The following is a 48852-nucleotide window of genomic DNA, read 5'->3' as shown; positions in this document are numbered from 1 at the left end:
TTTACGGCGCTTCAGATTGTATTCTGCTTCGGCAAAGGTGACTTGGTGCATGATCTATCGTAGCCTTGACGGATAACTGAATACTACCAAATTGGCTCGGAATTATTCAGAGGTTCCCTAGGAAACGTAATGCCGTGCACAGCCGCTCTTTGTTATGAATTACGTATATCATATATGCTTTTAATGATGTCACGTATCACCAACACGGCGAAATATATAAGGAATCCAACCCAGGTAATTAGATGCATCCAGAACCCTTGAGGGGCATCCTTAACAGAATAGTCATTGTGATTATGCTTTCCGAAGCCCATTATCTCACCAGAAAGATACCCACTGAGAACCAATCCCAGAATCACACAAAACATAATTAGTAAGACCAAACTAGCAAAAATCAGCCTTAATATTTTCATCTCTTTCATATGGCCAATACGGAGTCATAACATTTATATGGTGGCCGTCATGTCCACAGTCCACTTCCCTGCAATCTAACAAATTCATGTTTATTAGGAGGTTTTCCTGGATTTAAGGGCCTTTTAGAAATAAAAATCCGATTATCTTAATATGTAGGGCTTTCTCAAAAATAAAACAGCCTCAGATCATCTTTTATGGACTTCCAGAGGTGTTACATTGCGTCATAACATTTCCAGGGTTTGCGCTCTCGCATTGATGTGTATAGACCCAAGTAAGAAAAGCGTGCCATTATGTTAGACATTCCCCTCTGAAAGCAAGTAATTATGTGGGCTAAAGGGAGATTTGAGAGACTACCGGTTCAATACTAAAGTGCTTCTCATTTACCCAAAAGGAAGCTGGCAGGCTTATATCCACCCGATTGATTACACGAGTGAGGGCCGGGTGCTGATCTGAAAAGATTTGTTCTGTGCAGGTGTATCGATAAAGATTCTTCAACCAGTCCCCGGCCTTCTCTGGCGGAGACTATCCCTGCTCCGATAATTGTCTCAGTGTCTTTACCCCCTTCTGAATAACGCGCAACACAGCCATGGAGTGGTCTTGCTCCGTATCCAGCGGATACACCAGGCTTGTACATTTTGGCTTGAACGTATTTACCTATAGACACCTGCATTCTGTTCTTGACACCGTATGCGCCATTGATCGAGTGCGTGCACAAGGGCCTGGCAACTTGTTCGGGGCTTGCGTTTTTCAGTTGGTGATCAATTTGCACTTTCATGGCGAAATCGCACTTAGTGTAATTACGCGCTCCGTGCCGCCGCTGCAGCATCTGTCAGTGAGCGCTCTCCGCACTATAAGGGTTAGCTTGCGGGAAATGGTTTTGAGTGACTGAGTTGTTGCGCACTGGCTTGAGCTGAATAGTTCTGCCAGTTGAGAACCTCGATCTGGTATCGTTCTTTCAGGATCGGATGATTGGGGTGGGGTGGGGTGGATTCCTATGGAATTCCTGGCTTGTTTGTGGGGAAGCTAACCTACAGCCCGCTGGCCCTTTTCGCTAACGCCAAGTGTATCAACGGACCCCTTTTATATTTACAGGCACACGCTTACATCAATATCTGAGAGAAGCGAGAAATTAAAAGTGTTTTACGTTATTTTATATACCGAAAAACTTTCCGATATCTAAAGATAATAAACCAAAGAAATAAGGCAAGTGGTGTAATCATCAATACGGCCATTTGATTTTTTAATACAGCCATATTCATTGTGATAATCACTGTCCCCAACTCATAAATATCGGTAGCAATGATTACAGGCAGGAAAAACGTCCAAAATCTTACAGTGCCAATTTTTTTGGCAAAAGCTAATCCAAAGAGACCTACAAAATAAGTAGTGTAAATGATTAGACTCGCTATCAGCCACCAAATTGACTGATCGTACTCATTGTAGGCAAAGGCTTCATATTGAGATGTGACTTCTATCGGGACCAGAATCAGAAACAAGATCTTCCAGAGTACACTTGGCTTATAAATTAAAGGTTCGTTACCAAGGGCACTATCTGGGGCCCGGTAGAGTTCCTGCATGAAAACATCCCTATTGTTGTCACTTCGCCAAATATAACTGCGTCAAAAGGCCTTACCCTACTGGTTCAGGTCTATTAATACTCTCTTGTGGTTAGAAGCATATTGATGCAAGGGCGCCCCAATCAACGAGAGGGCGCAGAGGATATTCCGATCCTTGGTAAAGTCAACCAATTCATCCGCCATTTTTATGACAATGCGAAATAAAACTCGAAACACGGGTTTTTAGTCGAATTCATACCGGTTGCTCACCGTTAAGTTGTAAGCAAAATTAATCAATACCTATTAGGTGGTATGAAAGCGCAAAGCTATTTCTGCAGAGGGAGCGCCCTTATCGATTAGGCTCAGGCCTGCTCCAAACCCAGAACAATCCAGAAGCAATACCAGCAACGGCAAAGGATAATAAGTAAAGGTTGGCAATATGATGAACCGCCAAAGCCATAGACAATGCCATGGTTAAGGTGGCCAGCAGTTTGGTGCGCCGGCTAATATAACCACTGCGCCAGGTTCTCAATAAATGGCCAAAGAGATGGTGCTCTTCAATCCACTGGTGCAGGCGCTCAGAGCTTTTCGAGGCTGCCCATGCGCCGGCAACAATAAATACGGCTGAGGGGAGCCCTGGCAGGATTGCACCAATTACCCCGACAAGAATAAAGAGGCAGGCTAAGGCTCCCCAGATCCAGCGCAGCCACCCCTTTGCCAGCTCGGGGCCTTCCATGTCGGGAACCTCATTATTGCGTTCTTTCAACCTGGCATCTCCAGCCTGTTTAAGTAGCGTCCTTTGATTGGGAATATATCAAGAGTGAATATTGATGGCACTCGATTTTTGCTATCCGCTATCCGCTATCCGCCGATAGAGTTTGATACTAATTCCTTATGGTGGTTTTGAAATAAGCATACAGTGCACTTGCTTTTTTGAAAGGAATGGCTGAGTAAGCCCGTGGTTTTTATTGGATATTTGACAAATATCGAATCACTCACTAGCCAGATTATATTCAGCTCTATATTGACCAAAGCACCTGATCAATTAAACCAATATACCCCATGATTCTGCTTTCCGCATATTGGTTCGTACTGTCGATATAGGCATTAACATTCAAAGTGTGAAATAAATATATCTGCGCTTATTCAGGAGCACTCTTATTAACCGCCAAGCTCTTTGAATGTTTTTTTGAATCATTCAGAGTCCATTATCCTCGGCATTCCCTGTATAGAGCATTGAGAATATCTTCTCAGAGTAAAATACAGAACTCTGTTGTCTCCAAGGCCTTTCTGGCCCTTCAGTAGTCACTCGGTAATTCAAAACAGTAATCACCGTTAGCTCCCTACGCGACTGGGGGGTACTGCCTATACTTTCAATATTGTTCAAAATGACGACGACCTCAATACGCGGTGCATTGGTCAGACTAAAGATAGTAACGATGCCCAAAAATAACTCTGCATTTTTGATAAGCACTATGGATTATTTGCTGCATGCATCCGACCTGGAAAGACTGATCCAGGCGATCTCCAAAGATGGCTATCAGATCTTTGGCCCCACCATTAACGACAAGGCCATCACTTACGGAGAGATTAGGTCCAGTGCAGATTTGCCCCAGGGCTGGACCGATATCCAGGAAGGTGGGCGTTACCGGCTTAAACGCCGCACAGACAAGGCTTTCTTTGGCTATGCCGTAGGGCCGCATTCCTGGAAAAAATACCTGCAGTTACCGCATAGGCCGATCTGGAAAGCATCAAGGCAACATCAAGACATTGAAGTTATCGAAATACAGGAGACAGCTCCCAAGCTCGCTTTCCTGGGTGTGCGCAGCTGTGAACTCCATGCCATTGCCATTCAGGACCGAGTTCTTACCGAGGGAGACTATACCAATGAGAACTATCGTCAGAGGCGGGCACAACTTTTCACCGTTGCTGTGAACTGTACTTCGGCGGCAGCTACCTGCTTTTGCACCGCAATGAATACTGGTCCCGAAGTAAAGCTGCCCAGTGATCTGACCCTGACAGAGGTGATCGAGGGCGCAGCGCATTTCTTTTTGATCCGCAGCGGATCGGCGTCTGGCGCACAAATATTGAGCGAGCTTTCTTTACGCCCAGCGGGAATGCGTGAGAAGAACCTGGCGAACGGACGGGTGCAACAGCTGGATGAAGAGATGCGTAAAGGGCCACGCCATTTCGACAGCTCAGACCTCAAGGAGCTGCTCTATAGGAATCTCGACAATCCCAGCTGGGACAAGGTGGCCGAGCGATGTCTCTCCTGTGGCAACTGTACCATGGCCTGCCCAACCTGCTTTTGTTCGACGGTTGAAGATACGACCGACCTAAGTGGCGAGCATAGTGAACGCTGGGAGCGCTGGGATTCCTGTTTTACCGCGGACCTTAGCCATCTCACTGGTGGCCCGGTTCGCTCAGACACCCGCTCTCGCTACCGCCAATGGATGACCCACAAGTTGGCTACCTGGCAGGACCAGTTTGGCAGTTCCGGCTGTGTGGGCTGTGGTCGTTGCATCACCTGGTGCCCGGTAGGTATCGATCTCACCGAGGAAGTGCGCAGCATCCGTGACCTGGAGTGCAAACAAGCTGGAAGTCAGGAGCAACTGTGAAAACCATTGCCGATTTGTTGCACGAACACCCGTTCTTTCACGGCCTGGAGGAGCGTGATCTGCAGTTTTTAGCCTCGTGCGGAGAAAATTGTGTCTACCATGATGGGGATTACCTTGCGCAAGAAAACAACCCGGCTAACCATTTTTTCCTGATTCGCAGTGGCCGCGTCACGGTTGAGACATTTGTCCCCAATCGCGGTGCCCTATGCCTGCTCACCTTGCACGGCGGTGATATCTTCGGCTGGTCTTGGCTGTTCCCTCCCTACATTTCAGCCTTTGATGCCCGCGCTCAGGGAGATGTGCGCAGCTTGCGCTTAGGCGGCGAATGTTTGCGCAACAAATGCGAAGAAGACCCAAAGTTGGGCTTCGAGCTGATGAAGCGTTTTGCCAAAATTGCCACTGAGCGCCTGCAATCGGCACGTATCCAGCTGCTGGATATCTATGGCTCGCCTTCAGCTCAGAGCCATGCCACATGACGCCATCGATTTACCAAGTGATCCACCGACAAGAGGAGTTTGCGGGCACCTTCACTTTGCGCCTGCAGGTTCAGAGAAAGAACCGTACAAACCCACCAATGCGTTTTAACCCAGGCCAATTCAATATGCTGTATGCCTTTGGTACGGGTGAATCGGCAATTTCCTTTAGCGGATTGGCGTGCGGTCGTGAGCTAGAGGGGGAGGGCAGCATACTCATCCATACCATCCGGGCTCAAGGCAACGTGACCCGAGCCTTGGAGTGTCTGCGGGAGGGGGACGCGCTGGGAGTGCGAGGTCCCTTTGGCCAGGGCTGGCCACTGCAGAAGGCAAAGGGCAAAGAGTTATTGATCATTGCCGGCGGTCTCGGCCTGGCGCCACTGCGCCCAGTGATCTATGCCGCCCTGGAAGGACGGTTGGCTGCCAACAAGGTTCGCCTCTTTTATGGCGCTAGGCACCCCAGCGAATTGCTCTACCGTGAGGAACTGGAAAGTTGGGCCAAGCAGATCGAACAAGAGATCTCTGTGGACCACGGTGATGGTACTTGGCCTGGGCACATCGGGGTGATCACCGATCCTCTGCAAGCGGCACGAATAGATGGAGCCAATACAGTGGCTTTTCTCTGTGGCCCTGAAATCATGATGCGCTTTTGCATCCAGGCCCTGTTGCGCAAAGGCGTGCCGGCGTCGGCGATTTCTCTTTCTATGGAGCGCAATATGAAGTGCGCCACCGGTCTCTGCGGACACTGTCAATGGGGTCCAAACTTTATTTGTAAGGATGGCCCTGTGTTTTGCTATGAGGACATTCGCCCATGGCTGCAGATTCGCAGCTTATAGCTAAGCAGCCCCACAAGCCCAAACTGGCCGTGTGGAAATTCGCCTCCTGTGATGGCTGCCAACTCAGTTTACTGGATTGCGAAGATGAGTTGCTGCTGCTGGCACAAGAGGTAGAGATTGCCTATTTCATGGAGGCCTCCAGCGCTGCGGTGGACGGCCCCTACGATATTTCCCTGGTGGAGGGTTCCATCACAACTCCGGCGGACCTGTTGAGAATTCAGGAAGTGCGGCGCCAGTCAAACTTCCTGGTATGTATCGGCGCCTGTGCTACCGCCGGTGGTATTCAGGCCCTGCGCAACTTTGCCGATGTCAGTGAATTTACTTCGGTGGTGTATGCCCAGCCCGCCTACATCGACACCCTAAAAGAGTCCACGCCCATTTCCACCCACGTCTCGGTGGACTTTGAACTGCAGGGCTGCCCGATCAACAAGCTTCAGCTGCTCGAGGTGATTAGCGCTTTTCTGAATCGCCGAGCCCCCCAGGTGGCCCCCCACTCGGTATGCATCGAATGCAAACTCAAAAACAATGTTTGTGTGTGGGTCGCCCACGGTACGCCCTGTATGGGCCCCGTAACCCACGCCGGGTGCGGTGCACTTTGCCCCAGTTACAACCGTGGTTGTTATGCCTGCTATGGTCCCAAGGAAAACCCCAATAGTGACTCCCTGTGTCACTGGTGGGAGCAAAAGCTGGGTGCTAACAAGTCTACAGTTATAGAAAACTTTCGTAATTTCAATGCACTAGCGCCACATTTTAAAGAAGTTAGTGAGCATCGTGAGCGGGGGGATAAAGCTTGAAGGAGATACCAGCAAGCGGAAACAGTAAGACGATCAAAGTCGATTACCTAGCTCGGGTCGAGGGCGAAGGCGCACTTTTCATTCGCTACGACGACGACACGGTACACGATGTGCAGCTGAAGATATTCGAACCACCGCGTTTCTTTGAAGCCTTTCTGCGCGGCCGCGACTTTAGCGAAGCGCCGGATATTACTGCGCGTATCTGCGGTATCTGCCCGGTGGCCTATCAGATGAGTGCGTTGCATGCCATGGAGCGTGCCCTGGGCCTAGTCCCCACGGAGACCATAAGGGCCCTGCGTCGCATGCTCTACTGTGGGGAATGGATCGAAAGCCACATGTTGCATATCAGCATGCTGCATGCACCAGACTTCCTCGGCTACCCCAGTGCCGTTGCCATGGCAGGGGATCATCCCGATATTGTGCGGCAGGCCCTGGAGATCAAAAAAGCGGGGAATGCTCTGGTGCGCCTGATCGGGGGTAGGGAGGTCCATCCGATCAATGTGCGCGTGGGCGGGTTTTATCGGCTGCCCAGCCTAGCGTCCCTGCATGGGCTTCGTCCCCAGTTGGCCGAAGCCCGCAAGCTGGCCGAGCAGATGGCCCGCTGGGCCGCTCGCCTGCCATTTCCTCACTGCGAACACGCCTACGAATATGTCGCCCTATCTACCCCCAACGAGTACCCAATGAATGAGGGGCGAATTATTTCTAACCGGGGATTAAATATTACAGCTCAGGATTATGAAAAACATTTTCGTGAGGAGCAGGTGCCGCACAGCACCGCTCTGCACAGTGTGTTGATTGAGCGCGGGGCCTATCTCGTGGGGCCCATGGCACGTTACAACCTGAATTTTCCTCAACTCTCGGAGCCGGTGCGCCGGATAGCCGGGGAACTGGGATTTAAGCCGCCCTGTAACAATCCGTTCAAAAGTATTGTGCTGCGCTGCTTCGAAGTACTTTATGCTTTCGAGGAAGCCCTGCGTTTAATCGATCAATACCAGGCCGGTGGAGAACCCTACTTGACCGCGGAACCGCGGGCATCCAGCGGCTGTGCTGTCACCGAAGCACCGCGCGGGCTGCTGTATCACCGCTATAGCATCGACCGGGATGGCAAAATTGCTTTTGCTAAAATTGTTGCGCCCACCTCACAAAACCAAAAAACCATTGAAAATGACCTGCGCTTGATGCTACCCAAATTTATGCACCTCTCCGAGGAACACCTACAGGGATTGTGTGAACGCGCCATCCGCAATTACGACCCCTGTATTTCCTGCTCAACCCATTTCCTGCAGCTACATTTGCAACATGAGCAACGAGGAAGTCCCTGAGCGCTGGTTGCTGATCAGCCTTGGCAACCGCTACCGGGGCGACGATGGCGTCGGGCCCTATTTACTGGATAGGCTCCGCAGTCGTCTCGCAGGTTTGGTGGATTTCCTGGAGAGTGGGGGCGATATGGCTCGCCTGGTGGGCGAATGGAAAGGCCGGCAGGTCTGCCTTGTGGACGCGTTTCTCTCGGATGAGTATGTCGCCGGCAATTTGGTTCGCGTCAATATCATTGGCGACAACGATCTGGCGGATTTTATCGCGCCCAGTTTATGCAGTACCTCCAGTCATGGCTTCAACCTCGGCGAGGCTATTGAACTGGGCAAAATACTGCAGTCACTGCCTCGTCGCCTGGACATTTTTGCTATTTGCGCCGAGGACCTTACTCGCAGTGATCGCCTTACCCCCAAGGTGAAAACCGGCGCCCAGCGCGCCGAACAGGCAATAATCGCATTCCTACACGCTGACAACGGAGGTCAGCCATGCACGAACAGTCCCTGATTAAGAATCTGGTTGAAAAGATACAGCAGCTCGCTGCCGATGAGGATGCCAAAGTAATTGGCGCCAAACTGCGCCTGGGCGCACTTGCCCATATTTCCGCCGATCACCTGCGGGAGCACTTTGAGCAGGCAATTCACGGCACTCCCCTCGAAGGGCTGCGTCTCGATATTGAAGTGCGGACAGATATCCACCACATCGAAGCCCAGGAAATTATCCTGGAAAACCTGCAGTTCGAGGCCCGTGATGGGTATTGAACGCCGCCGTATAGCCGTTAGGGGGCTGGTACAAGGGGTGGGATTTCGCCCATTCGTCTATCGCCTGGCACTGAATTGTTCTTTAAGTGGATGGGTCGCCAACCACAGTGGTGGTGTGCAGATAGAGATTGAAGGGAAGGTCGGTGATATCGACCAATTTCTGCAGCGCTTGCCACTGGAGAAGCCGCCCCACAGTTTGATTCTCAAACTTAAAACCGAGGTCCTTGCGCCACAGGCGAGCACCGGATTCGAAATCCATGAAAGTAAGGTCGCTGCGGAACAGTCCACGCTCATGTTGCCAGACCTGGCTCCGTGTGAGCACTGCCAAACGGAGCTGCAGGACCCACAGAATCGCCGCTACCGCTACCCCTTTATCAATTGTACCCATTGCGGACCGCGCTACAGCATTGTCGATAAACTGCCCTATGACCGCGCCAATACCGCCATGTCGTCGTTCCCTCTCTGTGCGCAATGTCAGGATGAGTACAGAAACCCCGAGGATCGACGTTTCCACGCAGAGCCCAACGCCTGCCCACAATGTGGCCCACAGCTTCAGTTCTGCGATGCGCACGGTAAAGTGCTCTGTATCCAGCAGGAAGCCCTGCACGAAACGCTCACCAGCCTCGCCAACGGGCAGATTGTGGCCATCAAAGGCGTGGGCGGATTCCAGCTACTGGTGGATGCTAACAACGTCGATGCACTGCGGGCGCTGCGCAAGCGCAAGCAGCGCCCGCACAAACCCTTTGCGCTGCTCTATGCCGCATTGACGGCGGTCCGCAGGGATTGTCAGGTCTCCGAACTTGAAGCGAGCCTGCTGACATCGAGTGAAAGACCCATCGTGCTGCTGGAGGCCAAGCCTGGCGTCAAAATAGACGACCAGGTGGCGCCGGGCTCGCCAGAACTGGGGGTGATGTTGCCCGCCTCGCCGCTACATTTACTTTTGGCAGAAAAATATCGCGCTCCGCTGGTGGCCACCAGCGGAAATCTCGCAGAGGAACCGATCTGCATCGACAACACCGAAGCCCTGGAGCGCCTGGGCAAAATCGCGGATCACTTTCTTCTGCACGACCGCCGTATTGTCCGGCCGCTGGATGACTCAGTGCTGCGTGTGGTTGAAAACCGCCCGCTGATGCTGCGTCGCGCCCGTGGCTATGCTCCCCTGCCCATTACCCAGGCAAAGCTGTCACAACAGGCTATGGCACAACCTTTCCTGGCCCTGGGCGCGGACTTGAAAAATACCGTGGCCCTGTCGCACTCCGGCTGGATCTACCCCAGCCAACATATTGGCGACCTGGGCAGCGCCAGTGCCTTTGAGCGCTTTGGCCGTACCATTGAAGACCTCACCGGCTTGCAGCAGCGCCAGCCACATACCCTGATTCACGACCAGCACCCTGGTTATAGTTCCCACCGCTGGGCCTTGAAACAACGGGCTCCGCGGCTGGAAGTGCAACACCATGTGGCCCATTTCTTCTCCTGTATGGCTGAACACGGTCACAGCGGTGCCGCACTTGGGGTCTGTTGGGACGGCACTGGCTACGACAGCAGTGGCATAGTACGGGGAGGGGAATTTCTTTACTGGGACGGTATTGCAAAGGTCGAGCATATTGCCAGCTTGCGTACTTTCCCCCTGCCAGGCGGGGAAAAAGCCATACGCGAACCCAGGCGTGCCGCAGCGGGGCTACTCTACGAGATCTCTGGCTATATCGCCCTGCAACACCGGTTGCTCAAGTGTTGCTTTACCCGTAGCGAGCGCCGAAACCTGATCACCATGCTCGAAGGGGAAGTTAACAGCCCCCTGTGCAGCAGTGTGGGCCGCTTATTTGATGCGGTAGCCGCACTACAGGGGCTTTGCAGCCAATCCAGCTATGAGGGGCAGGCGGCCATGGCGCTAGAGCATAGCGCCCGCGGCATTCAAAATGGTGACAGCTACCCGTTCGCCCTCAATGCACACGGGGACCAATGGGAATTAGACTGGGCGCCCTGCATCAACGCCTTGATTCACGATGAGGGCCGGTCTCTGCCGCAACGGGCAGCTGTTTTCCACAATACCCTGGCGCAGATGATTTTGTCCGTGGCTCGCGAAATGGGTCAGCCTCATATTTTTCTCTCCGGCGGTGTTTTTCAAAACCGACGGCTTACAGAAAGTACCTCCACCTTGCTTCGTGAGCACGGGTTCACCGTACACAGCCACAGCCAGGTACCTCCAAACGATGGCGGTATTGCTCTGGGACAGTTGCACTATGCCCACTGTATGGCCGCTGCCGGGCAAACTTCGGAGGGCTAACCCAGGATGTGTTTAGCCGTCCCAGGCCTTATCGAGGATATCCACGACAATTCCCCCTTGCAGCGCCTGGGAAAAGTACGTTTTGGCGGTATTGCGCGTGAGGTCAACTTAACACTGGTCCCCGATGCCGGCGTTGGCGACTATGTGATCGTACATGTGGGCATCGCTATCAGCCGGATACAGGAAGAAGAAGCGGGCCGGGTTTTCCGTGACCTGGAAGCACTGGACAGAGCAAGCAATCAGGGGGGATGCGGTGAAATTTGTGAGTGAATACCGCCAGAGCGATAGCATTCTGAAAGTTGCCGCACAAATCCGCAAAGCTACCACCCAACCCTGGACAATTATGGAAGTCTGCGGCGGCCAGACACACGCTATCGTTAAAAACCGACTCGATCAGTTGTTACCACCAGCAGTGGAATTGGTACACGGCCCAGGCTGCCCTGTGTGTGTCACACCTCTGGAGCAAATTGATCGAGCCATCGCCATTGCCGCCCTACCAGAGGTAATTTTCTGCTCATTCGGCGATATGTTGCGAGTACCAGGCTCGGAGAGCAGTCTGCTCGATATCAAAGCCGGTGGGGCCGATATTCGCATCGTGTACTCGCCCTTACAGGCGGTAAAGATCGCCGAGGAAAACCCCGCAAAGCAAGTGGTTTTTTTTGCTGTGGGCTTCGAAACCACCGCAACCGCCAACGCCCTGGCCGTCACTCAGGCCCACAGCCAATCGCTGCAAAACTTTTCCCTGCTTGTCTCCCAGTTTCTGGTGGCACCGGCGATTAGATCCATTTGTTCCGCCTCGGATACGCGAGTTCAGGGATTCCTTGCCGCTGGTCATGTGTGCTCGATAACCGGGTACGAAAGCTACCGGCCTCTGGCGGAACAGTATCGGGTGCCCATCGTCGTCACCGGGTTTGAGCCCCTGGATATTCTCGAAGGGCTGTTGATGTGCCTGCGCCAGTTGGAGCGAGAGGAATGTCGCGTGGAGAACCAGTACACAAGGGCGGTGGATCGAACGGGCAACCGAGAGGCACAGGCGCTGCTGAACCGGGTGTTTAGGGTTTCTTCCCAACACTGGCGGGGGCTGGGAGAAATGCCTGCCAGTGGTTTAAAGCTACATCAAGCGTTTATTGGCTTAGATGCCGCGCAAAGATTTGCTCTGCCCGATATCAATCCGGTGGAGCAAAACCACTGTATCAGCGGCGACATTATGCTCGGCCACAAAAAACCACACGATTGCCCACATTTCGGCCAGGAGTGCCGCCCCGAGCGCCCCCTGGGTGCCCCCATGGTTTCCTCCGAGGGAGCCTGCTCCGCGTATTACCGCCACAGCCAACAGGTGAAAGCCAGTGAACATCCAATGTCCACTCCCAACAATCCATAGGGAAACTATTCGACTCGGACACGGCAGCGGTGGGGAGATGACGCAGCAGCTGTTGAGCACATATATCCAACCCCTATTTAACAACGCCTGGATCGATCAGGCCCACGACAGCGCAACCTTACCTTGGGGCGCCGATCGCCTGGTATTTACCACAGATTCTTTTGTAATTACCCCACTGTTTTTCCCCGGTGGGGATATCGGCAAACTTGCCATATACGGCACCGTCAACGATCTGGCCATGGGCGCCGCCGAGGCAAAATTCTTGAGCTGCAGTCTGATATTGGAAGAAGGACTGCCACTGGAAACCCTCAAAAAAGTGCTGCAATCCATGGCAGTCGCGGCGGAGGAGACAGGGGTAAAGCTGGTGACCGGCGATACCAAAGTCGTAGAGAGAGGCAAGGGCGATGGTATTTATATCAATACCAGCGGTGTGGGCATACTAATGGACGGTCAACCGATCGCCCCCAGCCGCATCCGCTCCGGCGACCAAATTCTGTTATCTGGCGATATCGGCCGCCACGGTATTGCCGTTATGGCAAGCCGGGAGGGCCTGGATTTCGAAAGCGCACTGAACAGTGATTGCGCCCCACTCAATAGCGCTGTTTCAGCATTGATACGAGGGGGAGTGACTCTGCATTGCTTGCGGGATCTCACTCGCGGTGGCCTGGCCACGGCACTGGTTGAACTCGCCGAAACCAGTGGCAGGGCAATTGAAGTGGAGGAAAGCCAAATACCCGTCGGCGAATCGGTGCAAGGGGCCTGCGAAATGCTTGGGCTGGACCCTCTCTATGTTGCCAATGAAGGCCGTTTTGTCGCATTTGTGCCAGAGGAATCCGTAGATTTGGCCAGCTCGATTCTGCGTGAAACTCAGGTTGGATCCTCCTGTGCGAAGATTGGGCGGGTCACCGACAAGACCGATGCTCAGGTAACCCTGAGAAACAACCTGGGATGTGACCGGCTGTTACAGCGCTTGCCAGGGGAACAGTTGCCAAGAATTTGCTGAGTCCGGCTGAATTCTGCGCTGTTCTCGCCCTGCGCCTGATATACCTACTTGGGGTATCTACTACTGGGGTACCTACTGGCTGAAGCCCTGGGCGGGCACTCTTTGATCATTAAGCACCCTCATTATCTCGATATCGCGCCGCTGGCGGCGCTTTACTGCGTTACTGGGTGAAGATCTTTTCACAGCCGGGACCCATGTACTTTTCTGACCATTGCTATTCTCTGGCAAATACCAGGGAAGGTAATCGAGTAAAGGTGATCCGTGCCTCAGACGAAGCCCGAAAAGAATTGGCACGCACTACCAAAAAAGGCCGTGCTCTCCGCGCTGGGCACATCAATGCTCGGGCTCAGCGAGCCCGAGGCGACAGCGCGGCTAGAAACCCATGGCCCCAACTGCCTGCCGGCACCTCCTCGCAAAAGATTACTGCGACGCTTCTTCTCACACTTCAACAATATTCTGATCTATGTGCTGTTGGCTGCGGCACTAATCACCGGTGTACTGCAACACTGGGTAGACACCGCGGTAATCCTTGCCGTGGTTATCGTCAATGCAGCGATCGGTTTCGCCCAGGAGGGAAAAGCCGAGAAAGCAATGGATGCTATCCGCCATATGCTGGCACCGCGGGCCGCCGTGATACGGGATAAGCAAAGGCAAACCGTGCCCGGCCGAAACCTGGTCCCCGGCGATCTTGTGTTCATTGAAGCCGGGGACAAGGTACCTGCCGATTTGCGCCTACTAACCGCCCACGGTTTGCAGATTCAGGAAGCCATTCTGACCGGAGAATCCCTCGCCGTGGAAAAACGCACCGACCCGGTAAGCATCGACGCAGCACTGGGGGACCGCTCTTGTCTGGCCTATAGCGGTACCAATGTCACTACTGGCCAGGGCCTGGGAGTGGTGGTCGCCACTGGCGAAGAGACCGAGATCGGCCACATCAGCGGTATGCTCGCCAATGTCCAACGCCTAACCACTCCACTGATTGAACAGATGGGCAACTTTGCCAAGTGGCTTGCCATTTTTATTCTGGCCGTTGCCGCCTTGATCTTGGCCTTCGGATTGTTTGTTTTACAGCACGATTTTGCCGAGCTGTTTATGGCCATTGTGGGTCTTTCCGTAGCGGCTATCCCAGAAGGTCTGCCCGCGGTACTGACGATTACTTTGGCCGTAGGAGTGCAGGCTATGGCGCGACGCAACGCCATTGTTCGTCGCCTTCCTGCCATCGAAACTCTGGGATCAGTCTCGGTGATTTGCACCGACAAGACCGGCACCCTTACGCGCAACGAAATGAGTGTTGCATCAGTGATCACTGGCGATGGCCAGCACTACACGATTAGCGGGAATGGTTATGAACCGCTAGGAGAGATAAAGCCGGCAGATAATCCCCAGTCTACTCCCAACCGCCTGCCACTATCTGAACTCGCCCATATCGCAGTCCTGTGCAATGACGCAGAGCTCAGGAAAAAGGGAAATACCTGGACAGTCGAAGGCGATCCTATGGAGGGCGCGCTGTTAACTTTTGCCGCAAAGGCGGGAATGGATGCTGCGCAGACACGGAAGTATTGGGCCCGCACCGATATCATCCCCTTTGATTCGGGGCATAAATTTATGGCCACTCTGAATCACGATCATGAAAACCATGCTCTTATCGCCGTTAAGGGAGCACCCGAACAGATTCTGACAATGTGCGAAACCTGTCGCATAACGGTAGGGCGCGACTCAGAACTGAAAGAAAACGATTGGCGAAGGTTGGCGGAAGCGCTCGCTGCACAGGGCCAACGTGTACTTGCCCTCGCCATCAAGACAGTGACGCCGGAACACACGGTTCTGGAACACTCGGACGTGCAGGGAACATTGACGCTTTTGGGTCTCGTAGGTTTGATCGACCCACCTCGCCAGGAAGCCATTGCGGCGGTGGCAGAGTGTCGAAAAGCCGGCATCCGGGTAAAAATGATCACCGGCGATCATATTGCAACCGCCAAAGCCATCGGGCAGCAGATCGGCTTGCTCTGCCCCAACAGGGCGATGACCGGTGCAGACATCGATAACCTGGATGACAAAACCCTGGGCGAGGAAGTACTGAAGACAGATATTTTCGCTCGCACCCGACCCGAGCACAAACTGCGATTGGTGGCTGCGTTACAGGCACACAGCTTAACCGTGGCAATGACCGGCGATGGCGTTAACGATGCACCAGCACTTAAGCGTGCCGATGTCGGCATCGCAATGGGTCAAAAGGGCAGTGAAGCCGCCAAGGAAGCCTCCGAGCTGGTCCTGGCGGATGATGATTTCGCCTCTATCGGCGCCGCAGTGCGAGAGGGGCGCACGGTTTATGACAATATAAAGAAGGTCATCAGCTGGACCCTGCCGACGAACGCCGGTGAGGCCTCAACCATTATCGTGGCCTTAGTTTTTGGCATGGTGCTGCCAATAACTCCCATTCAGATATTATGGGTGAACCTGATTACCGCCGTTACGCTCGGTATCGCACTTGCTTTTGAGCCCACCGAAGAAAACACCATGCGCCGCCCACCCCGACTTCGCAGCGAACCACTGCTAACGAATGTACTGGTATGGCACATCGCATTGGTAAGCATTTTGTTTCTGTGCGGTGTATTTGGGGTCTACACCTACGCCACCGAGCGGCAGTATTCTTTGGATATGGCGCGAACCATGGCGATGAACACTTTAGTGGTGATGGAAATATTCCACCTGTTCTTTATTCGCAACATGTATGGCACGTCGCTGACCTGGAAGGCCGTACGTGGCACCCGTGTAGTATGGCTTGCCGTGCTAGTGGTGTGTGCGGGCCAATTTGCCATGACCTACCTCCCACCAATGCAGAAAATATTCGCCACAGAGGCGGTATCATTTGCGGATGGAATACTGATCGTGGGTATAGGGGTAGTGCTTTTTGCCATCGTCGAGACCGAGAAACAGATACGCTTACGCCTTTTCAAGCACGCAGCGTTCAGCGGTTCACGCCTGGAGCCCGATTAAATACTCGGGATAAACCTTAAGGGATGGGATTACGCCAGTGAACTTTCCCCGGGTTCTAGGAGGAACCTGTACCTATCTTTACCAGACCTCCTCACCTTGAAACGGTTTTCCCCACAGCTACGTATTATTCTCATCGGCATTTAAATACCAGGCTGTCGACCCCCCAGGACGTACACCCGCCAGTGATATCACCAGAATCATTTCGAAACTGGCGTCGCGAATCAGCGACAGCCTTCATTTTCAGTTATGTGGTACCCAGATTCTCAGGTTGACACTAGAAACAACACCGTGCCCGGCAAGTTGAAATACCCTTGACCTTAGCCAGACTGAGCTGCGATCGCGATGCAAAATTCGCTTAAAAACCGGGAAAAATCGCAAAGCTAAAACCATCTGTCGCCAATTTCTTTGAGATTCATCGAATATCCATTGCCGGCCCCCGGCTGGGAGTACTGACATGCCGTTTAAACACATTTTACTTCCTCTTGACGGCTCCTCCATTGCCGAGGAGGCCATCGCCCATGCGGTGATGCTCGCACGCAACAGCGGTGCGAAAATCCATCTCCTGCATGTACAAATGTCTGACGAACAGAGTATCGATCCAGTGGATTGGCGCCTGCGCCGGGTGGAATTACGTAGCTACCTGAACCGCCTTGCCGAGCGTATCTCCGAAAAGGAAATTGCCGTAACCCAATCTGTAGTGGAGGGCCGCCCAGCCGAACAGATTGTCGAGTACTGCGATGAAATGGATATCGACCTGATTGTTTTTACCGCTTATGGCAAGGGAGGGGTTAGCCGCTTCGACTTTGGAAGCACCGCCCAAAAGCTGTTCAGTGGTTCGGGGCGCTCGTTCATCATAGTGCGTCCTGGTTTGAGACCACCGAATCAGGAAAACATGTCCTATCGCCGTATTTTGGTATCGATGGACGGCTCTTCACATTCCGAGTGGGTAGCCTGCCAGGCAGCTTCCATGATGCGCGGACAAGAGATGGAAATGATCCTGCTGCAGGTCATTGCCGTGCCCGAAATGCCTCGGCGTATGCCCATCACGCGCGAGGAACACGCCACTCGAGAAAAGTTTGTCGAGTGTAATCGCCGCGCAGGAGAGGCCTATCTGGAGGAAATAGCCCGACAGTTGGAAAACGGCATCAAAGTACGCCCACTATTACTTGTTGCCCAAAATGTCGCGGAAACCATTTATACCACCGCGGCTGATGAGGGGGTCAATCTGATCGCCATGAGCGCGCACGATTGGCAGACTGGTGAGCAACAGGTAACAGGCACAATTTGCCACACCGTGATGTCACACAGTGATCTTCCGGTGCTCGTATTCCAGAACCTACAAGAATCCCAGTTGCAAGCCCTTCGCGCCGGCACTGACGCCAGCCAAATTCGCCATCCGACTCTCCCGGTTAGAAATGAAGCACATCGATGAAATTGCGGTTTTGGAAAAGGAAGGATTCCGGCCAGGGGGACAAATTCTTTGTGCACCCCAAATCTCAGAAAACCACGCCCAAAACGGAGGCTGCCGCACAGTTAGAGAGCGACAACCCAAGCAGGGATAACGAACAGCAGCGCCTTGAAGATATAGCCGCACTGGCCAAGCGTCATCGCCAGCCCGCTCGCGCGGGTGGAGGTTATCGTTTGAGAGCCCATTTGCGGCAGCTGGAAAAACACTTCGAGAAAATATACCAACACCTGGCCGAACGAGTCGAAGCGGGCGAAAAGAGTACCCGCAGCGAGGAGTGGCTGTTGGATAATCGCCACGTGGTTCAGGAGGCTCTGCAGCTGGTGTGCGAGTCGTTGCCGGGGAACTACATAAAGCAGCTCCCCAAGGTTACCGCGCGCAATAAAAGCTCGGATTTACGAATCCATGCCCTGGCCAATGCCCTGATTATCGACTTCTCACAGCCGCTGGATATCCAATCCATTCACCAGTTAGTCGACTACTACCAGGAAGACGCGGTTTTAACGACTGGTGAACTCTGGGCACTGCCCGCACTGCTGCGACTTTGTCTGCTGGAACACCTGGCACAACGCGCCGAGGATGCGCTGGCGGGAAACGAAGAATTGGAGGAAGGACTCAGTGTCAGCATCGCCAGTGGCATTATCAGTTTACGGGAGCTGCGCAGTTGTAACTGGCGGGATTTTGTCGAATCCCTGAGTCGCGTAGAGCGAATTCTGTGTACAGATCCATCAACCGCCTATAGCGGTATGGACTTTGAAACACGTGACCGTTACCGGGATGTAGTTGAGAAGCTGGCCCGTGGCAGTGACAAAACCGAGCTTCAGGTTGCACAGTGTCTAGTGGATCTGTGCGCTGAGCAAGCGCCCAGTATGCGCACACGGCATGTGGGTTACTACCTGATAGACGAAGGGCGGCCTGAACTGGAAGCCGCGCTGGGATACCAACCGGGTTTCCTCGCGCGCCTGCATTGGCAGTTATTACACCGGGCGCCCACGGTGTTTTTTTCCGGGCTGGCGCTTTTCTCCATTCCACCGCTTCTCGCTCTGGCTATTTACTTGCTTTTCGGTGGGACCTCTAGCGCTTTAATCCTGCTGGTTGTAGCTATTGCTGTCGTACCTGTGGTCGGTATGGCCCTGGCACTGGTCAATGGCCTGATCACCCACTGCCTGCCGCCACGCCTGCTCGCTAAAATGGATTTCGCAAAGGGGATACCGGGAGAGTGCCGCACAGTGGTCGTTATGCCGGTACTGTTTGCTGATGCGGAGGATATGCAGAGAATTCTTGAGTGCCTGGAGATTAATTACCTCAACAATGGCGATGAGAATCTTGTATATGCCGTCCTCAGCGACTTCGCAGATGCCCATGCACAAAATGCCCAAGGCGATGATGAGCTACTGCAAAACGCGAAAGCCTCCATTGAGGCTTTGAATCAGCGCCATACCAATAGCGAGGGGAGGGCGCCCTTTCTCATGTTGCACCGCGAGCGGCGCTGGAATTCAGTGGAAAAGTGCTGGATGGGTTGGGAGCGCAAGCGCGGCAAGCTTATCGAATTCAACCATCTGCTGTCAGGTCAGGAAGAGCACAGTTTCACCGTTTGCTTTGGCGACCGCGAACTGCTGCAGGGTACCCGCTATGTGATTACGCTGGACGCCGACAGCCAGATGCCGCCGGAGACTGCGCGGCGACTTGTCGGGGCCATGGCACATCCGCTCAATCGTGCCGTCATCGACGATAGCTGTCGGCGGGTAGTCGCTGGCTACGGATTTCTCCAACCGCGAGTGGAAACCGATCCGGCCAGTTCCGATGGGACCGTATTCAGCCAGATTTTCTCCGGTGATCGCACAGTGGATATTTATACCCATGCGGTATCCGATGCCTACCAGGACCTGTTCGGTGAGGCCATATTCACTGGTAAGGGTATCTACGACCCCAGGGTTTTTTCCCAGACTCTGGCCGGGCAACTGCCGGAAAACGCCATTCTCAGTCACGATCTCCTCGAGGGTGCCATCGGCAGTGTCGGGCTCCTTTCGGATGCCATTTTCTACGAGCAGTACCCGTCCAATATTTTCTCCATGCTGCGCCGCTCGCACCGCTGGATAAGAGGCGATTGGCAATTGCTGTCCTGGCTGCGCAAGCGTGTCTCTATCGATACGGGTGAAAACGTCAGTAACCCTCTACCGCCTATTCAGCGCTGGCAGATCGTCGACAATCTGCGCCGCAGCCTGGATGCGCCCTGCCTTCTCGCACTTTTCCTATTAGCCTGGAGCGGTTGGTTACCGGGCCACCCCTGGGCCTGGACCCTGGGGCTGTTGTTTTTGTCATCCGCGCCGGTGTGGCAGGAATTGCTCTCGATGATATGGCGCAGCATCGCCGACCCCAGCCGCGCCCACCTGCACCTGCGGGGAGGTCCGGCAGCCTTACAGCAGCGCTTTTTACACTGGTTACTATCCCTGGTCCTTTTACCAGTACTGGCAGTCAATGCACTGGACGCGATAGTTCGTACACTGTACCGACTGGGTGTCTCTCACCGTCACCTACTGCAGTGGACCTCGGCAGCGCATGTGAATCGCTCGGTCAGTAGATCCCTAAGCGCCAGCGGCAGCTGGCGGGAACTGTGGGTATCCCCGGCAATTGCGTTGCTGACAATCGCCGGTCTTCTTTTTGGCGCGCCCGCCAATTTATTACCAGCAGCGCCTTTGATACTGGCCTGGCTGTTCGCCCCGCAGCTGGTGCAGCATATTAATCAGCCGCGTCCATTGGAGACCTCCTTCCTTACAGAAGAGGACAAACGCGAACTGCGCTTGTTAAGCCGCCGCACCTGGTTTTTCTTCGAACATTTCATGGGCCCAGACGACCACTGGCTGCCGCCGGATAACTACCAGGAAGAGCCGCTCGCAGTGCTGGCCCGGCGGACCTCGCCCACCAATATTGGCCTCGGCTTACTCTCCATCCTCAGTGCCTACGATTTCGGTTACCTGGATCTCAGCCTGCTATTGGCAAGGCTGAATAACAGCTTTGACAGAATGCGCGGGCTGGAGCGCTATCGCGGACATTTTCTCAATTGGTACGAGACGCGCGAATTGCGCCCGCTCAATCCGCGTTATGTCTCCACCGTGGACAGTGGAAATCTGGCCGGCAGCTTAATGACCCTGGCCAGTGGTCTGCAGGCGCTGCAAACTGAGCCTTTAAGCGGCCGCCAGTTGGTGTTGGGTATCACCGATACTCTCGATGCAATGGCGGAAACCCTACAGCCCGTCGATCCGGATTCCGCTTCCGATGACGTCCACGAGATCAACGCGCAAATTGCGCAGTTCCGCAAACGCCTGCAAGCTGGAGCGGAACACAATCGTTGGTGGCAAACCATCGATGATATCTACGAACGGGATGTGCCCTGGCTGCAGGAGCAGATGCTGAAACTGATTGAAGGTGATGAAAAGAATTTCAGCGCTGAGGCCCTGGGGCGCCTGCGCCAATGGCTCGATGAGTTGCACCGCCACGCCGTCGCAGCACGCCGATATCAGGAAGAGCTTGAACCCTGGCTGCGGCTGATGCAGTCACCCCCGAAAGCCTGCCGGGACGGCGGTGAACGGGTGACCGAAAGCTTCAACACCCTTAAAACCCTATTGAGTAGGCCCGTCTCACTCGCGACAATGGCGGACGTCTGCGCAGAGGCGAGGGCCCAATTGCAGCAGCTCCAGGCGCTCCTCATCGGCGGCGCTGAGCAACGGCAGGATGAAGTCATTGCCTGGTGCGACAAGCTGCACCTCGCACTGGTTAGGGCGCGGGAAAACGCTGACAACTACCTCCTCGACATCTCGGATTTGGCCACGCGCGCGCGCGCGTGGGTTGAGGAAATGGACTTCGGCTTCCTGTATGACCGCGAACTACACCTTTTCCATATCGGCTACAACGTCACCGATGCCGCTTTGGACCCCAATCACTACGACCTGCTGGCCTCAGAGTCGCGCCTGACCGGCTTCCTGGCGATTGCCAAGGGCGATATCCCCGCGCGTCACTGGCGTCACCTGGAGCGTCCATTCCGGCATCTGCACCGGCGAGTGGTGCTGATGTCCTGGAGCGCAACCCTGTTCGAGTACTTGATGCCGCGGCTGTTGATGGAAACCCCAGACCACAGTTTGATGGGGCGGGCCTGTCGCAATGCAATTGAGATACACCGCAAATTCACCGCTAATTTTGCCTTGCCCTGGGGTATCGCCGAGTCCGGATATTACGAGCTGGACAGCCAACTGCATTACCAATACCGCGCGTTTGGGGTGCCGGGCATTGGTTTTCGCCGCGACCTCGGCGAGCGTCTCGTCATTACACCTTACGCCTCCATGATGGCGCTGCCCTTCGACGCCGCCGCAGTAATGGAAAACCTGCGCCATCTGCGTGCCGAGGGCGGCTATGGCCAGTTCGGCCTCTATGAAGCGATCGACTACGGCCGTACCGCCAAGCCAATACCGCGCCGTGCGCGCACTGTGCGTTCTTATATGAGCCACCATCAGGGAATGATCCTGCTGGCGATCAACAACTACCTGCACGACGACATCATGCAGGCGCGCTTCCACAGCGATGTGCGTATCGCCGGTCTGACACCGCTGTTGCACGAGCGCGTGCCCACCGCGCGGCCCGCATTGAGGCCCTGGCAACAGCCCGGACTGCAACGCAGTTTCCACGCCGAAGGGGCATTGCGAAGCTGGTCGGCTCTGCCTGGGCGGCCCTATCCACAGTACAACTTGCTGTCCAATGGGCACCACAGCCTGCTGTTAGGGGCGGACGGTGCGGGGGGAAGCTACTGGCACAACATCGCTCTGACACGCTGGCAGGCGGATCCGACTAAGCACCAGTGGGGCCACTGGAATTATGTCCGCGACCTCGACAGCGGCGAACTCTTCTCCGTGGGCCTAGCGCCCTGTGGTGGCGATCCCGGCCACTGCATGACCAACTTCTCCCCGCAGAGCGCAGAGTTCCAACGCCGGGAATCGGATCTCTTCTGCCGCCTGCATATCGCCCTCAGCTCTCAGCATGATGTCGAAGCCCGTCGACTGGTCATCAAAAACGAGAGCGATCGTGAGCGCCACCTGCTATTGGCAGATTACGCAGAAGTGGTACTCGCACCAGAGCGCGAAGATCAACGCCATCCCGCCTTTGCCAAACTGTTTGTAGAGAGCCAGTACCTGCCCGAGGAACAGGTGATGCTCTATCGTCGTCGACCTCGCAGCAGTGATGAAAAGCCCATCTACATGGCCCACTGCGCATTGGTTTCCAATGCGGTGCATCACCGCCTGGGGTGGGAGACCGACCGAATGCGCTTTTTGGGGCGCGGTGGCTCACCCGCTCGCCCTCTGGCACTGGAGCATGGGATGGCCGGTTTCACCGGCACCACCGGACCGGTGCTCGACCCGGTAATCGCTTCGGCTCAAGAGGTAACCATACCGCCACAATCTGAAATCGAAGTGATCTATCTGACCGGGGCGAGCAAATCCCGGCGAGAGCTTCTTTCGGTGCTTCGCTCCTATCGATCGCGCCCTAAAGCGCGCTGGGTGTTCGACCTTGCACGTATGCAGTCGGAACAGGAGCTGCACAACCTGCACATTTCTCCTGTCGACGTACACTGGATGATGGATTTACTGTCGGCGGTACTGGCCCCCTCGGGGGGGCTCCGCCCGCCCTCCCGGGTCTTGGCTCACAGCCATCATATTCAGCGCTGCCTTTGGAGCCGGGGTATTTCTGGGGATAATCCGATACTACTGGTCGAAGTCCGCAGTGAGCCGGGAATCGATTTTGCCGAGTTGGTATTGCAGGCGCACACCCTCTGGAGTGGCCGCGGCCTGGCGATTGACCTGGTGATAATCGACGAGGATTCCGCCGGCTATTCTCAGCAGACTCGCGACCGACTGCAGGAGATGATCGCCGATATCCGTGGGCGCACTCTGCGTAAACTGGATGGCTCGGTGGTAATGGTACCGGGACAGGAACTGCCTGAATCTGACCGCATGGGCCTGCTGGCCGCGGCCCGCGTACTGCTCGATTCCACTGCGGGTTCTGTCGCCGCACAGCTTGAGAACAGCGCCTCAGCACTGCAGGCACAGCTACAGCCGCTACCGCCTTTCGTTCCAGTGCAGCCTGCCGACTATACGTCACTACCCACCCCCGTACTGGAGCGACCAAAGGACCTCTTGTTCGACAATGGTCTCGGCGGCTTCACGGCCGATGGCCGCGAGTACGTCCTGCATCTACAGGCCGGCAAAGCCGGGGAACCGGGCCAGCGGCCTCCAGCCCCCTGGGTGAATGTTATCGCCAATCCCGATTTCGGCTGCCTGGTGTCCGAGGGTGGCTCCTGTTGCACTTGGAGCGGCAACAGCGGGGAGCATCGGCTGACGGCCTGGAATAACGATCCGGTGCGCGATCCCAGCGGCGAAGTTCTCTACCTGCGCGACGAAGAGAGCGCTGAGGTCTGGAGTCCCACCCCAGCACCGCGCCCCGCCAACGCCGATTACCAAGTGCGCCACGGCGCAGGCTACACCGAATACCGCCATAACAGCCACGGCCTGGAACAGTCCTGGCATATCACCGTCGATCGTGTTGCCCCAGTCAAAATTGGGCGTCTCACCCTGAAAAATTGCTGGAACAAACCTCGGCGCCTGACAGCTACTTACTATGTGGAGTGGGTGCAAGGATTGACCCGAAGCGGCAGCTGGGCGCACTTGGTCAACGAATTCGTCTCCGAAAGCAATGCGCTGTTGGCCCGCAACGCCTTCGTCCCAGACGCCAAGCCCGGCGTGGCCTTCCTCACCGCCAGCCTACCACCCCACGGCCTAACCACAGACCGCCACGAATTTATTGGCAGCGCCGGAAGTTCGCAGGCACCGGAGGCTCTGTTTCGCATCGGCCTCACCGGCCGAGTGCAGAGTGGTGGCGACCCTTGCGCCGCCTATCAGGTCCATATCGACTTAGCGGCCGGCGCGACACAACAGGTGTTTTTCGCGATGGGGGAGGGTGTGGATCGCGCTCAGGCGCTGGCCTTGGCCGATGAGTTTCAGGACCCGAACAGAGCCGCAGATTCGCAGCTTCAGTTCGAGCAATTTTGGGAAAACTATCTGAGTTCCGTGCAGGTACAAGTACCGGATAAGGCCACCGAACTGATGGTAAACCGCTGGCTACCGTATCAGACCCTGGCCTGCCGCCTGTGGGGACGCAGCGGCTTCTATCAGTCCAGCGGCGCCTTTGGTTTTCGCGATCAACTACAAGATGTCCAGGCGCTCATGTGGACAGAGCCGGAATGGACCCGCCAGCATATTTTGCGCACGGCCTCACGACAGTTCCAAGATGGCGATGTACTGCACTGGTGGCACGAAAATCCTTTACGTGGTGTGCGCACCCGATGCTCCGATGACCTACTGTGGTTGCCCTTTGTCACAGCGCAGTACATCCGCACCACCGGCGACTACGCCATTTTGAATGAGCCAGTCACCTACCTCTCTGGGGCACCACTTGGGAAGGACGAGCACGAGCGCTACGCGGAGTTCGATAACAGTGACGAATCGGGCTCCCTCTACGAACACTGCTGTCGCGCCATTGAGCGCGCCGGAGCAGTGGGCCCCCACGGCCTGCCAGTGATCGGCAACGGCGACTGGAACGACGGCTTCAGCCGCATTAGCACCACCGGCCGCGGCGAAAGCGTGTGGATGGGCTGGTTTCTTCTGCGGGTTTGCCGCGATATGGCGCCTCTGTGCGACTATATTGGGGACTCCGCCCTGGCGGAATACTATCGCCTGCTGGGTGAGAATTTTCGCCAGCAGGTGGAGGAAAGTGGCTGGGATGGGGCCTGGTACCGACGCGCCTATTACGACGACGGCACTCCGATTGGCGCCAAGGAAAGTGATGAATGCCGAATCGACCTGATCGCGCAGACCTGGTCCGTACTCTCCCAGCAGGAACCAACCGAACGCGCACGCACCGCAATGGAATCCGCCGACAGGCATTTGGTCAACGAGGTCGCGCGACAAATACTGCTCCTCAAACCAGCGTTTAACCGCACTAAGAAAGACCCCGGCTACATCAAAGGTTATCCTCCAGGTATCCGCGAAAATGGTGGCCAATATACACATGCGGCCACCTGGGCGGTCTGGGCCGCCGCCGGACTAGGCCAGAGTGAACGTGCCTGGCACTACTTTAATTTGTTAAATCCGATTACCCATACGAACACACCTGCAGCCGTAGAGCGCTACCGCACCGAACCCTATGTGCTGGCTGGTGATGTCTACGGTGTAGAGCCTCACGTTGGGCGCGGCGGCTGGACTTGGTATTCCGGTGCTTCTGGGTGGCTTTATCGGAGCGCACTGGAGGCTTTATTGGGGGTAAAAATCCTCGACGGCGATCACCTTGTCATCGAGCCCTGTCTGCCTGAGTCCTGGGATAACTACCACCTGTCTCTGCGTTTTGGCGGCAGCCGCTATGCCATTGAAGTACAGCACTGCGGCGGGTGTCCGCGGGACATTGCCAAACTGACACTGGATAACGAAGAAATTTCCACCAATAAGATCCCGCTAATCGACGATGGCCAAGAACACAAAGTGGTTATGACATTCAAACCAACATTGCGATAGACAAAGACAGTCAATTCGGAACGCAGGGTGAGAGTTGTAGCCAGAAGTCGGGCGCCGAGAGCTACGTCTGAGGCTCGTACCCGGACTTGTATAGCACCAAACCTAAACTTCCATTAATCCTTATCGCTGGGAATACCAACATCGAAACCATTTAGGAGTGCAGAAATCTGATGATATCCGGCAACCAGGAAAATGAGCTCTGCAGCACCGCCTTCACCAAAAGCTTCTACCGCCATTTGCCATGTGGCCTCAGGTAAACGTCCACCCGCAGCAAGGGATACCGCAACACAGTACGCAGTACTTTCTGCACAAGTCAGGTCAACCGGGCGCTCCCCAGCTGCAATAGTGGCAATCTTATCGGATGCTAAATGGATCTGTTCACCAATAGCGGAGTGAGCGTACAGTTCATAACCCGCTTTAAAATGTGCACCTGTAGCCAAGATCGCAACCTCACGTACAGATTTTGGCAACGAGGGATTATCCGAAATCGCTTTTACGTAATCCCACCAGGGTTTGCCAAATTTGGGATAGCGAAGTGCCGGGGCCCAGGGGCCGAGCAAAGCCCCATCTTTGCGCTTTTTGATGAAACCAGAGAAATAGCCTTTCATCTCAGTGGCCATATCTTCATAGAGTGGTTTTTGTTCCTCGTTAAGATCACCAGGCGGGGTGGCTGGTATGCGCATTACGTATCTCCGTGGGTCACAGGTAGTTTACCGGATTACATCTGCTGTCATAAAAATTGAAGATAGCCCACTGTGTTCGTACTTGAATGAAAATCGTTATACTGGGGTTAGGGCCGTGAGGCCCAAGCGAGGCCAAATAGTCTTCGACGAGTACCGTTTTCTTTACTTTAGTTGGCACACAGTTGTCGGAGTAGAAACCATCAGATAACAGTAGCCACAATCCTCAAGCTTTATTAAATTTACAACCGAATGTATTTAAAAGCTTCTACTATCATCCTTCCCCACAGTCATCAGTCTCTTCTCTCTATTCACTTGAAAATAAAAAGGCAAGGGAATTGAGTCCATGAGGGAAGAACTTTTCCCTCCCGTAAGAGTCATACCTGCTGCCTCACAGTCAGCATTTGGTTTTTATTAAAGGACATTGACCAACTCCATTGAGGAAATGGTCATCAATACCGATGGATCTGAGTAATAGAGTTGATTTGCAAAATAAAAGTAAAAAAGCAGAAACTTGGCGTCTAGTAATTTCTTTGACACTTTCTCTTGGTGCACATGCCGTACTGATCTACATTCCAATAGCATTAGCTCCACGAGCCCTAGAAACCAGGGAAGCCAGCAGGACCCCGATTGAAATTATACTGATTCGCAGGGATATAAAAAAAGTTCCACCAGTTGCAAATTCCAAGATTGATTATTTAACGGTAGAGCCTAACTCTACGCATTCAATAAGGCCTCAAAAACCGGAGAATAATACAAAAGAAAGATCCAGCGAAGTTGAGCCGAGAAGAAAATCTACAACTCGGGAAAATTACAAGGTGCAGGTGAAGACCAAGTTAAGACCAGAAAAACATCCAGTACCCACTGTAATCAACCCGCAGTTGAGCGTCCCTACAGATCCTCGAGCCGGAAGTCAATCCACTGTATTTGACCCAAAACTCGAAGAAAAGCTAATTCGTGACCGCAATAAAGTGCGTAAGTTTTTACCTAAAGATGCAAGATATAAGACCTCAACAAGTAGATTTGTTCAAATCGGGGATCGCTGCTGGGATGTTAAAGACGTGCCTGTTAGTAACAAAAACTCTGATCTCAATCCATGGTTCAGAGCGAAATGCCCAAATAATTCCCGAGCTCAATCAGATATTGACCGCTTGGCAGAAAAGTATGGAATCCCCTGAGCCTAAGTAGAGAGGGTAGGGGGCAAAGCCCGGCCCATTTGGCCGGGCTTTGCCAGTGGATTTGCTAAGCGTGGGCAGTCTTACGGATGAATAAACTGGAGTCGAACTTTCTGCAGCCTCAAAAGAGTGGTTGCTGTATCAAACCGTACACGAGCAAGATAGTAACAACCTTGCGTATTAATGGGGCGGCTTGGTATGTTAATCGCCGTTGATCCATTTGCCGCATCAGTGCTCGTGCTATTAGTGACCAGTGTGTATGTTATAGCGCCGGCGCCAAAGGCAGGTTGACAAACCTCAAAAAGAAACGTTGCCATCGCCGCATTCGGGTCATTATCAGACCACCACCACCTAAAAAATTCCAAAGTGCCACCGTTTGGTAGGTCCCAAAACTGAGCGTCTGCAAATTGCTCAGTACCTAGACGGCTCAGTTCAACACCATTTCCTGCAGAATATAACCATTGCGATCCAGTGGTATCCTGCCGACCAATAAATGCCTTCGGTGTAATGGGTGAATAATCTGTACTCCCTGATGGGAATATCCCCTCTTGAGTATCAAGGTCGCCAGAGGAATACAAGGAAGAATCAAAGGGCCTTTCCGGGTCAGCGCCTTCAACGACATATACGTTATCCGCCTCTTTTTCAAAGCCCATAGCTTCCAGCGTAGCCGGATTGGTAATAAGGGTGTCTTTATCCCCAGCCAGAGCTGCCTGAGATATAGCTGAAAAACTAACAATTGCGGCAAGCCCGCAACTAAGCCACCGATAAGGATTCTGCATGTGTATTCTCCAAATTTGATAGCGGAATTTTTATTGAAATTCCGACCAGTTCTAAAGGCCGAATGGAACGGGCAAAAACAGATTTGCCCTCCGCCTTAGACAAGGGCAAGATATTTAATTAGTCGAGAAATTTGTTTCTGCAAGAATTGCTAAATTAAAGGCGGGGAAATCTTGGCGAGACCGGGTTTCTCACATTGATTTGAGACTTCGGGGTAATGACCTATATAAATTTAATCGATATTGAAAATATCGGGATAGCCATATGGCCCCTGGGTTATTTGTTTAAAATCCAACAAGGACACGTCCAGTATGCCCATTATCTTCTAGTATTTTATAAAGCGCTCCGCCAACCATACACGTATTAAAGGTGCTTATTTTATAGTAATTATTAAAAATATGTTCCGGCATCAAAAGATATTCATTGTGGGCGAAAGCTATAATTACGTGAATTATTATTTATTCTGTGCAAACACAGATTTTTCCATTCAAACAAATGGGAAAGTGAGCGAGCAGGGTCCATATCAGTTTCATCCAATTCGATAATCAGTCATGGCACCTCTCCGATGAATAAAGAGACGACCTGAGTAGACTCGGCCTGTTGGGCTTTTAATATCTGGAGGCTAACATTATCCGCTTCTTCACCACCCGCAACCTATACAAGGACGACAACTTTGGCTTTTCACCTTGGTTTAATCCTATAAATAGGTAGGAAGAGCATTATCGCCCCAGACTATCGTTTGATAACATGAAACGTGAGGTCGATACCGGATCTTTAGGACTGTAATCGTTAATAAAAAAGCCGAGAAGAGTAAGGAGATCTTTGGGTCTCGATCATGAACCACTAAACGATGACTGATAGCTATTTAAGTTTACACGAAGAATCGCTATGCAAAAAGATTATGGCAAAGCCAACACCTATAAAAGTCAGATATTTCCTTATCAGTCTCTTCAGAGGCATTAGCCAAGTCATTCTTCAAAAAAATGCTTTGAGTGGCGTTTTATTCTTATTCGGAGTAGCAGTTAATTCCACTATCATGGCTCTTGGAATCACTCTTGGTGTTATCACGGCAACGGCTTGTGCATGTACTTTACATTACCCAGCGAAACAAATTGAAGAGGGACGATTTGGGTATAATGGCGCTTTGGTTGGTGTGGTCATATTCTCTCTCTATGCCCCATCTGCACTTACTGTTTTTTTAATTATTGGTGGAAGCGCTCTAACAGTCTTCATTATACGCTTTATGATGTGTCATATTTCACTTCCAGCTTATACCGCGCCATACATCCTGGTCATATGGGCGATATGGACATTGGCCCCAACACTAAATTTAGCGTCGGCCGAAACACTTACGAGTGAAAAAATTTCAACATGGGGTGTATTCGAAGGTATAGGCCAGATTATCTTTCAAAACAATCCCATTACAGGTATTTGTTTTTTGGTTGGAGTTTTCATTTCCAGCAAAGCACATGCTTTTTGGAGCATAATTGGCGGTGTGCTTGCTACATTACTGGCCATGTTCCTAGATTTATCACCAACACTTATCCTTGCTGGGGTCTTTGGTTATAATGCATCCCTGAGTGCTATTGCATTATCAAATGGAAGTAAACAGTGGTTAGCCCCACTTGCAGGAAGTGTGTTAACCGTTCCAATTGCAGTGACCCTTATGAGTGCTGATGTTATTATTTTAACTGCTCCATTTGTTCTTTCTAGCTGGATCATATGGTTCTTAAAAAGAAATTTTTCACTCACTCATTAATCCAGCTATTCAGAGGCACTTTTGCCATACCTATTTTTGACCTCATGATGAGGCGCCAACCTCTTCGATAACGACATGATCGGGGAAGAACGCGATACGTCCGTTGATTACTTTGGCAAGCTCAAAAGCGGCTTCATAGGCCCATGCAATGGTTTCGCCTTTATCATCGACAGCGAAATAGCTGGCATCGCCTTTAAGTGGACAATGGCTAGTCTTACCGTCAAGAGGAAAGAGAGGTATGAAAATATCTTCTTTGGGAAAATAAAAAACGGGATCAAGTATATCTTTTTCGAGCTCGGTAACTCTCAAAACGTTATTGCTTTCGGCAATCACTTTGCCACCATGACGTACACGCACAGTCCTTGGCACAATTTTGGCACGCATAAAGTGTCGGGGCTCCTTGGGGTTGTGGATTGTGTCGTCAGACATCGTAATTTCTGGGTGGGCCATTAATCTTTCCTTTTAACTTATTCTCCTGAGGGCAATAAGGAGTTCTTCGACTATCCAAATTATGGTAAGCGATAAGAGGTATAAACTATTCCACCTTGACGTAGCATAAGGGAATGGGCAGGGTCTATAACGCCGCCTTCAAATTCGATAGCCAGTCCTGGTACCATCTTCGATGCATAAATTGTGGACGATTGCGGTCGAATTACAAATTTCGCGTATTCCACTGAAACTATGCGACCAGTATGCCCACGACTGATTTCAGTAACATCGTCTGGCCCATGTTTATAACATCCGATACCTCTCAAAAGTACCTCCTCAGGTACAGTTTCGAAATCTGGGGTAGGGACGATGTTGGTAGATACCGCCTACTGGGAGTTTAAGAAATGATGCCCAATATCATCCAGCCCTTTGCAACTCGGAGTATCTACCAGGGCAACAATGCCGACTTTCCGTGCTGGGTTAAAGCCCATAAATGATCGATGCTGCCGTGAAGTCAATGGTAGATTTCTCCATGGATAGTCGTTTTGTGCCAGTTAAGGGCCATACGAGTAATGTCGCTGCCTCAGGGCCTATCAATCTACAACATTAAACGCGATGCACCACCAGATCCTTGTGACCACGATCACTGATAAACAGATCAGTGTAGAATGAGGAGATCATTCGCTGTCGATCGCAAATCACCAGTTGTTGCGAGCGTGCCATCGTTTGCTGGTAAACAGAAGAGGGTACCCAAACTCGGTAAGAGTATGTTCGGGTACCCAGCTAAGTACTTATTAATCGTCGCTTAGGGAATAAACAACAAATTTCTCCCAGGAACCCAGTGCTTTACGATTCGCATTAGCTCTACCATCGGATTCCGCAACGATATAGTTACCATGCTCGGTGTTATATAAGGAAATACTATCACCGCCTTGTAAACAGCCCGTATTGTCTGAATGGTTGATCAACTTAAATGTTTCCCAGCTGTAACGAGCGGTTCGATCAACATCTAAAGCACCACTTTGCTGGGCACTGTAGTAATAGCCATCGGTGCTTTGCAGCCATACTTCATCCCCATCTATTAAACAACCTTGTTGTACGCTATTTCCAGTAAGAACAATAGTCTCATGGCTACCAATTACTGAGGCATTGGCATTGGCTGTTTCTCCGTCACCTCCATTACCAGCGGCACCCAAATACTTCCCATGGGCTCCTTTAAGTGCCACTTTTAACGATTTAACTGCAGGTTTACCGACAGCCATATAACCTACAATTGCCTTAACGTTTTCCTCTTTATTACTGTTTGCTTCCTGTACCATCAAGCTCATTTCAAATGTACCAGTTTTCTTATTTCTGATACGCGTGCTTAAAGTTTCATCGCTATCACTACCTTGCACCTGATTGATGAGCAAGTAATCTTGTAAATCCACTCCGATAGTTTCAAAGTCTGGGGAGCCACTCAAGTTATCTTCCAGTACAACAGCACCGACATGCAACTTTAGGCCATTGGCTATTGAATAACTGCCGGCCTCCATGACTACATAATGCAGCGTCTCCGATGTGTGAATACCATCATTCCAAGCGAACTCTGCCACACGCACATCGAAACTGGTTGGTGTGATATTGCGAATCTCTGGTGTTATAGGATCAGTTCCTGCAATACCAATTACTGAGGCAAACACCACAGGATTCTCATAGCTGAAATCCAACTCTATAGTAGTCCATTCGTGATTTATATCGTAGGCCTTATCAGCCTCGCCACCGACAAAACGTCGGTTAGCAAAACGCACCACATCCACCATTTCACCGCTATGGATCAATTCCATATCTTTTGACTGATCTTCAACGTTAATTAGGTAGCATTCACCGTTATCCGCTTCAGCCATTCGTAAAATTGTTGGGTCAGCACCATTAAAGCTTACATTCTGATGTAACAGCACATCGTTTGAACTTTCACAGTTACTCAGGTCTGTATTCGTTTCTCTATCAGTTACATCGCTGACTTGAAATCCGCTCACTAAAGCCGTTTCGATAGTAGATGAGTTATTAGCACCCGCCAACTCCCACATTTCTCTATCAGTTAAATCATCTACGTTTGCTTCCCAGCTATAACTCAAAGTCTTTCCATCTACTTCTAATGTTGTCTCCCATACATGGCGAGTCTCGGCCCAGCTCCAGTACCATTTGCTTTTGATTTTGGCTTGCGAAACAGTGAAAATGAAATTACTAAAGCTTTCGTGGGTCTGCGTATTACCTACCACTGTCGCCCAGGTCTGTTCATCATCACTACAGCTGTGGACTTCTATGACCTCCTCACTCCGAACAAAGGATTTGGTGTCTAGGCAAGGACGGTAAACAGCCACATAGCCATCACCCTCACGTGCAAACAGCCAGTTTTGGAAACTGGTTGTTTCATCGAATTGTTCTATCGGCCAATGCAAATTTACAGGCGCAGTCAGAAAGTCATCTACTGGTAAAAAATTTGTTGCTCTGTTAACACCATCCATAAAACGTAGCTCCATCGCAGGTTTATACAAAACCAAGGCTACATTCTCATTTTGCTTAATATAGGGCAGGTGGGTATTCATTTGCTCTTGACCACCAGCCTTCCAGCCCCCGTATTCAGCCCCTGACCGAGTGTAAACCGGGACAGTACCGGTTGTTGCTATCCAGGGCAGCTGCTGCCAACCCGCATTTCCCGCGTGGAAGTCCTGGTATGAGGATAATTGCACATTACCATGGCGATATAGATCCAAGGTTTTTTCCGAAATGACCGAGCTTGTGGTGAACGGTGCACTTGTTTCCGTAAGTAGAACACCAGACATGTCGACAACGTCGTCAGCCAAGTTAGACTCCACGATCAAATCTTCCAAAAAGAAATTTAAACCAGCAAGTGGGTTCAGATAATACTCCAACATCTCATCAATGAGTTCTGGATGGGCATAGGCGCCGGCGGATTGAGAGAAAATCAACTTATCCTGGAGGTCCAAACCCGCCCATACTGAATCAACTTCAGAGATAGGGTGGCCGGAATAATAGCTTATGTTAATCTCACCACTAAGTTTCTCGAGGCGATTATATGCGACACTGCTTGCGTCAAGTGTAGTCATCGCAAAAATGTCCATATGGGTACTACTCGTAATATTCTGTGGACCATTGCCGGTAATTAAAGCGGTATATTGTGCTAATTTATTGTTCAAGAAGTTAAGGTCTTGGTAAACACTCTCATAGGTCCTTGAATCAACAGCTATAGCTGCACCAAGATCGTTGGTAACCATGGCGATATCATTAAGAAAAATAAGGGCGACCTGGCCGGCCAATGTTTTGATCTCTGTATCCTGAGCATAGTCGTATAAATTTAACAATGCTGTTATGGAGAAGGGACTATAAACATTTGAAGTGGATTCATACACTCCAAATTGTTTTTTAGCCTCCAAATAACGTAGAAGCCGTTCCCTTAGCTTTTCAGGGCCACCGCCTATATCCCAACCTTCCATCTCTGACAACAACCAGCTGGAAGATAGCCACATAAGTACGTGATTTTCAGAAGTGTAAACTCGCTTCCCTTCAGTATCTTCGTCTTGCCAATAAGGCAGCTTAATAATTTCACTTAGAATAAGATCATCATATTCATCACTTTCCGCCAATAACCTAATATATTCTATCAAACGCATGTCTGGGTTTTTGTAAGCGTGCTTCCCAGGTGTAAATAAATCAGCTAGCCCACGAGCCAGGGCCTCTTTATCAAGTGGTAAATCAAAATAAGTCCTGAGCACAAAATGATCGTTACTAGGCTCGGCATCGGCCGAATCCAGAAAACTTTCGATGTAATCCATCTGCCGATCGCGAAAGGCCTGCAAATAGGTGGGATGAGATGAGGTATCATAGTCTGACAGGCTCCACTGCTGCGCGCCATCCTCGGAATTAAGGCCCCCTGTCGAAAACCAATCCGATATATCAAGATCGAGGCCGAAGTAATTTAAAGCCGTGACTGTACCATCGGCAACGCCGTAAAAGAAATTCAGTGAACCTTCAACTACCGTGGTTAGTCCATCGTATATCCATTCACCCGTATCTACGAGGAAACCAATTGCTTCCGTTATACCTTCCTCTACCGTTGTAACTACATCCTCAATCACCTCCTCAACGCTCTCTTCAACAGTATCCCAAGTATCAACAACCCAGGATGTAAATTTGTCCCAAAACCCCGCATGGGCGTATGCTGGCAAGATAAGAACAAACATAAGTGTGATACACACACCTATTTTTTTAAGCTTCATGATCAAGTCCTATTTTATTATTTTTGACCAATTAGAGGTAACTCTCTGAGTGGAGTATTTTCTTGTCTGAAATTAATCATTTAATTTAAAGAATCCCCCCTGCAACAGTGCATATTAAGGTTTTGTTGCTTACTATTAATGACGCATGTGGGTTGTTCAAGTTTCCGACAGTCGCTCAGCAATGTAAGACGTTACTATTGGCTAGGTCAAACAGTGTTGGCATTAATTTGATACAGTGAGAAATTCATCGCATGACGCAGTAAAGTTTACTTTTATAGTTGAGATGAGTATGTCGCTTTAACTGTTTATTAACTTTAATAGATTAAAGTGTTGAGCGAGTAGGTCAGAGCAATGAGTCCACATGAATAAAAGTCAAAGGCAGAGCCTGTTGGCTGTAACCACGACTGAGGTTAGCCAAGTTAAATCGTCAAATGAAGCTCATCATCATTATTCTAGGTTCTAGGTACCTTCAGGATCATTCAGGGGCTCTTTTTTAAACTGCCCAGCCACCCCGATTTTTGAATAGCCTCAATTAAATTCATTGGATGAGTCTGTTGTAGCATTAATCACATTCCCACTTTATCCTGGCATCTCTGCTGCGTAGTATCTCCCTTAAGAGAGTGTGCGTCGTTCGTGGGTAGGATCACACACATTTCAGTTGTGTCTAGCATCCATTAATGCATTCCTTTATGTCAGGAGAAGCACTGAACCTCTCTCTGTTATTATCTAAATAAATCCATATTACATATCCCTTAAAACACATCAGTCTGGCTGCAACAAGGCTTTCTTCAATTATCCAATTCAGGGTAGACGCTTATAGACAAATGTTTTTCCATCTTGACGTAGCACGAGCGAGTGGACAGGGTCTATATCACCGCCTTCAAATTTAATAGTCAGCCCTGGTACCATTTTCGATGCATACAGTGTGGGCGATTGCGGTCGAATTGCGAACTCCCCATATTCCGCTGAAACTATGAGGCCCGTATACCCACGACTGATCTCGATCATATCGCCCTTTGCTTGCTCGTAGCGTCCAACACCTCTTAAAAGAACTTTTTCAGGTAAAGTGATGAAATCTGGGGGATGGTTATGTATTAATTGATACACTAGCTTTTTCTTGGCGAGATTGATCCGGTCGTGGACTATTGAAGCGGCATCAAAGAATATCCGCGCAAATGCGATTGACTCTGGACCGGTAGAAACAAGATTCTCAAAAAGAGTATGCAGCAACAGCCTGTACGGAATACGATGATGAAACTATCCCTGCTCAATCGTTATACATTTTTTGGCTGTTGTGTCCTCACGACACTCGTCAGCCTGCCTTTGCTTCACTCGTACTCATGGCTCTGGCTTGTGGCCACCATCAGCGGCCTACTAAGTCTCCTCGGAACTTACGATCTGATCCAGAGAAACCACGCGGTGCGCCGCAACTATCCCATATTGGGGAATATTCGCTATCTGATGGAACGTATTCGCCCAGAGCTGCGCCAGTACCTGCTTGAAGGGGAAGAAGACGAGCTGCCTTTTTCCCGGGCACAGCGCTCCCTGGTCTATGACCGGGCCAAGAATGAGAATGCATCCAAACCTTTTGGTACTCTGATTGACGTTTACGCACCGGGCTTTGAGTTTATCAATCACTCCATACGCCCCAAAGAAGTCAGAGAACATCAGGGCTTCAGGGTGCTCATAGGGGGGCCTCAGTGTAGCCAGCCCTATTCGGCTTCGATCTTTAATATCTCCGCTATGAGTTTCGGGTCCCTAAGCGCCAATGCCACCAGGGCCTTGAATAAAGGAGCCAAGCTGGGGGGCTTTGCCCACGATACAGGGGAGGGCAGTATCAGCACCTATCATCGCGAGCATGGCGGTGATCTAATTTGGGAAATAGGTTCGGGTTACTTTGGTTGTCGGACTCGGGACGGCAGCTTCGATCCAGACAGGTTCAAGACACAGGCCCACAATCCGCAGATCAAAATGATTGAGCTAAAACTTAGCCAGGGCGCCAAGCCTGGCCATGGCGGCATCCTACCCGGACACAAGGTTACTGCCGAGATAGCGACAACCCGCGGTGTGCCCGAAGGCGAGGACTGTGTCTCACCGTCCAGCCACAGCAGCTTTTCTACCCCCCTCGAGTTGCTAGCCTTTATCCAACAGCTTAGAGAACTTAGCGGCGGCAAACCGGTGGGTTTCAAACTGGCTCTCGGCCACCCCTGGGAGTTTATGGGCATCGCAAGGGCCATGCTCCAGAGCGGTATCTTACCCGACTTCATCGTGGTGGACGGCAAGGAAGGGGGCACAGGAGCTGCGCCACTGGAGTTCTCCAACCATATCGGCGTGCCTCTGCGCGAAGGCCTGCTGTTCATCCACAACACCCTGGTCGGCTTGAACCTGCGAGACAAGATTAAGATAGGAGCCAGCGGCAAGATAATCTCGGCTTTCGATATTGCCAGCGTGCTGGCGATAGGGGCCGACTGGGCCAACTCGGCACGCGGCTTCATGTTCGCGATCGGCTGCATCCAGTCCCAATCGTGCCACACCAACAATTGCCCCACAGGGGTGGCCACCCAAGACAAGCTGCGCCAGCGAGCCCTGGTGGTGCCGGAAAAAGCCGACAGGGTACATAATTTCCACCACAACACCCTGCAAACTCTGGCCGAGATGTTAGCCGCCGCGGGTTTGGAGCACCCGGATCAATTAGAGGGAAAACACCTGGTACGCCGCACCGGCGGCACAGAAGTGCAGCTGTTTTCGCAAATCCACGTCTTCCTCAAACCTGGCGAATTGCTTGGGGAACCCTCCGAGGGGGGCTTCTATGCCCGGGCCTGGCACATGGCACGTGCCGACAGCTTTGATCCCGCCGAGAACGACCCGACCAGCAACGATTTCGAAAGCGAGCCCGACACTGCTGAACTTACACCTAGTTGACCAATTGAATACCCGATACAGCTGCTTGAGAGGCTTTGTAGTCAATGTGCAGGGATAGTCATTGATCGACAATGGAGAGTTTGCATGAACTGCGCGGGCGCTGGTGTGTTAGTTGATAACCCAGCTATGTTTGATGTGCATCTCACGATTTTTGCCAATGAAGTTCAGCCGCTCCGCGACTTCCTTCAGAGCATTAATCGAGACCTGGTTAACCTTAAGACCAGGAACCCCAAACTGACGGAAAGCATTATGGGGGTATTAAATAAACCCAAGAGTTAGGAGGTTCAATCCCTGGCGGCGTTGCGCCTTCAAACATTGGTAGTCTCTAGAGTGTGCGATAACCTCTAGAGCCAACCCAATGTCATAAAGAACTCGGTCTGGACATCGATTTAACCGCTGCCATACTAGGCACCTGCCTCTGCTAAGAGTTCGAGCCCCTCGGCACCAACCTAAACTATGCTCCAACATCTCTGGTATTTGAGCTGAGTGATGGCACTGTCTTTAGCATGATGAGTTGTTTCGAATATTGTGTGTCTGAGTACCTTTCAGAAAAAGTCACTTATAGTAAGCTAGCGCTACTAAGTAGTTGAAAATTTGATCATTAGTGCACCATATACAAGTAAAATGGTGCACCGGTTTTTAACCGCTATTTCCTGATCTCCATCAATTGTGTCAGGCAAAATAGAGGCGCATAATGGCACTTGGACTGCACCAAGGACCAAGTGGTACAAAAACGGCACAGCGAAAGTGGGTATCCAACCAACTCTTTCACCCCGTGGAAGCGCCGGCGGCCACCTTTCCGATTCAGTCCGAGTACATCGAATGGCATCGCTTAGTGGCCAAGCGGCCCACGGTTCTGAACACAGTCGATGCCATTCCGGTGTGCGTGCTCAAGCCCGAAGTTCTGCACTTACTCGACGCTGAAAAACACCCGGCCTTTCGTTTGATCCTCGATCTGATATGGACTGCCGATGCGCGGGTGTCTGAGGTGCTGGCATTAATGCCCACGTTTTTTGTTGATGACGGTTATGGCTTCGGGATAATTTTGAGAACGCGGGAACAGCGTCCCGGCCGGGCCACCCAAGCGCTACATCCCCCATCAGTGCCCATACCTTTCGTCATTCATTTGTTGTTAAATAGCCGGCCGCTGAAATATGTAAGTCAGCTATTGGTGCATAAGTTAATCGACAGCACAGAAATCTACATCAATAATGTGCTCACTGTGGGTAGGACGCAATTTTTGGGAGGAGTGGATATTCATTGAGCACAGATAGTAGGACTGAAAGGTCTTGGCAAAAGAGGCCTCCATGCCGTTCGCGCTGTTCTGGCTCATTAAATAAACTGCCATTGCGACTAGTATTTGATCGAACCGCGGTTGCGGTATAGCAATAATTTTTTAGCAAGATATTCTGAAAGAAAAGTTCTGACATGAATTCTACGAATACGGATGAACCAATGGCATCTGAGCCCGCTGTTCAGTTAAAGATAGATCACTTATCCACCCTCTCATTGGCCGCACAGCAAAATGCGTATCCCATATTCAGGTCTATTAGCTTGTACGCGCCGACCGCACCCGAAGAGCCAGTGGAAAATGCACCAATTGCACCGTTAAAGAACTTGGTTGTCACGCTACGTTCGGATCCCGAAATCTTCGTGCCAGAAGAATGGTCTATCGATGAAATTCACCCAGGACAGGCGATCTCACTTCAAAAGCGTCCGCTCAACGTACCACATGACCTGTTGTTTAATTTAACAGAAGAGATGAAGGTTTCCGTTTCACTTTCAGTCAATTTACGAGACAACACTGATGAGGCCTTAACGACTTCTGGATTTACCATTGATGTCCTTCCGGCCAATTTTTGGGGCGGGGAGAGTAGACAGCCAGACCTGTTGGCTGCCTTCGTGAAACCCAACGGGCTGTATGTTGAATCTTTATTACGGCAAGTCGCGGAAATGCTGGAAAACGGTGGACACGGAAGAAGCATCGATGGCTACCAATCTAATACTCGCGAAAAGCCCTACATGATGGCCGCCGCATTGTGGAACGTTATATTCGCTCAACGAATTGCCTACGTTACACCACCGCAGGGCTTTGCCAGGCACGGACAACGTATACGGCTAGCCGCTGACATCAGCGCCTCAAAAATTGCGGCCTGCCTTGACACATCGCTGCTTTTTGCCAGCTGCCTAGAAGCGATGGGCCTAAATCCGGTGGTAGCGATAACGAAAAATCACGCATTCGTTGGTGTCTGGCTGATCGATGAGCATTTTCCTGTTTTAACCAATGATGATCCCATGGATCTACGTAAACGTATTGATGCACGCGATCTAGTACTTTTTGAAAGCACGCTTGTCACTAATGATTCGCCTGTGACCTTTGAGCAGTCTAAGGAGCACGCACGGAACCTAGTCAGCGAGGACAAAGAGGTCGACTTCGTCTATTTGATTGATATTAAACAGGCCCGTGCGAGAAAGATTAAGCCAATTTCCACCATTGAAGAACAGCCGGAGGAAAAGCCTTCCGACTCAGATACAGCACTAAGCTTACCGATTATTCCGCCGCTTCCTCCAGTCAGAGCGGATGAACAAGTTATCGATGAAACACCAGATACACGTATTGATACTTGGCAAAGGAAGCTGCTTGATCTAACAAAACGCAATTCATTGTTGTCATTAAAAGACCGCGCTGTGGCAATAAAGCTCTACTGCCCTGATATCGGTGCAATGGAGGATAGTCTCGCTGACGGCGCGTCGTTCAAATTCCTATCTTCAGAAGAAAGTCCTCTCAATGACAGGGAACGCAGTGGAGAGACCTTTCGTCTACAGGCTGGGTTCGATATTCATCGGGAATACGCTTTAGAGCAGCTCAACAAGCATATTCTCCTTGCCAACATGTCCAGGAAGAAACTCGAGCAAAATGCAGTCAATCTTCTTCGGAAGGCTAAGAATGATCTAGAGGAGGGCGGGTCTAACACGCTATATCTGGCGTTGGGCATGCTGCGCTGGAAGGAGAATCCGGAGGATGATCGTTCATACCGAGCCCCCTTAATTCTGATCCCGGCAGAACTTACACGTAGCAGTGCGAGAGCACCCGTCAAAGTTCGTCAGTTACCTGATGAAAGCCCGATCTTTAATATGACGCTCATTGAGTTTCTGAACACTGAGCACAATATAGACCTGAATCAGTTCAGAGAATCTATGCCTGAAGATGAGTCCGGTGTAGATGTGGCTCTTGTCTGGAACACAGTACGTACAGCGATTGCTGAACAACCTGGGTTTGAAGTTGTCGAAGAGCTGGTGCTTGCGTCGTTTTCCTTTGCGAAATATCTAATGTGGATGGATCTGAAAGATCGCCTCGACGACTTGAAAGATAACCCTTTTGTTAAACACCTCGTTGACCATCCCCAGGATGCCTATGTTCAGGACGCTAGCTTCGTTCTAAGGGATGAAGTTGATGAGAAGGTCGACCCCGAAAAGGTATTCACCCCCCTCAACTGCGACAGCTCCCAATTAGTTGCGGTAGAGGCCTCTGGTAGACCCCAAGATTTCGTGCTGGAAGGCCCTCCTGGCACAGGTAAATCGGAAACCATTGCAAATATCATTTGCCACAATCTTGCACTCGGTAGAAAGGTACTGTTTGTCGCCGAGAAAATGGCGGCCCTAAACGTTGTTTATCGGCGCATGGAAAAGGTTGGACTCGACCATTTATGCCTCGAGCTACACAGTAATAAAGCCAATAAAAAATCCGTGTTGGAACAGCTAAGGATGGCTACCGATAAACGCGACGAGTCGCAGAGCGCCGGATGGGTTGATTCCGTTCGAGCACTCAAAGAGAAACGAGATAAACTCAATGGTTTTGTAACGGTACTTCACAAAAAATCGATATATGGCATCTCCGCTCGTGATGCGATTGCTAGAGATGTGCGTTACAAAGACAAGCATTCACTAAACATTAATTGGCCCCTTGGATTCGACAGTGCGCCAGTTAACAGCCAAGAAAAGCTAGATGATATGCTGGCTGCAGTTAAAGAGTCTGCATTGGCGTATAACGATATATCCCGCTTGGATCCTACACCGTTTCGTATAATCCGCGCAAAAAGCTGGTCTAACGCGTGGCAAAACCAGGTTTTGGACTGTTTAAACCGTTATCAAACGTCGCTCAACGAAGTCTACCGTTCTGCGGCGATTCTTGTATCCAGCTTCAACCTTAAACTGCCGGAATACACACCGCATAATCTTGTTCGTACCAATCAGCTGGCAAACCTCGTTGAGTTAGCCGAATCAAACTCCCTCGGCTATATCGTTAAACGAGGCGTGAAGGAATCGTTAGACGACCTAGAAGAATTAAGCAGAGCTAAAGCCTCATTTGATAAAGCCCTTGAGACTATAGAGTATAAGGTTACAGCAGAAATGCTAGCTAAAAGCCCTGTATCCGAATGGGTGGAAATGTACGAGGAAGCCAAAGAGAGTTGGTTTAAGCGGGTCTTGGTCAAATTCAAGATAAACGGGGCAGTGAAGAAGCTAGGATACTCGAAATTCAGCGACCTTGACGTCCTTCCTGACCTGGGAAAAGCTGCTGTACTTCAGGAGGACATAAACTCCCTAAAAGACCAGTTCGAATCTGACAACATCTGGCATGGCTGGGAGACCAGCTCTGAAAGCCTTCAACAGTCAGCATCAATAGGAAAATCAGCGTATCACGCTCTGGTCGACGCAGTAGCGCTAAGCGACGATCCTGCCGTCTTGCTTACTGCGATTAAGTCAAGGCTAGTTGATGGACGTGATTTTCTCGAAAGCTCTAAAATTTCAAAACAGAAACATGATTTTAAACAGTACTGGTCAACCTACAAGGCAATAGCTGAAGAAGCTGAAAAACTAGAGCTTTCGTTTGATGAAAACGCCACTTTAGAAGAGGTAACACCAGCTATTGAGCAGCTGCTCACTGGAGCAGTCAAATTCAAGGCGTGGAGTGAATGGCTTTCAGCGAAAGAAGAACTGTCACGTTACAAGCTCGATAATCTCACCACAGATCTAGAAGCCAGAACTATTCTGTCGGACGATGCAGAAGATCAAGCTCTTACGGCATTCTGTCGCTGGTTGGCGCCACAGCTGATCGATCAGAGTGAAGAGTTGCGGCAGTTTAAGGCCTCTACACATGAGCAATTGATTGATGAATTCCGAAAGCTCGACGAAGAAGTTTCCATAACGACCAGTGACTATGTGGCAGCGATCACAGCAAAGGCGGTTCCGGATCCATTCGCCAAAAGTAGCCCTAAAGAATTTGGGCTATTGGCCAGGGAGCTGCAGAAAAAAACACGCCATAAGCCAGTACGCTCATTGTTCAATGAAATGGGCGGGCGATTACTAGACCTATGCCCCTGTATGATGATGTCACCATTGTCAGTTGCCCAATTTTTACCCTCAGATTTTAACGGTTTTGATTTGGTCGTTTTTGATGAAGCATCGCAGATGACTACGTGGGATTCAGTAGGGGCAATTGCCCGAGGGAAAAATGTGATTGTGGTCGGTGACCCTAAACAGATGCCGCCGACCAGCTTCTTTAGTGGGGCAGTGAATGTAGATGATCCAGATGAAGAAGACCTTGAATCTATTCTGGATCAGGCTCTAGCCGCACGACTGCCTCATTTGAGACTGAAGGGACACTATAGAAGCCGGCACGAAACACTTATTGCCTTCTCCAACAGTAAGTATTACGAGAACTCGCTCGTTACATATCCATCGTCCGACACCAAGCAGTCTGCAGTTACACTACATCGTGTAAATGGAGTTTATTCAAAAGGTAAAGGAAGGAACAATCCTATTGAAGCGGCAGCAGTCGTTGATGAAATCGTTCGACGTTTGACCAATCCTGCAAACACCTCCCAGACTATCGGCGTCGTAACTCTGAATACCGAGCAACAGCGAACAGTAGAGGATTTACTGGATGATGCCCGTAGAAAACATCCCCACATAGAACCATATTTTCAGTCTACTGATACTTATGATGGAGTTTTTGTTAAGAATCTGGAGTCCGTGCAGGGGGATGAACGTGACATTATTATCCTCAGCCTGGGCTACGGACCGACCGAAGCACATGGCCGAACGATGAGTATGAACTTTGGGCCATTGAATAAGTCCGGTGGCGAACGCCGTTTAAATGTAGCGATCACAAGGGCTACCAGTGAAGTACTGATATTCTCGAGTTTTGACTCTTCAATGATTGATCTTAGCCGTACGTCGGCATTGGCAGTTGAACATCTAAAACACTATTTAGAATTTGCTGAGAAGGGGCCTATTGCTCTAGCAGAGCAAGCGACCGCAGATTATGGGGTAGACCAATTCGATAGCGATTTTGAACAGTCTGTAGCCTGGGCACTACGAGATAGGGGGTGGAGGGTTCAAACTCAGATTGGAGTTAGTAAGTTCAGAATTGATTTGGGAATAATACATCCAGACCATCCTGGTGTATATTTGGCAGGTGTTGAATGTGATGGAGCAACGTATCACGGATCTCCTTCAGCAAGAGATCGCGATCGAGTGCGTCACGCTATTCTCGAAAACCTTGGGTGGCGATTAGTAAGACTGTGGTCTACAGACTATTTTCAAGATCCAGAAGAGGCGATCGATAAAATTGATCGCAGGTTAAATGAAATACTAGAAGAGGACAGAAGTTCAGCCCCAGGCGACGAGCAGATTAGCCCAGCTAACAATGAACCTGCGGAAGATATTTTGACAGAAGAGGCTGAGCGTCCAGAAGAGACGATATCATCCGACGAATATAGCCATTTGCGCTACTTCGACGATGACCACAAGGAAACACTTGTGGGTATAGCAAAATTAATTCTATCCCAGAAAAATGGTATTACACTTCATGAATTGGCACTTGATATTGCCAACCTGCATGGCCTATCAAGGACAAGTAAAAAACAACTCAAGCACATATTGGAATTGCTCACCCCCTGGGCAGGAATTAAAAGAGATAACATTCATAAGCCCGTAGTTTGGCTATCACCGAATGACATCGTAGATGAAATCCCATGGCGAGGGCTCGCACCTTGGGAAGAGGAGAGGGACTGGGCAGAAATACCTCATCCTGAAGCTTTGGGACTTGCTCGATTGGCCATTGAAAAATTGCCAAAAAATCCTGTCGAATACATTTGCAATGAATTCCGATTGAAACGCCGACACTCTAAGACACTACAGCAGTTTCAAGCATGGGTTGACGAAATTGCCGAAGAATCAACTGTGAAGTAGCTGAACGGATTCATGATTGATGAAGTCGGCATCGTTTGAGCATTAGGGTTGGGACGAGGTTGATGATGCGAACTTGCTTTCTCAATTGCGGCCCAATCATGCAACATCAAAGCCATGTGCTCTTGTAATGTAGAGTAGGGACCTTCTTTCTGCGTGATAAAAAAAAGGAGGGGGAGAGAGTTTGATTCTCAAGAGCTGATTGATGACCCGGACTGGTTTCAAACTGTTTTCCAGCCCGGCGCCTTGCTTGTTCTCGACGAGTGTTGGCGCTTCTGGCCGTCTGGCCTTAAACCCAATAGGGCACTTGAGCAGCATAGAGAGTTCTTTGCTATAGAAGTCTATCTTCTGACTCAAGACCTCTCGCAGATCGCCTCCTTTGTTCGGCTTCTGGTTGATAAGACTTTCCGAGCACAGAAACTTGATGCCGTGGGCATGGACAAACGCTACCGCGTAGATGTCTTTCAGGGTGCCGTTTCTGGCCCAAATCCGCCAATATCTAAGCGACTGCGCGAAATACACGGCAAATATGATTCCCAGGTTTATCGGCTCTATCGATCGCACACCATGTCCCAAACTGGTTCGGCCCTCGACGAGACTCGAACCGATCAGCGTTACAACATTCTCAAGGGCCCGCGCTTAAAGGTATACGCCGTCCTGATTGTTCTCTGTCCCATTCTTGCCATCTGGGGAGCTTCGCACCTTGTTGGCAAGTTCTTCGGCTCTGAACCTGAACAACTCAGATTACGGGGCTCGACTTCAAGGGCTTCGCTACTTGCTGCCAACCCGGCGACAACGACTCTTTTATCAATGTAAACGCTCTCACAGGCTCTTAGTGGTGGCGAGCAGAGCGACCCACCACTAAGAGCCTGTGAGGCTTTGTAGTCAATGTGCAGGGATAGCCATTGATCGACAATGGAGAGCCAGAAAAGTGGGTATCGGAAATAACAGGCAAGAAAAAACTTCAAACCTAGGCCCCATCAGGGTGCCCGCTATTTCCGATATTTGTGAATATCGGATATTTTATAATTCGATGATTTCGCCGTATAATCAGCCAAATTCCAACAACAATACCTAGCTTTCATATGTCTGCCATCAATCAGCCACCAACGCCATTTATCGACAACCTCAGTCACTTTGAGAATCCATTTCGTTGCACCAACTTTTCCGCCAACCACGACCTCAATACGCACGTTCTCGGTGCTGATACCGATCTGGAGTTCGCACTCAAGTTTCTTTACAGCTACAACGGCAGCCAAGCTACGTTTAATAGCTATCGCCGCGAGATTGAGAGATTGCTGCAATGGGCCTGGCGCATTGAGGAGGCCTCGATCTTATCGCTGAAGCGCGAACACATTGAGGCATTCGTGCAGTTCTGTATTGAGCCCCCAATCACCTGGATCGGCACCAAAAATGTCGCTAGGTTTAAAACCCATAATGGCCAACGCATCGCAAATGCCGACTGGCGGCCATTTGTGGTGAATGTCTCCAAAGTAGAATTTCGTGCTGGTAAAACACCATCATCCAAAGACTTCAGGCCATCCCAGGCCGCAATAAAATGCACCTTTACCGCGCTGTCGTCTTTCTTCGATTTTCTCTTTCAGGAAGGCCTTGTGCCCGCCAACCCTGTGGCCCTGATCCGCCAGAAAAGCAAGTTTGTACGGCGCGATCAGCAAAGCCAAGTCGTGCGTCGAATCAGCAACCTACAGTGGGACTATGTGCTAGAAACCGCAGAAATTCTGGCAGAAATGTCACCAGCTGAACACGAACGTACTCTGTTCATCATGAACGCCTTATTCGCCATGTATCTGCGTATTTCCGAGTTGGTTGCGGATGAACGTTCGGCGCCAGTGATGGGTGATTTCAAGAAAGATCGTGACGGAAACTGGTGGTTTCACGTCACCGGTAAAGGTAATAAGGGTCGTGCTATCACCGTTTGCAACCAGATGCTAAATGCCCTCAAACGATATAGAAAACATTTGCAGCTCCCTGCTCTGCCCAGTATCAATGAGCAGACGCCACTGGTACAGAAATCTCGAGGCAAAGGCCCTATTACTAGCACGCGACAGGTGAGGCTAATCGTACAGAACTGTTTCGATGCCGCTTACCAACGAATGGTTGAAGAAGGCCTTGGTGAAGATGCGGAAGACTTGAAAGCTGCCACGGTGCACTGGCTAAGACACACAGGAATCTCCGAAGATGTGAAATATCGTCCCCGCGAACATGTTCGTGATGATGCGGGCCATGCCAGTATGGCCACAACCGATCGCTATATTGATTCCGATATGCGGGAACGACATGAAAGCGGGCGAAGCAAGCGGGTTAAGGAGGCGCGGTAAAACGACCGCCCTACTCTACTGCCAAGTAAGCACTATCCAAAATTAAAGTGATTAAAGCTCGCTAATGATCTTTAAACTACAAGATATGAAATGACGGCAATAGGATTAGGCCTAGATATTTATTTTGATCAACCTAAAATTTACATTAGGCGGGTATATTGTTAAAACACTAGAAACCTCGTCCGCCAAGATATACTTCCTAATTGATAGTGACTTTGACCAAGCAATGGAAGTTTGAGCTGAATTTTAAGCTCAGCTAAGCTGAAATATCAAGAGTAAGCTGACGCGGGATATCACCAGGTGAGGAATTTATGGCGCCGTGAATTTATCTACGCGCCATATGAATAAACTGTAGTTGCCATTTAAACTCAAGCAATATGAAAGCCAAGTCAATTTCAGCCAAAGTATTAACCGTTATCTCAATATGCATAGTTATCCCAGCCTGCTCTCAAAGAATCGCTAGCTCAATAGAAAAAGCTGAAAACTTTTCATTTGTTGACAGAATAACTACCGAGCGCATTGAGAAGTTAGATTTCAAGAAAACAGAATATTGCCCATCAGAAAAAAAGATATGTATTAGCTATTATTACGGTTCACCTTTAGTCGAAAATAATCTTAACTACTCTGTAACATTAAGTCGGGGTGACAGAGAAAATATCGTTAAGATTAACTTAAGGAAGCTCTGAAAAATAGCTTTCTAGCTCTAAATTAGGTATCACACAATAAAAAAATGACTGT

At 50.9% G+C, this 48852-nt stretch carries 29 protein-coding genes; 22 read left to right on the top strand and 7 right to left on the bottom strand.

The genetic code is table 11. The annotated features are described in order from the left end of the window. Positions 1 to 1556: 1556 nt before the first annotated feature. Positions 1557 to 1988 carry a hypothetical protein gene (locus tag ACCI51_RS17520; RefSeq protein WP_299586906.1) on the bottom strand — a complete coding sequence of 144 codons (432 nt, stop codon included), beginning with the start codon at positions 1986 to 1988 and terminating at the stop codon, positions 1557 to 1559. A 328-nt stretch (positions 1989 to 2316) separates the two neighbouring features. Continuing rightward, positions 2317 to 2733: a YbaN family protein gene (locus ACCI51_RS17515; protein ID WP_299586903.1), complete on the bottom strand. Its 417-nt coding sequence runs from the start codon at positions 2731 to 2733 to the stop codon at positions 2317 to 2319. 709 nt (positions 2734 to 3442) lie between these two features. On the opposite strand from ACCI51_RS17515, the gene ACCI51_RS17510 reads away from it, so the two are divergent. From ACCI51_RS17510 to ACCI51_RS17445, 14 genes are all read left to right on the top strand, one after another. After that, positions 3443 to 4585: a 4Fe-4S dicluster domain-containing protein gene (locus ACCI51_RS17510; protein ID WP_371844709.1), complete on the top strand. Its 1143-nt coding sequence runs from the start codon at positions 3443 to 3445 to the stop codon at positions 4583 to 4585. Continuing rightward, positions 4582 to 5061, top strand: a complete 480-nt coding sequence (locus ACCI51_RS17505) for a cyclic nucleotide-binding domain-containing protein (protein ID WP_371844707.1) — start codon at positions 4582 to 4584, stop codon at positions 5059 to 5061. The genes ACCI51_RS17510 and ACCI51_RS17505 overlap by 4 nt, the downstream gene beginning before the upstream one ends. Continuing rightward, the gene (locus ACCI51_RS17500; protein ID WP_371844706.1) at positions 5058 to 5894 is read left to right on the top strand and encodes an FAD/NAD(P)-binding protein; all 837 of its coding nucleotides are present in this window, start codon (positions 5058 to 5060) and stop codon (positions 5892 to 5894) included. The genes ACCI51_RS17505 and ACCI51_RS17500 overlap by 4 nt, the downstream gene beginning before the upstream one ends. Beyond that, the gene (locus ACCI51_RS17495) at positions 5870 to 6688 is read left to right on the top strand and encodes an NADH-quinone oxidoreductase subunit B family protein (protein ID WP_371844705.1); all 819 of its coding nucleotides are present in this window, start codon (positions 5870 to 5872) and stop codon (positions 6686 to 6688) included. The genes ACCI51_RS17500 and ACCI51_RS17495 overlap by 25 nt, the downstream gene beginning before the upstream one ends. Beyond that, on the top strand, positions 6685 to 8010 hold the full coding sequence (locus ACCI51_RS17490) for a Ni/Fe hydrogenase subunit alpha (protein ID WP_371844704.1): 1326 nt from the start codon (positions 6685 to 6687) through the stop codon (positions 8008 to 8010). The genes ACCI51_RS17495 and ACCI51_RS17490 overlap by 4 nt, the downstream gene beginning before the upstream one ends. Then, on the top strand, positions 7988 to 8506 hold the full coding sequence (locus ACCI51_RS17485; protein ID WP_299586888.1) for a hydrogenase maturation protease: 519 nt from the start codon (positions 7988 to 7990) through the stop codon (positions 8504 to 8506). Before ACCI51_RS17490 ends, ACCI51_RS17485 begins: the two co-directional genes overlap by 23 nt. After that, a complete protein-coding gene (locus ACCI51_RS17480; protein WP_299586886.1) occupies positions 8488 to 8760 on the top strand; it encodes a hydrogenase/urease maturation nickel metallochaperone HypA in 273 nt (90 codons plus the stop codon). The genes ACCI51_RS17485 and ACCI51_RS17480 overlap by 19 nt, the downstream gene beginning before the upstream one ends. Beyond that, positions 8750 to 11044: a carbamoyltransferase HypF gene (gene hypF / locus ACCI51_RS17475; protein WP_299586883.1), complete on the top strand. Its 2295-nt coding sequence runs from the start codon at positions 8750 to 8752 to the stop codon at positions 11042 to 11044. The genes ACCI51_RS17480 and hypF overlap by 11 nt, the downstream gene beginning before the upstream one ends. A gap of 6 nt (positions 11045 to 11050) precedes the next feature. Further along, a complete protein-coding gene (locus tag ACCI51_RS17470) occupies positions 11051 to 11314 on the top strand; it encodes a HypC/HybG/HupF family hydrogenase formation chaperone (protein WP_299586880.1) in 264 nt (87 codons plus the stop codon). Further along, positions 11307 to 12425, top strand: a complete 1119-nt coding sequence (gene hypD, locus ACCI51_RS17465; protein WP_371844703.1) for a hydrogenase formation protein HypD — start codon at positions 11307 to 11309, stop codon at positions 12423 to 12425. Before ACCI51_RS17470 ends, hypD begins: the two co-directional genes overlap by 8 nt. Continuing rightward, positions 12391 to 13428 (top strand): hydrogenase expression/formation protein HypE, encoded by a 1038-nt coding sequence (gene hypE, locus ACCI51_RS17460; RefSeq protein WP_371844702.1) that lies wholly within the window; start codon positions 12391 to 12393, stop codon positions 13426 to 13428. The genes hypD and hypE overlap by 35 nt, the downstream gene beginning before the upstream one ends. Before the next feature lie 261 nt (positions 13429 to 13689). Continuing rightward, complete coding sequence (locus ACCI51_RS17455; RefSeq protein ID WP_371844701.1) at positions 13690 to 16425, top strand: cation-transporting P-type ATPase; 2736 nt, start codon at positions 13690 to 13692, stop codon at positions 16423 to 16425. A 454-nt stretch (positions 16426 to 16879) separates the two neighbouring features. Further along, positions 16880 to 17857, top strand: coding sequence for a universal stress protein (locus ACCI51_RS17450; protein ID WP_371844700.1), 978 nt, complete (start codon positions 16880 to 16882; stop codon positions 17855 to 17857). Beyond that, on the top strand, positions 17854 to 26502 hold the full coding sequence (locus tag ACCI51_RS17445; protein WP_371844699.1) for a GH36-type glycosyl hydrolase domain-containing protein: 8649 nt from the start codon (positions 17854 to 17856) through the stop codon (positions 26500 to 26502). The genes ACCI51_RS17450 and ACCI51_RS17445 overlap by 4 nt, the downstream gene beginning before the upstream one ends. 113 nt (positions 26503 to 26615) lie before the next feature. Here ACCI51_RS17445 and ACCI51_RS17440 read toward each other — a convergent pair whose 3' ends face one another. Further along, a complete protein-coding gene (locus ACCI51_RS17440; RefSeq protein ID WP_299586863.1) occupies positions 26616 to 27185 on the bottom strand; it encodes a carboxymuconolactone decarboxylase family protein in 570 nt (189 codons plus the stop codon). A 482-nt stretch (positions 27186 to 27667) separates the two neighbouring features. Between ACCI51_RS17440 and ACCI51_RS17435 the strand changes: the two genes are divergently transcribed. Continuing rightward, complete coding sequence (locus ACCI51_RS17435) at positions 27668 to 28360, top strand: hypothetical protein (RefSeq protein ID WP_371844698.1); 693 nt, start codon at positions 27668 to 27670, stop codon at positions 28358 to 28360. An 80-nt stretch (positions 28361 to 28440) separates the two neighbouring features. Here ACCI51_RS17435 and ACCI51_RS17430 read toward each other — a convergent pair whose 3' ends face one another. Next, positions 28441 to 29136, bottom strand: a complete 696-nt coding sequence (locus tag ACCI51_RS17430) for a hypothetical protein (RefSeq protein ID WP_299586857.1) — start codon at positions 29134 to 29136, stop codon at positions 28441 to 28443. An 848-nt stretch (positions 29137 to 29984) separates the two neighbouring features. Between ACCI51_RS17430 and ACCI51_RS17425 the strand changes: the two genes are divergently transcribed. Continuing rightward, complete coding sequence (locus tag ACCI51_RS17425; protein ID WP_371844696.1) at positions 29985 to 30893, top strand: urea transporter; 909 nt, start codon at positions 29985 to 29987, stop codon at positions 30891 to 30893. A 42-nt stretch (positions 30894 to 30935) separates the two neighbouring features. Here ACCI51_RS17425 and ACCI51_RS17420 read toward each other — a convergent pair whose 3' ends face one another. The 3 genes from ACCI51_RS17420 to ACCI51_RS17410 all read right to left on the bottom strand — a co-directional run bounded on the left by ACCI51_RS17420 (position 30936) and on the right by ACCI51_RS17410 (position 36832). Further along, positions 30936 to 31343 carry a DUF427 domain-containing protein gene (locus tag ACCI51_RS17420; RefSeq protein ID WP_299587063.1) on the bottom strand — a complete coding sequence of 136 codons (408 nt, stop codon included), beginning with the start codon at positions 31341 to 31343 and terminating at the stop codon, positions 30936 to 30938. Between the two features lie 773 nt (positions 31344 to 32116). Beyond that, on the bottom strand, positions 32117 to 35602 hold the full coding sequence (locus tag ACCI51_RS17415; RefSeq protein ID WP_371844695.1) for a fascin domain-containing protein: 3486 nt from the start codon (positions 35600 to 35602) through the stop codon (positions 32117 to 32119). A gap of 801 nt (positions 35603 to 36403) precedes the next feature. Further along, complete coding sequence (locus ACCI51_RS17410; RefSeq protein ID WP_371844694.1) at positions 36404 to 36832, bottom strand: hypothetical protein; 429 nt, start codon at positions 36830 to 36832, stop codon at positions 36404 to 36406. A 21-nt stretch (positions 36833 to 36853) separates the two neighbouring features. On the opposite strand from ACCI51_RS17410, the gene ACCI51_RS17405 reads away from it, so the two are divergent. From ACCI51_RS17405 to ACCI51_RS17380, 6 genes are all read left to right on the top strand, one after another. Further along, the gene (locus ACCI51_RS17405) at positions 36854 to 38524 is read left to right on the top strand and encodes an FMN-binding glutamate synthase family protein (protein WP_371844693.1); all 1671 of its coding nucleotides are present in this window, start codon (positions 36854 to 36856) and stop codon (positions 38522 to 38524) included. An 84-nt stretch (positions 38525 to 38608) separates the two neighbouring features. Further along, positions 38609 to 38803, top strand: a complete 195-nt coding sequence (locus ACCI51_RS17400) for a hypothetical protein (RefSeq protein ID WP_371844691.1) — start codon at positions 38609 to 38611, stop codon at positions 38801 to 38803. Between the two features lie 415 nt (positions 38804 to 39218). Continuing rightward, positions 39219 to 39788, top strand: coding sequence for a site-specific integrase (locus ACCI51_RS17395; RefSeq protein WP_371844689.1), 570 nt, complete (start codon positions 39219 to 39221; stop codon positions 39786 to 39788). Between the two features lie 191 nt (positions 39789 to 39979). Further along, entirely contained in the window at positions 39980 to 45778 is a 5799-nt protein-coding gene (locus ACCI51_RS17390; RefSeq protein ID WP_371844687.1) for a DUF4011 domain-containing protein, read from the top strand. 153 nt (positions 45779 to 45931) lie between these two features. Beyond that, on the top strand, positions 45932 to 46591 hold the full coding sequence (locus ACCI51_RS17385) for a zonular occludens toxin domain-containing protein (protein WP_371844685.1): 660 nt from the start codon (positions 45932 to 45934) through the stop codon (positions 46589 to 46591). 269 nt (positions 46592 to 46860) lie between these two features. Continuing rightward, positions 46861 to 48114 carry a tyrosine-type recombinase/integrase gene (locus ACCI51_RS17380; protein WP_371844684.1) on the top strand — a complete coding sequence of 418 codons (1254 nt, stop codon included), beginning with the start codon at positions 46861 to 46863 and terminating at the stop codon, positions 48112 to 48114. Positions 48115 to 48852 lie beyond the last annotated feature (738 nt).

This window comes from Microbulbifer echini, assembly GCF_041447225.1.
Classification (GTDB): domain Bacteria; phylum Pseudomonadota; class Gammaproteobacteria; order Pseudomonadales; family Cellvibrionaceae; genus Microbulbifer; species Microbulbifer echini.
Note: the sequence above shows the minus strand (reverse complement) of the source record. Positions and strands in the feature narration are given on the sequence as shown.

Bases quoted from the DNA above. Each gene is read 5' to 3' on its own strand.
- ACCI51_RS17380 (WP_371844684.1), top strand. From the start codon at position 46,861: ATGTCTGCCATCAATCAGCCACCAACGCCATTTATCGACAACCTCAGT.
- ACCI51_RS17510 (WP_371844709.1), top strand. From the start codon at position 3,443: ATGGATTATTTGCTGCATGCATCCGACCTGGAAAGACTGATCCAGGCG.
- ACCI51_RS17470 (WP_299586880.1), top strand. From the start codon at position 11,051: ATGTGTTTAGCCGTCCCAGGCCTTATCGAGGATATCCACGACAATTCC.
- ACCI51_RS17485 (WP_299586888.1), top strand. From the start codon at position 7,988: ATGAGCAACGAGGAAGTCCCTGAGCGCTGGTTGCTGATCAGCCTTGGC.
- ACCI51_RS17390 (WP_371844687.1), top strand. From the start codon at position 39,980: ATGGCATCTGAGCCCGCTGTTCAGTTAAAGATAGATCACTTATCCACC.
- ACCI51_RS17400 (WP_371844691.1), top strand. From the start codon at position 38,609: ATGAACTGCGCGGGCGCTGGTGTGTTAGTTGATAACCCAGCTATGTTT.
- ACCI51_RS17430 (WP_299586857.1), bottom strand. From the start codon at position 29,136: ATGCAGAATCCTTATCGGTGGCTTAGTTGCGGGCTTGCCGCAATTGTT.
- ACCI51_RS17405 (WP_371844693.1), top strand. From the start codon at position 36,854: ATGAAACTATCCCTGCTCAATCGTTATACATTTTTTGGCTGTTGTGTC.
- ACCI51_RS17425 (WP_371844696.1), top strand. From the start codon at position 29,985: ATGACTGATAGCTATTTAAGTTTACACGAAGAATCGCTATGCAAAAAG.
- ACCI51_RS17415 (WP_371844695.1), bottom strand. From the start codon at position 35,602: ATGAAGCTTAAAAAAATAGGTGTGTGTATCACACTTATGTTTGTTCTT.
- ACCI51_RS17440 (WP_299586863.1), bottom strand. From the start codon at position 27,185: ATGCGCATACCAGCCACCCCGCCTGGTGATCTTAACGAGGAACAAAAA.
- ACCI51_RS17500 (WP_371844706.1), top strand. From the start codon at position 5,058: ATGACGCCATCGATTTACCAAGTGATCCACCGACAAGAGGAGTTTGCG.
- ACCI51_RS17495 (WP_371844705.1), top strand. From the start codon at position 5,870: ATGGCTGCAGATTCGCAGCTTATAGCTAAGCAGCCCCACAAGCCCAAA.
- ACCI51_RS17445 (WP_371844699.1), top strand. From the start codon at position 17,854: ATGAAATTGCGGTTTTGGAAAAGGAAGGATTCCGGCCAGGGGGACAAA.
- ACCI51_RS17520 (WP_299586906.1), bottom strand. From the start codon at position 1,988: ATGCAGGAACTCTACCGGGCCCCAGATAGTGCCCTTGGTAACGAACCT.
- ACCI51_RS17480 (WP_299586886.1), top strand. From the start codon at position 8,488: ATGCACGAACAGTCCCTGATTAAGAATCTGGTTGAAAAGATACAGCAG.
- ACCI51_RS17450 (WP_371844700.1), top strand. From the start codon at position 16,880: ATGCCGTTTAAACACATTTTACTTCCTCTTGACGGCTCCTCCATTGCC.
- hypF (WP_299586883.1), top strand. From the start codon at position 8,750: ATGGGTATTGAACGCCGCCGTATAGCCGTTAGGGGGCTGGTACAAGGG.
- ACCI51_RS17395 (WP_371844689.1), top strand. From the start codon at position 39,219: ATGGCACTTGGACTGCACCAAGGACCAAGTGGTACAAAAACGGCACAG.
- ACCI51_RS17420 (WP_299587063.1), bottom strand. From the start codon at position 31,343: ATGGCCCACCCAGAAATTACGATGTCTGACGACACAATCCACAACCCC.